The 57671-nt window shown below is 40.1% G+C and carries 46 protein-coding genes (1 of these 46 running past the window's edge); 24 read left to right on the forward strand and 22 right to left on the reverse strand.

The genetic code is table 11. From position 1 onward, the window contains the following. On the reverse strand, positions 1–1521 hold a 1521-nt coding region (locus FTU64_RS07660), incomplete at its 3' end, for an Ig-like domain-containing protein (protein ID WP_180059508.1). A 374-nt stretch (positions 1522–1895) separates the two neighbouring features. Further along, positions 1896–3395 carry a sodium:proton antiporter gene (locus FTU64_RS07665; protein WP_180007461.1) on the reverse strand — a complete coding sequence of 500 codons (1500 nt, stop codon included), beginning with the start codon at positions 3393–3395 and terminating at the stop codon, positions 1896–1898. Between the two features lie 219 nt (positions 3396–3614). Between FTU64_RS07665 and FTU64_RS07670 the strand changes: the two genes are divergently transcribed. Further along, positions 3615–4172: a hypothetical protein gene (locus FTU64_RS07670; protein ID WP_180026473.1), complete on the forward strand. Its 558-nt coding sequence runs from the start codon at positions 3615–3617 to the stop codon at positions 4170–4172. A 57-nt stretch (positions 4173–4229) separates the two neighbouring features. Here FTU64_RS07670 and FTU64_RS07675 read toward each other — a convergent pair whose 3' ends face one another. After that, the gene (locus tag FTU64_RS07675) at positions 4230–5135 is read right to left on the reverse strand and encodes a neutral zinc metallopeptidase (protein ID WP_180059509.1); all 906 of its coding nucleotides are present in this window, start codon (positions 5133–5135) and stop codon (positions 4230–4232) included. 46 nt (positions 5136–5181) lie between these two features. Beyond that, positions 5182–6108 carry a DUF808 domain-containing protein gene (locus FTU64_RS07680; RefSeq protein ID WP_180059510.1) on the reverse strand — a complete coding sequence of 309 codons (927 nt, stop codon included), beginning with the start codon at positions 6106–6108 and terminating at the stop codon, positions 5182–5184. 202 nt (positions 6109–6310) lie between these two features. On the opposite strand from FTU64_RS07680, the gene trpS reads away from it, so the two are divergent. After that, positions 6311–7324 (forward strand): tryptophan--tRNA ligase, encoded by a 1014-nt coding sequence (gene trpS / locus FTU64_RS07685; RefSeq protein WP_180007457.1) that lies wholly within the window; start codon positions 6311–6313, stop codon positions 7322–7324. Between the two features lie 312 nt (positions 7325–7636). Here the strand turns inward: trpS and FTU64_RS07690 are convergent, their stop codons facing one another. Beyond that, complete coding sequence (locus tag FTU64_RS07690; protein WP_180055377.1) at positions 7637–8398, reverse strand: IS5 family transposase; 762 nt, start codon at positions 8396–8398, stop codon at positions 7637–7639. Between the two features lie 156 nt (positions 8399–8554). After that, entirely contained in the window at positions 8555–10081 is a 1527-nt protein-coding gene (gene lysS / locus FTU64_RS07695; RefSeq protein WP_180020646.1) for a lysine--tRNA ligase, read from the reverse strand. A 460-nt stretch (positions 10082–10541) separates the two neighbouring features. On the opposite strand from lysS, the gene FTU64_RS07700 reads away from it, so the two are divergent. Continuing rightward, complete coding sequence (locus FTU64_RS07700) at positions 10542–11048, forward strand: YqiA/YcfP family alpha/beta fold hydrolase (RefSeq protein ID WP_078189929.1); 507 nt, start codon at positions 10542–10544, stop codon at positions 11046–11048. Positions 11049–11141: 93 nt separating this feature from the next. Here FTU64_RS07700 and FTU64_RS07705 read toward each other — a convergent pair whose 3' ends face one another. Then, positions 11142–11687, reverse strand: coding sequence for an adenine phosphoribosyltransferase (locus FTU64_RS07705; RefSeq protein WP_078189930.1), 546 nt, complete (start codon positions 11685–11687; stop codon positions 11142–11144). A gap of 527 nt (positions 11688–12214) precedes the next feature. Here FTU64_RS07705 and rubA point away from each other — a divergent pair. From rubA to FTU64_RS07730, 5 genes are all read left to right on the forward strand, one after another. Beyond that, positions 12215–12379 carry a rubredoxin RubA gene (gene rubA / locus FTU64_RS07710; RefSeq protein WP_005179369.1) on the forward strand — a complete coding sequence of 55 codons (165 nt, stop codon included), beginning with the start codon at positions 12215–12217 and terminating at the stop codon, positions 12377–12379. A gap of 77 nt (positions 12380–12456) precedes the next feature. Then, a complete protein-coding gene (locus FTU64_RS07715; RefSeq protein ID WP_180059511.1) occupies positions 12457–13635 on the forward strand; it encodes an NAD(P)/FAD-dependent oxidoreductase in 1179 nt (392 codons plus the stop codon). 58 nt (positions 13636–13693) lie between these two features. Continuing rightward, entirely contained in the window at positions 13694–14632 is a 939-nt protein-coding gene (locus FTU64_RS07720; protein WP_218945492.1) for an alpha/beta fold hydrolase, read from the forward strand. Positions 14633–14643: 11 nt separating this feature from the next. Beyond that, positions 14644–15549 (forward strand): LysR family transcriptional regulator OxyR, encoded by a 906-nt coding sequence (gene oxyR, locus FTU64_RS07725; protein WP_078189933.1) that lies wholly within the window; start codon positions 14644–14646, stop codon positions 15547–15549. Positions 15550–16304: 755 nt separating this feature from the next. Then, positions 16305–16916, forward strand: coding sequence for a response regulator transcription factor (locus tag FTU64_RS07730; protein ID WP_168379235.1), 612 nt, complete (start codon positions 16305–16307; stop codon positions 16914–16916). An 88-nt stretch (positions 16917–17004) separates the two neighbouring features. Here FTU64_RS07730 and ppk1 read toward each other — a convergent pair whose 3' ends face one another. Then, on the reverse strand, positions 17005–19086 hold the full coding sequence (gene ppk1, locus FTU64_RS07735; protein ID WP_078189935.1) for a polyphosphate kinase 1: 2082 nt from the start codon (positions 19084–19086) through the stop codon (positions 17005–17007). A 146-nt stretch (positions 19087–19232) separates the two neighbouring features. Further along, complete coding sequence (mtgA, locus tag FTU64_RS07740; RefSeq protein WP_180059512.1) at positions 19233–19910, reverse strand: monofunctional biosynthetic peptidoglycan transglycosylase; 678 nt, start codon at positions 19908–19910, stop codon at positions 19233–19235. A gap of 78 nt (positions 19911–19988) precedes the next feature. Between mtgA and FTU64_RS07745 the strand changes: the two genes are divergently transcribed. Next, on the forward strand, positions 19989–20813 hold the full coding sequence (locus tag FTU64_RS07745) for a rhomboid family intramembrane serine protease (RefSeq protein WP_180059513.1): 825 nt from the start codon (positions 19989–19991) through the stop codon (positions 20811–20813). 129 nt (positions 20814–20942) lie between these two features. On the opposite strand, the gene FTU64_RS07750 is transcribed toward FTU64_RS07745, so the two are convergent. Together FTU64_RS07750 and FTU64_RS07755 are read right to left on the reverse strand one after the other, a co-directional pair. After that, on the reverse strand, positions 20943–23444 hold the full coding sequence (locus FTU64_RS07750; protein ID WP_180059514.1) for an ABC transporter permease: 2502 nt from the start codon (positions 23442–23444) through the stop codon (positions 20943–20945). Continuing rightward, the gene (locus FTU64_RS07755; RefSeq protein ID WP_180059515.1) at positions 23441–24172 is read right to left on the reverse strand and encodes an ABC transporter ATP-binding protein; all 732 of its coding nucleotides are present in this window, start codon (positions 24170–24172) and stop codon (positions 23441–23443) included. Before FTU64_RS07755 ends, FTU64_RS07750 begins: the two co-directional genes overlap by 4 nt. 11 nt (positions 24173–24183) lie before the next feature. On the opposite strand from FTU64_RS07755, the gene FTU64_RS07760 reads away from it, so the two are divergent. After that, positions 24184–24813 (forward strand): arylesterase, encoded by a 630-nt coding sequence (locus FTU64_RS07760; protein WP_180059516.1) that lies wholly within the window; start codon positions 24184–24186, stop codon positions 24811–24813. An 81-nt stretch (positions 24814–24894) separates the two neighbouring features. Here FTU64_RS07760 and FTU64_RS07765 read toward each other — a convergent pair whose 3' ends face one another. Continuing rightward, on the reverse strand, positions 24895–25509 hold the full coding sequence (locus FTU64_RS07765; protein WP_078189941.1) for a carbonic anhydrase: 615 nt from the start codon (positions 25507–25509) through the stop codon (positions 24895–24897). A gap of 334 nt (positions 25510–25843) precedes the next feature. On the opposite strand from FTU64_RS07765, the gene FTU64_RS07770 reads away from it, so the two are divergent. Together FTU64_RS07770 and FTU64_RS07775 are read left to right on the forward strand one after the other, a co-directional pair. Then, positions 25844–26884, forward strand: coding sequence for an alpha/beta fold hydrolase (locus FTU64_RS07770; protein ID WP_373683680.1), 1041 nt, complete (start codon positions 25844–25846; stop codon positions 26882–26884). A gap of 46 nt (positions 26885–26930) precedes the next feature. After that, the gene (locus FTU64_RS07775; RefSeq protein ID WP_180059517.1) at positions 26931–27938 is read left to right on the forward strand and encodes a hypothetical protein; all 1008 of its coding nucleotides are present in this window, start codon (positions 26931–26933) and stop codon (positions 27936–27938) included. Positions 27939–27975: 37 nt separating this feature from the next. Here FTU64_RS07775 and FTU64_RS07780 read toward each other — a convergent pair whose 3' ends face one another. Together FTU64_RS07780 and nfuA are read right to left on the reverse strand one after the other, a co-directional pair. After that, positions 27976–30171, reverse strand: coding sequence for a TonB-dependent siderophore receptor (locus FTU64_RS07780; RefSeq protein ID WP_180059518.1), 2196 nt, complete (start codon positions 30169–30171; stop codon positions 27976–27978). 232 nt (positions 30172–30403) lie between these two features. Continuing rightward, positions 30404–31042: a Fe-S biogenesis protein NfuA gene (gene nfuA, locus FTU64_RS07785; protein ID WP_078189947.1), complete on the reverse strand. Its 639-nt coding sequence runs from the start codon at positions 31040–31042 to the stop codon at positions 30404–30406. Between the two features lie 158 nt (positions 31043–31200). Between nfuA and FTU64_RS07790 the strand changes: the two genes are divergently transcribed. The 3 genes from FTU64_RS07790 to FTU64_RS07800 all read left to right on the forward strand — a co-directional run bounded on the left by FTU64_RS07790 (position 31201) and on the right by FTU64_RS07800 (position 34036). After that, positions 31201–31818, forward strand: a complete 618-nt coding sequence (locus tag FTU64_RS07790; RefSeq protein WP_111884441.1) for a rhomboid family intramembrane serine protease — start codon at positions 31201–31203, stop codon at positions 31816–31818. Between the two features lie 244 nt (positions 31819–32062). After that, positions 32063–32242 (forward strand): hypothetical protein, encoded by a 180-nt coding sequence (locus tag FTU64_RS07795; protein ID WP_180005268.1) that lies wholly within the window; start codon positions 32063–32065, stop codon positions 32240–32242. 219 nt (positions 32243–32461) lie between these two features. Beyond that, positions 32462–34036 (forward strand): hypothetical protein, encoded by a 1575-nt coding sequence (locus FTU64_RS07800; RefSeq protein ID WP_180059519.1) that lies wholly within the window; start codon positions 32462–32464, stop codon positions 34034–34036. Positions 34037–34176: 140 nt separating this feature from the next. Here the strand turns inward: FTU64_RS07800 and FTU64_RS07805 are convergent, their stop codons facing one another. Together FTU64_RS07805 and FTU64_RS07810 are read right to left on the reverse strand one after the other, a co-directional pair. Further along, on the reverse strand, positions 34177–35796 hold the full coding sequence (locus FTU64_RS07805; protein WP_180035527.1) for an inorganic phosphate transporter: 1620 nt from the start codon (positions 35794–35796) through the stop codon (positions 34177–34179). Positions 35797–36475: 679 nt separating this feature from the next. Next, entirely contained in the window at positions 36476–38896 is a 2421-nt protein-coding gene (locus tag FTU64_RS07810) for a glycosyltransferase (protein ID WP_180059520.1), read from the reverse strand. Between the two features lie 225 nt (positions 38897–39121). Here FTU64_RS07810 and metH point away from each other — a divergent pair, with 225 nt between their 5' ends. From metH to FTU64_RS07840, 6 genes are all read left to right on the forward strand, one after another. Beyond that, positions 39122–42811, forward strand: a complete 3690-nt coding sequence (metH, locus tag FTU64_RS07815; protein WP_180059521.1) for a methionine synthase — start codon at positions 39122–39124, stop codon at positions 42809–42811. A gap of 83 nt (positions 42812–42894) precedes the next feature. Further along, positions 42895–43248 (forward strand): lysozyme inhibitor LprI family protein, encoded by a 354-nt coding sequence (locus FTU64_RS07820; RefSeq protein ID WP_180055363.1) that lies wholly within the window; start codon positions 42895–42897, stop codon positions 43246–43248. Between the two features lie 71 nt (positions 43249–43319). Beyond that, entirely contained in the window at positions 43320–43775 is a 456-nt protein-coding gene (locus tag FTU64_RS07825) for a hypothetical protein (protein ID WP_180005265.1), read from the forward strand. 421 nt (positions 43776–44196) lie between these two features. Next, positions 44197–45927, forward strand: a complete 1731-nt coding sequence (dhaK, locus tag FTU64_RS07830; RefSeq protein ID WP_180059522.1) for a dihydroxyacetone kinase subunit DhaK — start codon at positions 44197–44199, stop codon at positions 45925–45927. Between the two features lie 223 nt (positions 45928–46150). Further along, on the forward strand, positions 46151–46828 hold the full coding sequence (locus tag FTU64_RS07835; RefSeq protein ID WP_180059523.1) for a DUF421 domain-containing protein: 678 nt from the start codon (positions 46151–46153) through the stop codon (positions 46826–46828). A gap of 600 nt (positions 46829–47428) precedes the next feature. Next, positions 47429–48616 (forward strand): ammonium transporter, encoded by a 1188-nt coding sequence (locus FTU64_RS07840; protein WP_180010092.1) that lies wholly within the window; start codon positions 47429–47431, stop codon positions 48614–48616. A gap of 75 nt (positions 48617–48691) precedes the next feature. Here FTU64_RS07840 and FTU64_RS07845 read toward each other — a convergent pair whose 3' ends face one another. Next, entirely contained in the window at positions 48692–49390 is a 699-nt protein-coding gene (locus FTU64_RS07845) for an HAD family hydrolase (RefSeq protein WP_180059524.1), read from the reverse strand. 172 nt (positions 49391–49562) lie between these two features. Here FTU64_RS07845 and FTU64_RS07850 point away from each other — a divergent pair, with 172 nt between their 5' ends. After that, positions 49563–50270 (forward strand): phosphatase PAP2 family protein, encoded by a 708-nt coding sequence (locus tag FTU64_RS07850; protein WP_180059525.1) that lies wholly within the window; start codon positions 49563–49565, stop codon positions 50268–50270. Between the two features lie 46 nt (positions 50271–50316). On the opposite strand, the gene FTU64_RS07855 is transcribed toward FTU64_RS07850, so the two are convergent. From FTU64_RS07855 to FTU64_RS07875, 5 genes are all read right to left on the reverse strand, one after another. Continuing rightward, a complete protein-coding gene (locus FTU64_RS07855) occupies positions 50317–51636 on the reverse strand; it encodes an ATP-binding protein (protein WP_180059526.1) in 1320 nt (439 codons plus the stop codon). A gap of 19 nt (positions 51637–51655) precedes the next feature. After that, positions 51656–52324, reverse strand: a complete 669-nt coding sequence (locus FTU64_RS07860) for a response regulator transcription factor (protein ID WP_078189962.1) — start codon at positions 52322–52324, stop codon at positions 51656–51658. Positions 52325–52327: 3 nt separating this feature from the next. Next, complete coding sequence (locus FTU64_RS07865) at positions 52328–53998, reverse strand: phosphoethanolamine transferase (protein WP_180059527.1); 1671 nt, start codon at positions 53996–53998, stop codon at positions 52328–52330. A gap of 140 nt (positions 53999–54138) precedes the next feature. Continuing rightward, the gene (locus tag FTU64_RS07870; RefSeq protein WP_180059537.1) at positions 54139–55245 is read right to left on the reverse strand and encodes a porin; all 1107 of its coding nucleotides are present in this window, start codon (positions 55243–55245) and stop codon (positions 54139–54141) included. A 151-nt stretch (positions 55246–55396) separates the two neighbouring features. Then, the gene (locus FTU64_RS07875; RefSeq protein ID WP_180059528.1) at positions 55397–56683 is read right to left on the reverse strand and encodes an MFS transporter; all 1287 of its coding nucleotides are present in this window, start codon (positions 56681–56683) and stop codon (positions 55397–55399) included. A gap of 167 nt (positions 56684–56850) precedes the next feature. On the opposite strand from FTU64_RS07875, the gene FTU64_RS07880 reads away from it, so the two are divergent. Beyond that, positions 56851–57486 (forward strand): 1-acyl-sn-glycerol-3-phosphate acyltransferase, encoded by a 636-nt coding sequence (locus FTU64_RS07880; RefSeq protein WP_078189966.1) that lies wholly within the window; start codon positions 56851–56853, stop codon positions 57484–57486. Between the two features lie 61 nt (positions 57487–57547). Further along, positions 57548–57671, forward strand: partial view of a patatin-like phospholipase family protein gene (locus tag FTU64_RS07885; protein WP_180059529.1) — the beginning only. The gene runs 800 nt beyond the window's last position; 124 of the gene's 924 nt are visible here — the first part of the coding sequence; its start codon is at positions 57548–57550; its stop codon lies beyond the right edge, outside the window.

The raw sequence follows: 57671 nt of genomic DNA on the forward strand, positions 1-57671 counted from the left end.
TGCTGTGCCGTCTGCATTTAATGTTGCGTCAGGCGATGCTGGTTTTAAAGTATCTTTACCACCTGTTACGGTAGTTGGATCAGAAGTATTTCCTGCTGCATCTTTCGCTGTCACTTGGGCAGTTTCACCATCGGTCACTGCTGGCGATACAAGGATTTCAAACTCACCTAGACTATTCGCAGTTCCTGAACCAATTAATTTGCCATTTTCATCGCGCACTTCAACTTTTGCACCCGGCTCAGTTTTACCCGTTACTACTGTGCCGTCTTCATTTAATGTTGCGTCAGGCGATGCTGGTTTTAAAGTATCCTTACCACCAGTAACGGTTGTTGGATCAGAAGTATTTCCAGCTGCATCTTTCGCTGTCACTTTGGCAGTTTCACCATCGGTCACTGCTGGCGATACAAGGATTTCAAACTCACCTAGACTATTCGCAGTTCCTGAACCAATTAATTTGCCATTTTCATCGCGCACTTCAACTTTTGCGCCCGGCTCAGTTTTACCCGTTACTACTGTGCCGTCTGCATTTAAAGTTGCATTAGGCGCATCAGGTTTGGTGGTGTCTTTTGCAGTCGCTTCTGTCGGTTCTGACTCATTGCCTACTTTATCTGTCACAGTAACATCAACAGTTTCACCATTGGTTAATGGATCTTTAAGTTCAACATCAAAATTCCCTGATGAATCCACTGTACCTGTGCCAATGATTTTGCCGTCTTGATCTTTCACTTCTACAATAGTACCCGGCTCGCCTTTTCCTGTGGCGTGCTCACCATCATCGGTAACCACCACATCTTTAGGTGCATCAGGTTTGGTCGTATCTTTTGCAGTAGCTTCTGTTGGTTCTGACTCATTGCCTGCTTTATCTGTCACAGTGACATCAACGGTTTCACCATTGGTTAATGGATCTTTAAGTTCAACATCAAAATTACCTGATGAATCCACTGTGCCTGTGCCAATGACTTTGCCATCTTGATCTTTCACCTCTACCGTAGTACCCGGCTCACCTTTACCTGTGACGTGCTCACCATCATCGGTGATCACCACATCTTTAGGCGCGTCCGGTTTAGTCGTATCCTTAGAACCACCAGAAGAATCAGATCCACCACCAATAGCTGCACCCAATAAACCAGCGCCACCTGCTCCCGCAATCCACGGTAAAATTACACCTGTCAAAGAATCGTTATAAAGCAGCGGTTCAATTTCATCTAAAGGTTGATACTGAATAACATCCGCAATATCACCATTGGCTGTTGTAAATTTTGCCCAATACAATGTGCCGTCTTCATCCTCAAACACCAAACTATTATCTGGTGTCACCTCACTAAAATAGTTTTGTACAGTAATCACTTCCCCATTTTTTAAGGTGATTATTGCGTCAACACCATTCTTTGTAATTGAAGCAACATCTTCTTTCGGGATTTTGACGACGATGACAGAATTTTCGATAAGCCCCACTTGATTGGATTCAACTTGATCCAAAACTTTATGACTTTCTTTAGAAATGACAGAAATTTGCGGCATGGGTAAAACCTCATTTATTTGTATTAGGGCCGTTTTTATGTTTTTAGTTTTGTAATGAATTGTTGGTGCTTAATAATTTCTTTAATTACAACTCATTAAAAACGAATTTTTAATTGTGTGCGTTATATCACGCTTTGTATTTATTTTGCACAATTGCTTGAATATTGTATTATTTTTATCAATAGGCTCAGATTTTAGATCCATCTTTATACAAGTAATAACAAACACTTATTTGTGTGATGCAAGTCACAATAATACCGATGAATGACCAGTCATAATTTCCCCCCATTTTGATGTACCATGATGAAACATAACTATAAATAAAAAAAAGGAAATGCTTAAGCATTTCCTTTTTTAAGTCACACAAAACAGTTTTAGAAGTTTTCAGGGTTCTCCAAACGACGAACTTCTTGCACTTTCTCTGGATTATGTACAGCAGCAACACCATCATCCGCTTTGGTATCTATTAATGCTTCTGGGTTATATACCGTGATGGTTTCATTACCATGTATATCTTCGCCCACGATATATTGGAAACCCTTTTTATTCATTTTATGGCACATTCTTTGATACCAACCTTTGAAACCTTTGGTTTCTTCATTCGGGTTGTAATAAAAAGCATTCATCACAGCGGGTAAACCTAGGCCACACACGAGGCCCGACATTAAGACTGCAATAAATGTATATCCAATCAAAATACTGCTGTATTCACTGAGTTCAGGAATATTGGCAACAGCAAGGATTAAGGCCAATGAAATACCGCCACGAACCCCACCCCACGATAAGATGGCAAGGCTACCGTTGTAACTTTTTTTGCGGAAACTTGGGAAGAATGCAAAAGATAAATAGTTTGCTGCAAAGCGCGATGCATGCAAAATGATAAACGCCACCATACCGCCTAAAATTAAGCTGATACTTAAATCTAAGATAAATAACTCGAGACCGATCAGGGTAAATAAGAAGGAATTGATGATTCCTTCCACGGTATGCCAGAAATGGTTCACTTCCCTGATTTCTCGGTCTTGGAGGATTTCTTTCCATTTATTCCCAACGATCAGACCACCAATAACACATGCAATTGGTGCAGATGCATGTGCGAATAAAGCGACTAGATATGAACCACTTGCCAATAATGCTGTGGTTAAAATCAAGGACTCCATTTCATGTTTACCGCGGAGTAAACGTAAAATCCCTAAACCAAATGCCCAACCAATAATGACTGCAACAACAATTTCATATAACAGTGTTTCAAGCGTACCAATGACGGTAAAATGTTCACCTTGCAAAACATTGAGTAAAGTCATAAACACAGCAATACACATGGCATCATTAAAGAGCGATTCGCCTTCTAATTTCACCATCAAATGATGTGGGGCACGTACAGAACTTAATACACCTTTAACCCCAATTGGGTCAGTCGCACCTAAAGCAGCGCCTAATAATAACAACACCAATAAATCAACATGATGACCAATTAAGAACTGATAACCATATAAAGCAACACCAAAAAACACCGCACAAAGCACCAAGGCAATACTGGCCAAAATACTGATCGGCTTCCAATGTAAACGTAAATCTGAAACTTTAAATTTCAAGGCTGAAGAGGTCAAAATAAAACAAATCACGCCATTAATTAAAAAGTCATAAAAGTCGATATGACGAACGGCTTCTTCAATATTGTGCAAATTAATCGTCACAAATTGATTGCCATTGAGTAAACTCGCACCCCATTGCAAAATAAAGACAAAAATTGCAGAAACAATGGGAACACCTATGGCTTGTGGAAAAGCCAAGATACGTTTATTAAAAATGGTGGTTGCAATCGAAAGTGCAAAAATAACGGTAAAAACCTGTAGAAAAAAATAATTTCCCATTTCGTTCCCAATTTTGGTGCTCTGTCGCCTACAGAGTGAGATATAGGTATTTTAAAAATAAATACTAAATTATTTGGTATTTAAAAATAAAATATTTTAACGAATTTTATCTAAATACCGTGTATAAATTCAGTTTTTTTCACATCTTTTATCAAGATCATTTAACATAGCAAGCCTGCATCGATTTTATGCATTTTTATCCTCTAATTTATTTCTCCTATGCATCAGACCATTAAAACTATTTTTCGACTCTTTTTTGCTGCTGTGATCTTTATCATTACGGCGGCCCTGATCCTGACTTGTTTTAGCAAGACACAGGAAATTTTACGTGCTGAGCACTATTTTAGTCAGGCAAAAAAGGTTTCACTGGATTCAACACCCAAAGAACAATTGGTTTTGGTCTCCAATAATGAATCACCCGATCGTGCGATTTTTATCATGCTGGCGAATAATGGTTATCTTGCCAAACTGAATTGTGAAAACTATGCACAAGATATTTGTCTCGATGAATTTAATCAGCAACACACCCGACAAATTCAACACCTCGATTTACTGAAAATCGGACAATTTCAATATATCCAAAATGTGAGTTTCACCAATAGCCGCACTGGACAAAAACAACAATTACGCTATAGCGATGCCCAATTAAAACAGTTCTATCAAAACGATATTTCAGGCCTTAAATATACTGTTTTTGGCGTGGCTTTATTCGCATTTGCCGCATTGTATGTCAGCTATCGTATTGTTCGAAACTTTAAATCATTTCTTAATAAATAAGTTTCAATCTATTTTTCAATGAAAAAAAGAGGATGTTTGCATCCTCCTTTTTTTGTTTTAAATGGTTTGGTTAAAGGTATCACAGCTATTGATATTGCCTGATTTCAACCCTGTCTGGAACCATTTCATACGTTGTTCACTGGTGCCGTGCGTGAAGCTATCTGGGACCACTTGCCCAGTTGCACTTTTCTGTAAATAGTCATCACCAATCTTATGTGCAGCGTCCATCGCTTCTTCTACATCACCCTGCTCTAAAAATTGGGTACGCTGTTGATTATGATGCGCCCAAATACCCGCAAAGCAGTCTGCTTGTAGTTCTTGCATGACCGAATAACGATTACCTTCAGCTTTAGACGCTTGCGCACGCGCCTGCTGAACTTGCTCAGAAATACCTAAAATCGTTTGGATATGATGTCCAACTTCATGGGCAACCACATAGGCTTGCGCAAAATCACCCGCCTGATCTTGACGACTCAATTCAGTTTGATTTTGTTCACCCGTGATGCCCATTTGCGTACGCATATCTTTAAAGAATGCAGTATCAATATAGACCTTCTGATCTGCTGGGCAATAAAACGGCCCCATTGCAGCTTGTGCTGTACCACAACCCGAATTGACCACACCATTAAACATGACCAATTTAGGCGCTTTATACTGGGCATTTAACTGTTCTTGGAAGACTTTAGTCCATGTATCTTCCGTATCGGCCAAAACCGTTCCAACAAAATCCATCGCTTCTTGTTGTTCAGGTGTTGGATTATCCAAACCTTTGACTTCAGCCGTTTGACCCTGTGAAGTCACTTGTTTGGTCGCCTGATAAGCTTGCTGCGGATCTACACCAAAAAATTTCCACGCAACAAATGCCACAACCAAACCGAGAATACTGATACCACCCGCTTTTGCACCGCCACCACCGCGACGGTCTTCTACGTTTGAACTCACTCTTCGACCTTTCCAGCGCATAGTGATCTTCCTTATATAAAATAGTTGATATCCGTGCGTTTACAGATTAATCCTTTTGCGACTTTGGCCATACTTTTTGAATTAAAGATACGACGCACAGCACGATTAAACCTGCAATAAAACCTGTCACTAAATTGATTAAAGTCGGTGTTAATGCACCCACAATACTGCCAACTGTAGGAATATGTTCAGCATAATCTACAGAGCCTTTAATAAAATGGTGTAGTAAAGGCACACCATGGGTAATGATGCCACCACCCACTAAAAACATGGCAATCGTACCGACAATGGTCAATGTCTTCATCAACTTAGGTGCAAATGCTAACAAACCTTGTCCAACAGTCTTTTTGAATTGTGATGCTTGTTGAGTGAGATAAAGCCCCAAGTCATCAATTTTGACAATCATCGCGACAAAACCATAGACACCAACGGTCATTAATATTGCAATCACCGAAAGTACCATGACCTTGGTCCCAAATGCCGCAGTTGCAACCGTACCTAATGAAATCACCACAATTTCAGCAGATAAAATAAAATCGGTCCGGATGGCACCTTTGACTTTTTCTTTCTCAAAAGTCACCAAATCCGTTTCAATATGAGTCATCTCTTCACGAGCAACTTCTTCTGTTTTGGCTTTTTTATGATGCAAACTATGCAGGACTTTTTCCACACCCTCATAGCACAAAAACAAACCACCAATCATCAAAAGCGGTGTAATCAGCCAAGGTGCAACCACACTGATCAATAAAGCAGCCGGAACCAAAATTAATTTATTAACAAAAGATCCTTTGGCGACAGACCAAACGACAGGAAGTTCACGATCGGAACGGACACCACTGACTTGTTGTGCATTCAGTGCTAAATCATCTCCAAGGACACCCGCTGTTTTTTTGGCTGCCATCTTACTCATCACAGCAACGTCATCCAACACAGTTGCAATATCATCAAGTAAGATTAATAAGCTACTCGCCATTATTTTTATCCTTTAGGCATTTTTTAATATTCTAATTCTATTTAACGCTAAAATTGTATTTAGTTTTTTAATAATTAACAAAATATTCACCCATTTTTCAGTCAATTGTGCTGTGTCAGTAACAATCAAAAATAGAATGCCGTACAATGGGGACATTCTTTGAAAATCAGCCGTAGCTTTGACTACCACTTTGGAACAGATAATGAGTACTCAAGATAATCGTCCAGTGATTTTGACTGGCGACCGTCCGACTGGACAATTACATTTAGGTCATTTTGTAGGTTCTTTACGTTCACGTGTAGGTTTACAAGATTCGCATCATCAACATCTCCTTTTAGCTGATGCTCAAGCCTTAACTGATAATGCCGATAACTTCGAAAAAGTTCGTCGCAATATTATTGAAGTCGCAACCGATTATCTTGCTGTAGGAATTGACCCAACCAAAACCACGATTTGCGTTCAATCATGCTTACCAGCATTGAATGAATTGACCATGTTATATTTGAACTTTGTGACGGTGTCTCGCTTAGAGCGTAATCCCACCATCAAATCTGAGATTCAAATGCGTGGATTTGAGCGTGATATTCCTGCAGGTTTCTTATGCTATCCAGTGGCTCAAGCTGCCGATATTACAGCGTTTAAAGCATCTGTCGTTCCAGTGGGCGAAGACCAAATTCCAATGATTGAACAAACCAACGAAATTGTTCGTCGTTTAAACCGTCAAATTGGTCGTGACGTACTTCCTGAATGTAAAGCTTTACTCTCTAATGTAGGCCGCTTACCAGGTTTTGATGGTAAAGCAAAAATGTCTAAATCTTTGGGCAATACCATTGTGCTTGACGCGACTGATAAAGATATCAAAAAAGCCGTAAACGCAATGTATACCGATCCAAATCATTTACGTATTGAAGATCCAGGTCAAGTGGAAGGTAACGTGGTATTTACTTACCTTGATGCATTCGACCCAGATAAAGATGCTGTTGCGGAACTGAAAGAACACTATCGTCGTGGTGGCCTAGGCGATGGTACGGTGAAAAAGCGTCTTGAAGGTGTGCTAAAAGAGCTCATCGGCCCGATCCGTGAACGCCGTTTAGAATTGCAAAAAGATCCTGACTACATCATGGATATTTTAAAAACCGGTACCGATAAATGCCGTGATATTACCCAACAAACGTTGGATGAGATTAAATCTGGACTGGGTGTATTCCACTTCTAAATTTAAAAAATTCCATAAAATTAAGCCTTTCCAATGTGAAAGGCTTTTTTATAGGCACTTTTTGTGAAAGTATTCACAAAATCTCCTTAGTTTTAACGTTAGGTAACATCACTTAACGTGAACACCAATGAAATGACTGACCGTTCACTCTATTATCTATTTATGTTTTAGGAATACCTAAATTCATAACATTTCTCCTTTACCGAACCTGTGGAAACAGATTCGTTGTTATACGCAATGAACACCCCAATCATTGCGTATTTTTTTGTCTGAAAATTAGGGTGTGTTGACATTTACAGCCGATAAATTGAGCTAAAGAGGCAACCATATAAATATACAAGCTAAAGCAACAGCGCTTTGATAGTTACGTTTTAGCTTATCGTATCTTGTGGCAATTCCTCTAAATTGTTTTAATCTACAAAATGCATGTTCAACTAAATGTCTGATTTTATACATATACCAGTCCATATCATCATTGCTAGATTTGGCATTTGATCTTCGAGGAATGTTTGCTTTCGTATTACTTTCTCTAATTTTCTTTCTGAAACTTTCTGAATCATAGCCTTTATCTGCACATAAGATTTTCGTTTCTTTTAATTCCAAAGCATCTATTAAAGCAGGTGCAACTTTCACATCATGAGTCGTGCCATCAACAATAATAAACTCGATAGGATTTCCATTCGCATCAACAGCTAAATGGATTTTAGAACTATTTCCACCGATACTTTTAGAATTAGCTTGATAATTAATACCTGTCGCATGCTGATGCGCTCTGACATGACTGGCATCAATAAAGATCCACTCTAAATCTGCATGACTAGACAATAATTTAAATATTCTGAGTAACTTACTGTCTTTACTCCATCGACTAAACTTCTTAAAAATAGAGTTTGGCTTGCCGAAAGTATCGGGTAAATCACGCCAAGCACATCCGGTTCGAATCCGATAAAGGATTACTTCGATAAACAATCTTAAATTATGTTTGAGATAAATACCGAATTTGGAGATGAGGAGCACTGCTCCGTAAGATTTCAGCCTAGACCAGTGTTGATCATTCAGCATTATATGAGGCATAGCGAGAAGTGAATTTAGCTTGGCGATTGAATTCTACTTTCTCGCTATTTTTTTGAACAGCAAATGTCAACAGACCCTAATGTAAATATTTTAAATTTTACTATTGAAACAATAAAAAAACCCGCATTAAGCGGGTTTTTTATTTCAAAAACTAAATTAGTTTTTATGACGCATATGAGGGAATAAGATTACTTCACGAATACTTGCAGCATTCGCAAATAACATCACCAAACGGTCAATACCAATCCCCTCACCCGCTGTAGGAGGTAAACCGTATTCCAATGCTTCAATGAAGTCTGCATCGTAATGCATTGCTTCATCGTCACCCGCATCTTTTTCAGCAACTTGGGCTTGGAAACGTTCAGCTTGGTCAATCGGATCATTTAACTCTGAGAAACCATTTGCCAACTCACGACCACCGATGAAGAATTCAAAACGGTCCGTAATATGTGGATTTTCATCATTACGACGTGCCAATGGTGAAGTTTCCGCTGGGTATTCTGTGATGAATGTCGGTTGACGAAGTTCTGTTTCAACAGTTTCTTCAAATACGATGGTTTGAAGTTTGCCTAAACCAAAACCAGGTTTTACTTGCTCTTTCAGTTCATTTTTAACAAAATTTGCAAGGAACTCACGATCAGATACATTTTCAGCAGTGAACGTTGGGTTATGTTCAAGAATCGCATCAAACATCGAAATTTTCTTGAATGGACCTTTGAAGCTATACACTTCATCACCATAAGGCACATCAGTCGAACCTAATATGTCAATGGCCAATTTTTCAAGCATATTTTCTGTCAAAGCCATCAAGTCTTTGTAGTCTGCATACGCTTGGTAAAATTCAATCATTGTGAATTCTGGGTTATGACGTGTTGATACACCTTCGTTACGGAAGTTACGGTTAATTTCGAACACACGCTCAAAACCACCAACGACCAAACGTTTTAAGTAAAGTTCAGGCGCAATACGCAAGAATAAAGGCATATCCAATGCGTTGTGGTGAGTTTCGAATGGACGCGCAGACGCACCACCCGGAATCACATGCATCATTGGTGTTTCAACTTCCATGAAACGCTCATTGCTCAAATATGAACGAATACCTGACACCACTTTTGCACGAATTTCAAAAGTTTTACGTGTTTCTTCGTTCATGATGAGGTCTAAATAACGCTTACGGTATTTAACTTCAGTATCAGTCAAACCATGGAATTTGTCTGGAAGTGGACGGAGTGATTTGGTTAAAAGCTCAAAATGTTCAATATGAACATAAAGGTCACCTTTACCAGAACGACCAATATAACCTTTAATGGCAATAATATCGCCCAAATCGAGTGCTTTAATAGTTGCAAGAACATCAGCATCCAACTCTTTACGTGGTACATAAAGTTGGATACGACCAGTCATATCTTGGATTACGATGAATGAACCGCGGTTCAACATCACACGACCAGCAACTTTTACATAAACCTTTTCGCCTGCTTCAATTTCTTCTTTTGATTTTTCAGCGAATTGATCTTGTAGGTCTTGTGCATAGTGTTCACGCTTAAATGTGTTAGGCCACGGGCTAACACCTGTTTCCTTGGCGTGCTCTTTGATGTGCTCTAACTTGGCATGACGCTGTGCAATTAAATCGTTTTCGGAAATGGCTTGTTCAGAAGTCGATTGAGCGTTATGTTGCGTCATCTCTGTCTCAAATAGTTAAAAAACGGAAGTTGCATAGCATAGCAGATTTCCTTTGAATTGAGCAGTAAGCAATGTGCGCATTTTTTCAATAAGTTGAAATTTATCAAAGTAAATTGTTTTGACAGCTATACCTTCTGGTTTGCTTAATCCATACCTTTCAGATATGCACGAGATAAAAGTTAAATATTTAAACTTAGCAAGCCAATATTTAGCGATATCACAACGACAACTACGGACTTTAAAATATTTATAACTATCAGTATATTGAAATATATTTTAATAGCTTAATTCAACCTTTTAATCTATTTTCTTTAAGACTAAAGTCTTTTAAATGCCTATAAATTAGACCAAAAGCTAAATTCTCTTTTTGACAATTCTATCTACAATGAAGTCATAAAATTGTTGAAAAATAAAATATTCAACACATCCAAAATGTCTGAAAACAGTGTGTAGAAAAACAATGACTTCCTGCTTATCGAAAATTCTGTTTTTACATGGATTGGATTCTTCCCGTGAATCCACTAAATTCCATGCCATCGATGCAAAACAAAAATTCTGCATTGAAGTGGACTATCGCAACTTAAATTTTCAAACTGTTGCGGATTTTTACCACGAGAGTATTGAAACCATTAAGCCCGATATCATCGTCGGGCATAGTCTCGGGGCATATTGGGCATTAAAAATGTCGCTGTTTCATCGCATTCCGTGTGTAATTGCCAACCCGAGCCTGCATCCAGACTTTCGCGACGACTACCCTGCAATCAATGAAATGGATTTGGATCACGATATTCCACAAATTGCCTATATCGAACGTGGTGATGAAATCTTAGATATGTATGAAGCAGAGCAACAACTCGAAGATTATATGCAAGTTCAAGTCATGGATGGCGGACACCATCGTCTACAATGCCCTGAAAATATTAATGATTTAATCCAGCATCTCGAATTAAACTACTTAAAAAAATAAATCATAATATTCATCATAAGCAGCAACGTCGTTTTTATCAGACATAAAAAAGCCCTGTCATAGACAAGGCTTTTTACATTTTAAAGCTGACGCTTAGGCAGCATCTGCTTCAGGACGTGTTTTATCATCTAAAACAGACCAGATATTTAAACCTAAATCTTTATGCAAGTCAGGCAAATCTAAGAAAATGCTTGCGCCTAAAACTTGGTGTTTACATTTTTCAGCCAATTGTTTCACTGCACGAAGCGTACCGCCCGTCGCCAATACGTCATCTACAATAATCACTTTTTGTGATTCGATTTCAGCTGACATTTCAAGACGATCTAAACCGTATTCAAGGCTGTAACCCACACCGACAACTGGTGGTGGTAATTTGCCTGCTTTACGTACCAAGACCAAACCTTTACCCGTACGCTGGGCAAGTAAGCTTGCCAAAACAAAACCACGCGCTTCAACTGCAATAAAGCTATCTACTTCTGCCAATTGCTCAGCTGGAATACTTGCAATTAGGGCATCAGTTAACGATTCGATGTTATTCATAAATAACGGCGTAAGGTCAAAGAAACAAATTCCTGGTTTTGGAAAATCTTGGACAGTACGAATGTTAGACCACAATGCCGCAGCAGTAGAATTACTCATAATAGGAGAAAATAAATTAAGGAAGGAATGTGTGAATTTTAACGCGATTTGAGAGAAAAGAACAGCTAACGCCCATCTAAAATGCATATTTAAAATACAGTGATTTTACATAAGTTATTGATTATTAATATTGTATTTATTTAAAAAATATCAAATATATATTTGCCTAATCATAAAATAAAAGATTTTAGAGATTTTTTCTGCAAGACTTTAGTCTATGAAGATAGAAAAAGCGGTATTTAGAACCCAATTCACGGAAATGAATTCAAATATACTTTTCAATAGGCATAAATATTGTCAGACAATTTTTCCCAGATCTGGGGTTTTGATGATATTTATTGTCCCTCACTGCCATTCTGCTTTTAATTTCACTCATTAAACTCTTAGCCACTTTACTTTATAGTCAGAACTGCGTAAAAATTTAGCATAAGAGTCTACTGTATAAGGCGATTTAACCTTAAGGAATAAACTTATACAGTTATGAAGTATTTACTGACTTAATTTTGTGTCAGTTTTTGGAGAATGGAATGAAAAAGTATCAGTGCATCGTTTGTGGATGGATTTATGACGAAGCAGAAGGCTGGCCACAAGACGGTATCGTGGCAGGGACTAAATGGGAAGATATCCCAGATGATTGGACTTGCCCAGATTGTGGCGTCTCAAAAGTAGATTTTGAAATGGTTGAAATCTAATAAATAGAATCTAAGACCATCATCGTTATGGTCTTTTTTTTGTCTTTAAAAAATATGAAATGTGTTTGGAGTTGAGTATGCACCCTATTGTCATTATTGGTTCTGGTATGGCGGGATATGCCGTTGCGCGTGAATTTCGTAAGTTAAATCCTGAACTAGAACTTATTATGATCTGTGCAGATGATGCCATTAACTATGCTAAACCGACATTATCCAATGCGCTCGTTGGTAATAAAACTCCTGAGCAAATCCCTCTAGGGGATGCCGCAAAAATGTCGGCTCAACTCAATATGCAAATTATTAATAAGAGTTGGGTGAAAGCGATCGATGCAGCAAAACATGAGCTCACCATCGAAAGCCAAAATGGAACTCAAACACAACTGTATTCAAAACTTGTTTTAGCTGTCGGTGCAAATCCAATTCGCTTAGCTATTTCGGGTGATGGCAGCGAAGACATTCATGTCGTCAACAATTTAGATCACTATAAAGCATTCCGTAAACAGCTTGCAGCACGTGAAGATAAACGTGTGGTGATTTTAGGTGCAGGCTTGATTGGCTGTGAATTTGCCAATGACCTCCAAAATACTGGGGCGAAAGTATCGGTAGTTGATTTAGCTCCGCAACCTTTAGGTCGTCTACTGCCGTCTCATGTGGCCGCTAAATTCCAAAGTAATTTAGAGGAAACGGGCATTCAATTCGTTCTAGGCACGACTGTTGAAAAAGTCTCACGTATTGAAAATGGTGACTATCAAGTGAGCCTTGCCAATGGTCAAAGCTTAGTGGCAGATGTTGTGTTGTCTGCGATTGGTCTACAGCCTGAGATTAACTTAGCAAAACAAGCCGGCATTCACACCAGCCGCGGTGTATTAACCAATAAAGGCTTAGAAACCAACTTGGCAGATATCTATGCTGTCGGTGACTGTGCTGAAGTTAATGGTACCCTTCTGCCATACGTCATGCCGATCATGCAACAAGCACGTGCTTTGGCAAAAACCCTCAATGGTGAACATACCGCTGTGCATTATCCAGCCATGCCTGTAGCTGTTAAAACACCTGCTGCACCTTTAACTGTCCTTCCTGCGCCAATTGATGTAGAAACCCAATGGGAAACAGAAGAGCTTGAAGATGGCATGATTGCCCGTGCGATCGATCAAGATGGCGTATTACGTGGATTTGTACTGCTTGGTGCAACTGCTGGGAAGCAACGCTTAACTTTGACTAAGCAGGTTCCGGACTTGATTCCCGCTTCAGTTTAAGGTTTAAATACAAGGACGTCCTGATAATAATAGACGTCCTTTTTAAAGGAAAATAACAATGAATAGTGCCCTTCAGTTTAATATTTCACCTTATGCCTCTTTTATGCATGAAACTCGCGTTGAGTTAGGCAATGGCATTGAACTTCATGTCGAGGTGGGTGGTCATCCTGAAGATCCTGCAATCTTATTGATTATGGGACTCGGCGCACAAATGTTGTATTGGCCCGATTTCTTTTGTAAGTCCCTAATAGACCAAGGTTACCGTGTTATTCGCTTTGATAATCGTGATATTGGTCTGTCGAGTAAAATTCGTAACCCAGGCCCACGTCTTAACACCTTTAAATTGATGGGACGTTTTGCCTTAGGTCTAGAGAATCAGGGTGCGCCCTATGATCTATACGATATGGCAGACGATGTTGCACTATTAATTGATCGTATGGGACTCGATAAAGTCCATATTTTAGGCGCTTCAATGGGCGGCATGATCGCTCAAATCGTGGCAGCACGCTATCCAGACAAAGTGCACAACTTAAGCTTACTTTTTACCAGTAACATCCAACCCTTACTTCCACCGCCATTTCCAAAGCAATTATTTAGTCTAATTGAAAAACCTGAATATAACGATGAAGATGGCATTATTAACCATAGCCTGAAAGTTTTTAATATTATAGGCTCTCCAGGCTATATTAATCAGCTTGAAGTGATACAAACTGCACGTAAACTCTATAAGCGGAGTTATTACCCAGCGGGTGTACTTCAACAGTTTTTAGCAATATTATGTACAGGTTCCCTGCTGCAGTTGGATAAACAAATTCAGCATAAAACCATTGTGGTTCATGGAGCTCGTGACCGTTTGCTGCCGCCAAGCCATGGTAAGGCCGTTGCAAAGGCTATTTCAGGTGCTAAATTTGAATTAATTGATGGAATGGGGCATGATATCCCACCGCATTTTATTCCATATCTTAGCGGTTTGTTTGCTGATCACTTTAAATCATAAATTAGGACACTATGGCTGCATTACCATCCTTAAGACAGCTGTCATATCTAGTAACACTGTCAGAAACGCTACACTTTACTGAAGCTGCGCGTCGTTCTTTTGTCACCCAGTCTACTTTGTCTGGCGGGATCATGGAACTTGAGCGTTTACTAGGTGGCGTATTGGTAGAACGCGACCGTCAAAACGTGCGTTTAACTCCTCTTGGTGAACAAGTTGTCGGAAGAGCTCGAGTTCTATTGGCAGATGCGCAAGACCTAATGCGTTTAAGTCGTGAAATGAGCGAACCTCTAACGGGTGATTTACATCTAGGGGTCATTCCTACTATTGCGCCATTTTTACTTGCACCATTATTAGAAGAAGTGCATAAGCAACTACCAAAAATTCAATTGCATTTACATGAAGCACAAAGTGAAAAAATTGTTGAGAAACTCGAGCACGGTAATCTAGATATCGTATTACTTGCTCTTCCTTTCGATACACGTAGCTTGAAAGTTGCAGAAGTAAACAAAGAAAAATTGTTCTTGGTGTACAACAAAGCTGACCAAAATGCAGCTCAAGCGAAATCTTTAGACGACCTAGATTTATCTCGTTTAATGTTGCTTGAAGAAGGCCATTGCTTACGTGATCATGCTTTGAGTGCTTGCCCGATTGGTGAACGTAAAAATGACCATCGTTTAAAAGCAAGCTCTTTACCAACTTTGGTTGAGATGGTTTCCGCAGATTTAGGCTTTACCTTATTGCCTGAAATTGCAGTTCATACCAATATGATCAAAGCCAATGAAGATTTGGCTGTAAAAGAAATTGAAGCAAGTCCTACACGCACATTGGCATTGGTGACGCGTAAGAGTACGCCGCTTCAAAGTGAATTTGATGTATTGCTTCAAATCTTGCAGAAAATCACCAGTAATCTGCACTAATTCAATCCATGAATATTAAAGAGAGCCCTGTGCTCTCTTTTTTATTTTGCAGAAATTAATAATCCAGAAATAATAATATTGAGATGAATTTAAAATTGAAAATAAAAATATAGTATCTAGAAAAAAGAAAAGGCTAACCCAAATAGGTAGCCTGATAAGGTAATATATGACTTGATGTATATCTCAATTCATCGCCTCGATAATATCTTCACACTAGCCAGATAAGTAAGAAGATTAATACATCTTAGTAAAATATAACTTTCGTTAAAATCACTAGTTTCAGGTATTTTAGATAAAGTACGTCTGATTCATTTTCAAAGGGCTTTTTTCATAATTATGTTTTGTGCTATAAAATAACCATACATGAGAAATAAATCACATTATTTTAAATAGTCACTAATATTCATGTTTAAAATAACTAAGCAATAGGTGAATATTAACTCACATCAGAAACAGTTCAATTTATTAGTTGTCAAAATACTGCTTTCACATTTCATTTATTATTTTCAATTCGAATCGAAATCTGATGATTATTTAATCAATATTCTAAAAATAAAAACGAAAAAACTATAAATCTTTGCATTCAACATAATGAAAAACACAAAAAACCATACATTAATTAAATTCTATTATATCACAATAACTTAATTATACTTTGATGTATAAATCACTACTTCTAGGTATATTTTTCTAATTCACTTCCATGCACATTATGGAAATGCAATTTGATTAAAAATAATAAATGAGCGAAATGTATGATGAGTGAATTTTTATTACCAGTACCCGTTTTGATCATTGATCATCAATCAATGACTTCAAAAACAGTGCTGTTTAACATCTTAGGAGACCTCGGTTATCCTGAAGACCTCATTACATTTTCAGAAAATTTAGCAGATGCAGAACAACAAATTTTCAATCAATTGCCAAATTTAATCTTTTTAGTGGTCACGCAACAGTCTGATATCTCATTCATACATAAAATTAAGAAAATCTATCCTTCAAGTAATCTCATCATTTTAGTCAATGAACAGTCTGCAGATTTAACTTTACATGCGATTCAGTTAGGTGCAACTGCCTATATGTTGATTCAACAACCAATTGAAGACACTTATAACCAACTGAAAACCATTTTAAGAGGTGGCGCTGCCCTTCATCCTAGTTTTGCTAAATTTTTATTGAGTGAAACTTTTAGTCCGCAAAATGCAGCGCCGAAACAGCTCAGTCTAAATCCAGCAGAATATCAAATTTTGGATATGGTCAGCCATAGTGCGACTCAAGAGCAGATGGTCAATGAATTAAAACTTTCTACTTATCAAATTGATGGTTTTGTCAAAAATATCTACCGCAAAATTTGTAGCTACAGCTAAATTTAGCTGAGATAAAGGATTCAAAAACAATTTATAAATTTAAAAAAATAAAGGGAGCAGATGCTCCCTTTTACTTTGTTTAGCATATTTATTTAAATGCATCTAAAAGTACATGCTGTGAATTATGTGCTTCTTCGCCCTCTTGAACATGGGTACGAATCCAACGTCCATCACTTTGGAGTAACCAAGCTTGCTGATTATCTTTTAGATAATTCACTAAACCTAATTGATAAATACGCTTTTTCAAGGCTGGATCTTCAATTGGGAAACAGGCTTCCACACGATTAAATAAATTACGATCCATCCAGTCTGCACTTGAACAGTAAATCCGTGCATCGCCATTATTACTGAAATAATATACTCGGGTATGTTCTAAGAAACGGCCAACAATAGAACGTACGCGAATATTTTCAGACAGCCCCGGTAATCCCGGACGCAAACAACAAATAGAACGAATAATTAAATCAATCTGTACACCCGCTTGTGACGCTTCATACAGTTTATTGATCAACTGAACTTCAGTTAATGCATTAACCTTGACAATGATTTGCGCAGGCTTACCTGCTTTAGCATTAGCAATTTCATTATCAATATAATTGATCAGTTGAGCATGTAAGGTAAATGGCGCATGCAGCAATTTTTTCAACTTCGCCATTTTGCCCATACCGGTCAGCTCTTGGAAAATGCGATGTACATCCTCGCAGAGTTCTTTATCGGTGGTTAATAGGCCATAATCGGTATAGATACGCGCATTGCCCGCGTGATAGTTACCCGTACCTAAATGCACATAACGCACCAATTTATTATTTTCACGGCGTACCACCAAAATCATTTTGGCATGGGTCTTATAACCCACGATGCCATACACCACCACTGCGCCCGCTTCTTGTAATACATTGGCTACAGCAATATTTGATTCTTCATCAAATCGTGCACGAAGCTCAATTACTGCGGTAACCTCTTTGCCATTACGTGCTGCTTCCGCTAAAACTTGCACAATTTCAGAGTCTGCACCACTTCGATAAAGCGTTTGTTTAATGGCCAAAACTTGTGGATCACGTGCAGCTTCACGCAGTAGGTTAATTACAGGTGCGAATGATTCAAAAGGATGGTGTAGCAAAATATCTTGCTTTTGCATCGCACTAAAAATGTTTTCAGATTTTTTGAGTACTTTCGGAATAACCGGAATATGCGCGTCATAACGTAGATGTGGACGTTTAAAGTTTGACAGTAAACGTGCAAGGTTAACTGGTCCATCTACTTTATAGAGTTGCTCTTCTTCTAAATCGAACTCATCAAGCAAATATTCATAAATATGCTGCGGACAATTTTCTGTCACTTCCAAACGAACGGCGCGACCAAAACGACGTGAATTCAACTCACCTTTCAGAGCTTTAGCCAAATCTTCAACATCTTCATTCAAAGCCAAATCGGCATTACGCGTCACGCGGAATTGGTAGCAACCCGTCGCCGTCATACCGGGGAACAAGTCAGAGACATGTTCATGAATAATTGCCGATAGCATCACATGATGCTCTTTACCACCGGTTAATTCATCAGGGAGTCGAACGACACGCGGCAGCGAACGTGGTGCAGGTACAACGGCTAAGTCAATCTGACGACCAAACGCATCCTTCCCTTCTAGAGTCACAATAAAGTTCAGCGACTTGTTGACCAAGCGAGGGAATGGATGTGCGGGATCTAAGCTAATTGGCGTTAAAACCGGAGCAACTTGTTCTTGGAAATATTTTTTTACCCATGCCGACTGCGCTGGGGTTAATTCACCACGGCGTAGGAAGCAAATGTCTTCTTCACGCAGTTTGGGTAAAATTTCTTGATTTAAAATACGATACTGGCGCTCAATTGCCGCATGCGCTGTCGCAGAAATTTCATCTAATACTTGTTTCGGTGTCAAACCATCTGGACTACGGCTTTCATTGCCCAAGTCTAGCTGTTCCATCATTCCCGCAACACGAATCTCAAAAAATTCATCTAAGTTACGCGAAAAGATCAGCAAGAAATTCATGCGTTCAAGTAAGGGGTGTATCGGATCAACCGCTTGTTCGAGCACACGCAGATGAAAGTCGAGAATCGATAACTCTCGATTGATATAACGATCATTATAAGTATATTCAGTTGGTACTTGCGCGACTTCAGCTGCGGTATTCATTTCAAACCCATATTAAAAAATGTGTGCTGTACTCAGTTTAGTATGCTTCAAATTTGTGACAATTTCATAAAAAAAGCCCATTAATATGAGCTTTTTGTTGTAATTCAAATCGCTGCCATGCCATTTGACGAGTGTTTAGATCGTTCTTAATCTGGGATATGGCTATAACGCATATATTTTTGGATCATGCGCTTACGATAATTTAGCTTACGATCTTGTCGATTTTCATCATAATATTTTGGATTGGGTAAAATAGCCGCAATAAATGCCGCTTGCTCTCGGCTCAAACTCCGTGAACTTTTACCAAAATAGTGCTGTGTTGCAGCTTCGACGCCGTAAATGTTGTCCCCAAACTCAACCGAGTTGAGATATACCTCTAAAATGCGTTGCTTCGTCCACATGCGCTCCATCATCCATGTTGCAACGGCTTCCTGTCCTTTTCGGATAAATGAACGCTTATTATATAAAAATAAGTTTTTTGCCAATTGCTGAGAAATGGTAGACCCACCTGCAACAACTTTACCTTTATCCTTATTACGCTCTAGCGCAAACTGCATTCCTTCCCAGTCAAAGCCTTTATGCTGTAAAAATTTACCATCTTCCGCAGCAACTACAGCATGTTTGACATAGTCACTAATTTGGTCATAATCACGCCATTCATGCTTAATCGGTTTAGACGGCTCAGACCAATAATCTAATCGCATCATCATCGTGGATTCCACAGGATGTGTACGCCACCACACCAGACTACCAAAGATCCAAAGCTGTACCAAAAGCACAAGACTGACAAGAATTAACAATGTACGAACAATAAAGGCTTTCATGTCAGTGTGTTACTCCAGAAATTCTGTTTTTTCATGTTAAGCTTATTTTTAAATATTTTGACACAGTACAAGAATAGCATGTCTGAACTCAGCCCTCCTGCTGTATCAACCCGTAAGCTGCAAATCCAACTGTGGTGGATCACGGCACTCTTAATTACCATCAATGTTGGACTCTTTGGCTGGCAAGTGTTGCATGGAATGAACGTAAGCCAACCCGACACACTGGATGCTTTGCGTTGGGGTGCTGATTATGCACCTTTAACCTTTTTAGAGGAACCCATCCGCTTATTCAGCAGTATGTTTTTTCATTTTGGCCTGATTCACCTGATGTTGAATATGTGGGCTTTGTATATTTTTGGCAGTGTTGCCGAGCAAATGTTAGGTCGTTTCTACTTCCTCGGCCTGTATGTTTTAGCCGGACTGATGGGAAGTTTATTGAGTGGTTATTTAACCATTCAAGACAGTTATGCATTATTGGCCGAAGGTGCAGCCAATCAGCAACTTTTTCCGAGTATTGGTGCAGGCGCATCGGGTGCAGTGATGGGTCTCGGTGCAGCGCTGACGATTATTTCGCTGCTCCCCATGTTACCTAAACAGCAATTTTATCTGGATAAAAAAACCTTATTGATGGTGATGGGGATTAACCTCGCGATGGGCTTTATGATTAGTGGGATTAACAATGCCGCGCATATTGGCGGCATGTTGATGGGCGCTGCTTTGGCTTTCATTTGGTATTTAGGACAAAAATTACATCAATCCTTACTCATTCAAATGATCGGTCTAATCGCCGCAGCAGTCGGATGCTACCTGTTTTATCTGCATTGCCAACAATTAATCCAACCGATTTTACCGCTTTGGGAACACTTTATCCTGCTGATGAAGCAATCTCTCGCAGCACGTTAAACAGTGGAATGAACCCTGTGGCTATCAACACTGATATGTTGAAAACACATCAAATCATGTCTAAACCTGAACTGCGCACTGGGTTCCTGCTCCACTCTTAACTTGCTCGGCTGTTAAACATCTCCCCCCTTAACTATTCAGTTCACGCAAACTTTCTAAGGGTGGGATGTCGCAAAGATAACTTAAGCGATAACGTCCAATCAATGTACAGACTAAGGTCATGACCAGTGGGAGGATCAACCAAATTTCTGCATGTAGCTGGATGACCAGTTCCATTTTATAACTGACAATCGCACTGATTACTTCGGCAAAAATACACGCCACGACACCTGAAATTAGCCCCATCAAACCAACTTCCAAACTGAGCATCGACTTTAGCTTTTGCTTGGAACTGCCGAAGGAACGCAGTAATGCCACTTCTTTTTTACGTTCATCCATAAATAAATTCAAACATGCAACCAAGACCAAAATGCCTGAAATACTGACCAACAGCGCCAAGATGGTAATAATCTGAACCAATACGCTGACGATGCGTTTGATCTCATCCAAAATCAGACTGACATCAATAAACACGGTATTCGAAAACTGCTGAATTAGACCAATTAACTGATTTTTATCTTGCGGTGGAACATAGAAACTCCCCAAATAGCTGCCGGCATTTTCATCCATGGTTTGGGGAGAGAAAATAAAGAAGAAATTTGGACTAAAGCTTTCCCACTCCACACTGCGAAGGTTGATCACCTTGGCTTGTAAAATCCCTTCAGGAAGGCTAAAACTCAGTCGATCTCCAATTTGAATACCCAGTTCTTGTGCGGTTTTCACTTCTACCGATACTTCATTGACCTGTTGAAACTGCTGATTGCCCGCGATGATTTGATTATCTTTTGGAAAAGTTGCAGCCTGTGTGAGATTCAATTCACGGCGTAATGAATTATTGCTTTTAATTAAGGCATCCGAAAAAGGGAGATCATTTTTGGCAACTAATCGTCCACGAATATTCTGGTACATCGGCGTCCCTTGCCAACCATGCTGCTTGAGTTGTTGATTAAAATCCTGCAACTCAAATGGCGGTAATCCATAGACAAATTGGTTAGGTGTCCCTTGTGGTAATTGTTGTTGCCAACGTTCCAGCAAATCTGTACGTAATACCGCTAAAACCGTAATCAGACTTAGACCCAATGCTAATGCGGTAATTTGAAATGCCGTTTGATACGGTGTGCGTATATACGCTGAGATTTTCGTCCCCCAACTTTTCAAAGCCTTTAAACTGAGCCAGACCATCATATATAGGCCAACACACAGGAAGATGATGGCGCAAATCAGCCACAGGGTGAGTTGTAAATTTTCAGTTAAAACCACACAAAACACCACCAAACTGAGTGTTCCGAAACTGAGCATCCAAAGCATGGAACGTACAGAACGCTCTTGTTGTCGTATCACCCGTGCTGGCGGTGTCCCTAATAATTGCCAAAGACTTGGAAGAACAAATCCTAATAGCACAATCGCACTGGTGAATATTGCAATTGGAAGCGGGCCAAGCAGCATAGACAGGGCTGAAAACTCTAATTGTAAATTTGGAATCAGCTGTAGCATCAGTTGCAATAAGCCAAACCCCAATCCCAGACCAATCAAACTTCCAAACAGGATTGAAAGCCCGAGTACTACCAACAGTAAAGCCAGATAAGCACTTAATATTTGCTGTTTGGTCGATCCAATACAGCGCATCAGTGCAATGGCATCCTGATTTTGTTGTACATAGCGCTGGCTGGTTAATGCGATGGCGATGCCGCAAAGTAGAATGGTTAAAATATTGGCCAGCTGTAAAAACGTTTCAAGATTGGCAATCGGCTTCATCAAGCGGGTATTGCCTTCACTGGCATTTCTCAGTTTTAAACTGCTTTGAGCCACATCTTGAACCTGCGCATGATCTGAGTTAGCAGCACGGTCTTCGCTTTGATCGCCAAATTTCTGCTTATAGAGTTTTTCAAAGCGCTGGGTATTTTGTGAATCTCCAGCCATTAATAGGCGATATTCAATCCGGCTTCCTACTTGGATGGCATTGGTTCTCGCCACTTCAGACTGCGCAATCATAACCGTCGGTGAAAAGCCACTGAAACCGAGTTCCTGATTGGTGTCATGAATGATTTTGGCACTGACTTGAAAAGCAGCATCGGCAATATTGATCTGATCTCCAACCTTTACACCCAATAAATCCATGGCACGAGGACTTAACCAGACCTCACCTGCTTGTATGGAACGGTTTAGTTTCGGTTCTGTTTCGAGTTCACCTCTTAATGGAAATGCAGCATCAACGGCTTTGACATTGACCATGACAAATTGCTGATCAGTATGCGCCATGCTGCTAAATAGCGTGACATTGGATTGTTTTAATTGCTGTGTTTTGGCTTGTTGTTGCCACTCTTGTGGAATTGGTTCATTGGCTGTCAGCACCAAATCTGCTGCCAACATTTCAGCAGCTTGTAGCGCTACAGCATTTTGAATTTGTACATTACTAAACTTTAAAGCCGTGGTGGCACTGATCGCCAAGGTTAGTGCGATCAATAATAAATACACACCCGTGGTTTTAAAACTCAGTTGTAAGAGTGGTCGAAACAATGCCAAAAGATTCATGCAGCATCTCCTGTTCGATGCTCAATCAATTGACCATTGACCAATTCAAAGTGGCGCTGACATTGACGGGCCAAATCGGCATCATGCGTCACCAATACCAAAGTGGTTCCCATTTCACGATTTAACTGAAATAACAGTTGTTCAATTTCCTGTGCCGTTGCACTGTCTAAATTACCTGTCGGTTCATCTGCAAAGATCAGATCGGGTTCACTCACCAAAGCACGGGCAATCGCAACCCGTTGCTGCTCACCACCCGATAAAACTTTAGGGGCTTGATGCGCTTGGCGTTCTAGTCCGACCTTTGCTAACAGTTTTAATGCTTTTTCTTCGGCAGCTTTGACCTGAAAATTTGCTTGTAGCCGTAGCGGCAGCATGACATTTTCCAGAGCCGTTAAATGTGGCAACAACTGGAAAGACTGAAAGACAAAACCAATATGGGCCAAACGGACTTGAGCACGCTGTTCTTCATTTAATAGATGAATGTCCTGACCACAGACCCGTAATTGTCCCGAACTGGCCTGATCTAAGGTCGCCAAAATCCCCAACAAGGTGGATTTACCTGAACCAGAACGACCGGTAATCGCAACTTGTTCCCCGGCAAAGATTTCAAGATCGAGTTGTCCAAAGATCGATAACTGTTTTTGTGGAAGTTGTATCTTTTGTGTCAATTGCTGTGCAGAAATAATCGCCTGTGGCATGATGTCAACATCTGTCGTGAGTTGGGTCATATCTTCCCTATATGCAAAATCGCATTCAAAATAATCGTCTATTGAGTTACTTGCTGGCTATTGTACTGATGTTCTGCCCGATGCTGCTCTCTGCCAAAACCATTATGATTTTGGGCGATAGCTTAAGTGCGGGTTATGGTGTTTCAGTGCAGCAAGGTTGGGTTCACTTATTACAAAAACGTCTAGACCAACAGTATCCGAAACAACATAAAGTGGTCAATGCAAGTGTCAGCGGTGAAACCACCAGTGGTGCTTTGGCACGACTGCCTAAACTGTTGCAGACCCATCGTCCAGACCTTGTGGTGATTGAGTTAGGTGGTAATGATGGTTTACGCGGACAGCCCCCTGCACAAATTCAAAAAAATTTAGCGCAGCTGATTCAAAAAAGCCAACAGGCCAAATCGAAAGTGATTTTATTTGGAATGAAAATTCCACCGAATTATGGCAAGGCATATAGCCAAGCTTTTGAAAATAACTATCAAATGTTGAGCCAACAGTACAAAATCAAATTATTACCTTTCTTTATGCAAGGGGTGGCGGGACATAAAAATTTGATGCAACAAGATCAGATTCACCCGAATGCCAAAGCGCAACCGATTTTGCTGAATAATGCTTATCCATTGATCAAAGCAAGCTTATAAATTTAGTTGGTGAAAATCGGTTCATAAAAAAAGGCGCTTCATGAGCGCCTTTTTTAATATCTTGTCTTTACTGTAGTTTGCTTAGAAATCGTAGAAGCTTACTTCACCCGTTTCGAGTGAATACTCAGCGCCCACCACTTTTAATTTGCCTTGCGCAATTAAGTTTTCGAGGACTGCTGAACCATGACGAAGTTGATTTACTGATGCAAAAACGTTTGAACGTACTGCATGCATTGAAAGTTTTTCAAGGTCATCTTTCAATTCAGTTTGCATGAGTATTTCTACAGATGGACGAACGCGGTTCACAATCGACATCAAGTTTGCTGATGGTGGTGTCGCAGGATTAGTTAAAGCTTCAATCGTAGAATGAATTGCGCCACAGTGTGTATGACCCAATACAATGACCACAGGACATCCAAAGCTTTCTGCTGCAAATTCCACGCTACCGACTTGAGACGGTGCCACAATATTACCTGCAACACGAATCACGAATAAATCGCCTAAGCCTTGGTCAAATACCATTTCAGCAGGAACACGTGAGTCTGAACACCCTAAAATAATCGCAAAAGGTTCTTGGCTTTCGGCCATTTCAGCACGTTGTTGATGCGTCAAAAGCTTCGGGTGATTCGTTTCACCGTTTACAAAACGTTGATTCCCTTTCTTTAAACGATCTAAAGCTTCTGCTGCTGCTAGCATGTTCTAATTACCCTTATCCGAAGTTGCAATATTTTAATCCCAGTCGAATCGATTGTCACTTGCAAAAACAATTGCTGTGAATTTTTTCTACGACGATGCATCTTGATAGAAAATGCTACTCCACATTCATCAAAAAAAATTATTTTTTCTGTAATGGTTCACATTATTAAACCGCAAGTTTAACCACATCAAAAAAGCAATGGATGACAAAGGTCATTTTTAATTTACAATATATTTCATAAATATACGCTTTCGCTATTTCAGCCCATTCTGATAATAGTCATATAAATGATCTAAAAAATATATCGATTCGATTTAACTGGGGTAAACGTCAATGAAAGGACATCATTCACGCGTTTTTGGCTTTTTCAAGCTAGCAACAATTTGCTGTATGACGTTTACTGCCAACCACACTTTGGCTGCAAATCCGTCTCCCATCAGCAAAAACTTTGCCGTACCCTCTATCGTGCAAAATTATTTGAGCCAAGAACGTAAAGCGGCTGGTTTAGTCACACACAGTGTTCAAGTCGGGAATGTGAATTGGAGTTATAGCGAAGGTGGTCAACGCTCTAAACCGACCATCTTGCTCATTCATGGTTTAGGCGGCACACGTGATAATTGGAACCGTGTTGCGCATTATTTAACACCGAACTATCACGTGATCATCCCTGACCTTCCGGCCAATGGCGATACCCATGTCCCTGTCGATTTTGATGTCTCTGTCCCGAATGTCACGGAACAACTACGCCAGTTTGTCCTTAAAATAGATATTGAAGATAAACTGAATGTCGCAGGTCACTCGCTGGGTGGTTCCATTGCCACGGTATATGCCTCTCAATATCCTTTTGACACCCAAAGCTTATTTTTACTCAATAGCGCGGGCATTTATAAACAGGCCAATACCAGTTATACCCGTGACCCGTATAAACTTAAAAATTTAATCGTTTCAAAACCGGGTGATTTAGATGATGTTATGCATAAACTCATGCAAAATCCGCCCAATGTTCCAACACAGCTTAAAGAAGCGCAGGAAAATATTTTAATTGCGCGTGCGCCCTTCACTAGTAAAATGATCGATCAAGTCGTCACGCTCAATCGAATCTACACCCCTGAAACTTTTGCTCGATTAACACGAACGGTGGAAGCACCAACCCTCATCCTCTGGGGCAAACAAGATAAAATCTTTAATGTTGAAGTGGCTGGAGAACTCAAGTCTTTACTGAAACGTGCAGAAACCCCAGTGATTTTAAATAACGTCGGTCATATGCCAATCTTAGAAGCCGAACAACAAGTTGCAGACCATTACTTACCTTTCCTTGCGAAAAGTCAAAAGTTTAAAAATCCTTTGGTAGATAAACTGATTCAGTTAAACTGAGCATTCGCCATTTTTAGATACCCATCACTGGGGCTTCAGGGAAAGTATGCAGAAAAACCCGATGATTGAGCAGTTGATTGACGCTCAACTGAACTTTTTAGATCAGAGCTTTTCACACAATGATACCGTAGCCACTGAATTCACCCATTTTTATCAATGGTTTCGTAAACAATCTTTGCAGCAAATTTGGAGTTTTGATCAAATCAATGCCTTGTTGCAGAAACAAATTTTAAATACCCCTGCAAGTCAATTTCTAATTGAGCAAATTGCTGAACATATCAAATTTGCACTGATTCACCCTGCAAATGACAGCACTACGATTGCCGAAATCATTCCAGTGTTGACCATCGATAAAATTGCACAGTATGTGGCAAGTAAACAGGGACATCGTCAGCGTTTAATTCATACCATGGTCAACAATCCTGCATTTTCAGCCATGATCAGTCAATTGATTCAACATGCGATACAAGATTATTTAGATAATTCGGTGATTGCAAAATCTGTACCCGGTGTTTCACGATTTATGAAAATGGGGAAATCGGTACTGGAAAACGTCACAGATACCAATTTAGATAATGCGGTCAGTAAATATTTGCAAAAGAATATTTTAAAGCTCAGTCAAATGAGTGAAACCGTGTTAAATCAGCACTTTGATGATCATAAGCTGTACCATTTTCAAGCCAATTTGTGGCATAAAATAAAAGCGCTGCCAGTTTCGGTATTAAAGAACTATGTTGAAGTTCAGGACTTGCCGCAAACAGTTGCCATGGGCCATGAAATTTGGGACTTTATGCGACAGTCTGAGTATATGAAACAGCAAGTGCATGATGGCGTATACGCTTGGTACGTGCGTAATGCAGAACGCCCTTTTGATTTATTGCTGCGTGATTTAAATATTGATGAAGCACTGATTCAGCATGAACTTCAAAACTTACTCAATCCAATCGTACAACAGATGATAGAATCGGGTTATATACGTGAGCGTTCCCGTCTGTATTTAGAACAGTTTTACTACTCAAGTGAAGCACTGAAAATTTTAAATATCCAAGCATAAAAAAAGCCGCGTTAAGCGGCTTTTCTTTTGGAACTACTTAGAACTGGTATTTCAAACTTGCATAGTAAGCACGACCCGGCTCGTTATATGTTTGATTGACCGTTTTATCACGCAGTTTTTGCTCATCAAATAGGTTATTCACACCGATACGAGCACTCAAATCCGCATTAAATTTATAACCAAAGTTAATGCCTGCAATGCCATAACTTTTCACGCTATCCATCGCCAAGCCATCTTTGCTTTCAAGACTGGTTTCTGCATATTGACGTGGCTTTTGACGACCATATTGGGTATAGACAAAGTTACTGTCTAATCGATCCGTGATGTTGTAGTTCAAAATAGAGTTCAGTGTGTAATTCGGAATCACTGAAAGCGGATTGCCAGTACGTTTATCTTCAGAGTTGATCATATAGGTAACGTTATTGGTCCACGTGATATCACCCCAGTCCAAAGAAATACTTCCTTCAACACCTTCCACCAAGGCTTCTGGCGTATTCATCCAACGCAGTACATTATATGTTGTTCCATTTACTTCTAGTTCTTCTAGACGTGTATCCCCTGCAACGATCTTATTTTTATAATCATTACGGAACCATGCAAAGCTTGCATTTACGATGTCTTTTTCAAACTGTACACCTAATTCTTTATTCACTGAAGTTTCAGGTTTGAGATCGCCATTACCTTGTAATAAACATTGGCTCAGCCCAATTGGACAGCCATTACCGCGAGTGCTTAACAGATAACCTTCCGCATTTTGGTACATATTGGGTGCTTTATACGCCTTAGCTACACCACCTTTTAGTGTCCAATAGTCACCAAGTTTTTGCGTAATATTGAGACTTGGACTCCAGCTATCTCCCGATTTACTATGATTATCATAACGCAGTGCCAAAACAACATCGGTGCTTTCGCCCAAATTCATATTATTTTCAATATAGGCCGACGCAATCCGTGAATCCATTTGTGAACGGTCACCTGAAGTCAGCGCATCACCAAAACCGCCTGCGCCAGCTTGTGTATTAACCGTATCGGTAAAGTCATCTTCGACCCACTCAGTGCCTAAAGTTAATACTTGTGGGACATACCATTGGAACGGCAGATTGGCTTCTGCATTAAAGCGAATGGTTTCTAGATGTGACGTTTGTTTATTTTCAAGATTATTAATCTGACCCTCTGTACTACCGCCTGTACCTTCAGGTAAGCGCTTATTTTTGGTTTTGTCATATTGCGCTATGAGTTTACTGTCACCCCAACCCCACGTACCTTCATGAGTTAATGCAAAACTATCACGATAAATGGTATTGGTTTCTTCACCGATTAAAGCGGATAGAATAGGCGCTTTGTTTGGATCGGCTGGATCAAATACACTGTTTTGACTGTCGCCTGCAAAACGGTTGCCTTGGCGGCCAACACTTGCATCAAACATCAAGACTTGTTGATCATTCAACTGCCAAGCCAAACGCCCTGCAATATCTTTATTCTCTACGCCTTCTCGACCCGCCATACGCGCGCCATTGTCCATTAAGGCATTAATATCCGCAGCATCTGAATCGGTTTTGTTATAACTACCGTATAACCGATATGAAAGGACATCTTTGAGAATTGGCCCGCTTAAGTTAAAGCTTTCACGGTGACTTGCGCCCTCTTTAGCGTCTTCAGGTTGATTGGTAAAAACTTCCACAGAGCCATGCACGTCGTTGGTCACTTTCTTGGTTTTAATATTGACCACACCACCCATCGCACCTGAACCATAACGCGCTGCTGCTGGACCACGCAGCACTTCAATCGATTCAATAGCATCCGCAGGTACCCAGTTCGAATCACCACGTGTATCACGCTCACCGCGCCAGCCATAACGTACTGAGTTTCTTGAATTTACAGGCTTGCCATCAATTAAGATCAACGTGTTTTCAGGCCCCATACCACGGATATCAATCTGACGGTTATTACCACGTTGCCCGGTGGCACTGTTACCAGTCAAATTCACACCCGGCATACGGCGCACATACTCTGAAATATCATTCACAACCGGCATTTTTTCTAAATCTTCTGCCGTAATTTTTGAAGCACCTAATGATTGTTTAACCTGTTCTGCTGCAGTAACAACAATGGTTTCCATCTTCGTTACAGATTCGTCTGTTGCTTCAGTTTGCACATCTTCTGCATGCGACAAACTTACCAATGCACAGAGTATTGAAAGTGTAAGCGTTGATTTTAATAGTTGTTTGGTCATTGAGTGCTTCCAAATGAACGTATTTATGGAGAAATCTTGAATATTGTGTTGCACATTGTAACTACCACGAACAATATTGCAACTAATTTTAATAATCATTCTCATTTATATTTGTGATATCGCTTATCATCTCACTGTAAAAACCTCAGAAACCATTTAAAAATCTTCGTTTTATTTGATTTAGACAATAAAAAAGCCGCATCATTGCGGCTTTTTTATAACAATACTGAACTTATTTGAAATAAGCACCTTCAGTATTACTGTGATCCGTTTGGTCAACAACGCGCATTAATTCAGGTACATGCTGCTTCAATGTTGTTTCAACACCTTGTTTCAAGGTTAAATCGATTGAAGAACAACCTTGGCAACCACCACCGAATTTAAGCACTGCAGTTAAACCATGCTCTGCATCTTCAACCACTTCTACCAATGCACAGTTACCACCATGACCGGCAAGGCCAGGATTAATTTCTGACTGTAGAACATAAGTGATTCGCTCTTCTACAGAGGCATCTGGACCCACACGTGGCACTTTTGAGTTTGGTGCACGGAAAGTTAACTGACCACCAAAACGGTCTTTGTTATAGTCAATTACCGCATCCAAAAGATATGGAATAGACGGTGTGTCAATAAATGCAGGGAAATCTGGATAGTCTTGTTTATAGTCTGTAGGCACAACTTCTTCTGGTGCACTGTAAGCCATACAACATTCAGCACGTGGCGTACCCGGATTTTCCACAAAAACACGTACACCAATGCCCGGTGTATTTTGTTTATCCAAAAGATCTTTCAAATACTCTTGGGCATTTGGAGTGATCAATAGGTTTGGAATTTCTTCAGCAACTGCTGTGCTGTTGTTCTCAGTCGACATTACAATATTTCCTCAAGCTGAAGTCGCTATTTTAACTTAAGATGCGGGGCATTAGAAAAAAATCAACTAAAATTGTCGGAATTATTCTGAAAGTTCACGCTTTAAGCCGTTTTAATGGCATTATTGAGCATAAATTTTAACAAGTAGAATAGTCATATATGTTGGGTCTACCCTTTAACCACACCGTGACCATTATCCTGATTACGGTGGTGATTTCACTGATTGCATTTTCAAATCAGAAAGTGATGAATCGTTTGTTATTTTGGCCGCCAGCCCTCAGTCGTGGCGAGTATGACCGATTTATTAGCCATGGCTTTATTCATGCAGATGGCGCGCACCTATTGTTCAACATGATTACCTTATTTTTCTTTGGTAGCGTGATTGAAAGTTTTTATCGCCAATATTTCTTCGACATGGGCTTTGTATTGTTTTATTTAGGCGGTTTGATCGCTGCGATTATTCCGAGTTATTTAAAACATAAGCATGATACCCATTGGGCAAGTTTAGGGGCTTCTGGGGCAGTATCTGCAGTACTCTTTGCTTATATCTTGTTTGAACCGTGGAAACTGATTTTTGTATTCTTTATTCCTGTTCCTGCGATTATTTTTGCCGTGCTGTATGTGGCTTATAGTATTTGGTCAGGTAAACGTGGCAACAGCAATATTAACCACAGCGCACACCTTTGGGGCGCAGCGTATGGTGTAATCATGACGATTATTCTTGAACCGAAGCTCATTCCACATTTCTTAAGTCAGTTATTAAACGTTCCTTTCTAACGTTAAGTCTAAAAAATCAGCTGGATTTAACCTGAAAATGACAGCCTAAACCGTTTCAGTTTAGGCTTTTTTATTGTGCTTCGTTAAACCGAAATGTCCTTTAATTTTTTCTTTAGCCAATTTCCCACATTTACAGCACCGTACTTTGAATATCGAGCTATACAATTTCACAGCAGATTGAAACGCTATCTACCCTTGCCCTGATTTAAACTGAAATGACACAGAATAAAAAAGGAAAATTCCAATGAAAATAGTCCTGATGTTCTCAAGTTTGCTGTTGACCTGCGTGTTGAGTGCTTGTGCCGTTCACACTCGTGAAGGCAGTATCGTGGTCGACCCAGATCGTAATCACTATCCTTATAATTACCCAGATCGCCATGGCGACTTTTGCCCGCCCGGACAGGCTAAAAAAGGCCGTTGTTGATTTGCCGTTGCTGATTTCATACCCTCTTCTTTTAAGCCTTCAAAACGAAGGCTTTTTCAATTCCGACAATAAAAATTGACGCTGTATATTCTACGAAAGTTCACAAAAGCACATGACAAATCATATAAATCTGGCACTTTATGCCACCCTATTTTTTAATTTGGCATAGATAATGTATACATCTGTATATTAATGACAAAATTAGCTGAGATATTTTGCATGTCGAGTTCAACTGAAGGTCTTCAATTTCCCATTTCGGCTTCAAACCAAAAGCCGAGTACATCTAAAACTGGTCGTGAAATTATCGCTGAAGCCTTAGCTGCAGTTGACCATCACTCTTCTGTACGTGCAAAACAAGAAAAAAACTGGCGTAAAAAATATCCTGAATATTTTAAAGCCTTGGTTGAACATGGGATTCAATCATCTGAAGCCGCGATCAACATTGCTGAGCAAGGTTTAAATAAAGCGCATCACGTCTTTGAGTTTTATCGTGATCAAGAAAAGCATACGCTCAAAGATGCAGTAGCTTTGACTGCACATCCGCTGCATACCGTAAAATTAAAAGGTGAAAGTGATGCAGCGCCTGAGTGGTATGTGCCCTATCATGGGCAAAAACTACAAGGTGAGGCTTTACTGGATCAAATTCAAAAATGGCAAGATACTGGCATCATTGAAGCCAGTCATGCAGACGCATTACGTGAAGCCATTGCCCATCCAGAATGGTTCGATTTGTCAGATCGGACTATGGTGCTCTTTGGTGCTGCTTCCGAAGCTGGCCCACTGACGTGGTTAGCAAAATGGAAAGCCAATATTGTGGCAATCGACCTCAATAATGAACGTGTTTGGGATCGAATTTTAAGCACGGTTCAATCCGGTAATGCCACTTTATATGCACCAAGTCTCGACGCTGTGCATGAAGACACACCCATTCAAGAACTAAAACACAAATTGGGCGCCAATTTACTGACACACATTCCTGAAATTGCACAATGGCTTGCACAAAGTGAACATCAACTAGATCTGGCTGCAATTGCCTATTTAGATGGTGAAAAGCATGTTCGTGTTGCAATGGCAATGGACAGCATCATGGCCTATGTCAGCCAACAAAAAGCCGACACCAGCTTGATGTTTATGTGTACTCCGACCGATGTCTATGCGGTTCCAGAAGAGATTGTTACGGCAGCGCAAGCCAAATTCCAAAACCGTGCTTCTGCACAAAAACTATTGACACAAAGTATTGCCAAAGTCACAGGTCAGCATTTCTTTAAGCAAAATAATGAGCAAACCACCACAGCAGACAATGGAAAATCCTATGGTATTGCTGACTGTCTGGTGGTGGAACAAGGTCCAAACTACGCACTCGCAAAACGTATCCAACAATGGCGCGCAACTGTCGCACGTCAAAATGGTCAGCGGGTTAGTATCAATATTGCGCCATCCACCACGACCCGCTCAGTGACGAAGAATCCATTATTAAAAGCCGCATTTAATGGTGCGAGTTTATTTGATGTGGAATCCTTCCAACCTGAAACCACCAATGCACTCATGGCGGCTTTATGGATTCACGACTTGAGAAACCCTCAATCGGTTGCTAACCCTGAAACGGCGCTAGACCACCCATTAGAACTCATGATGCATGGTGCCAACCATGGTGGCTTATGGCGTGTGGCTTATTTGGCGCGTACTGCCTTACCTTTTGCAGCGCTGTATGGTTTTGCTGAAGAGAAATTGCCCGTGAAAAAGTATTGGGACTGTTTAAAAAAGCGTAACTGCATTGGTTCAAATAAGTGTTGAACTTTGCAAAGCTTCAACTCGCTAGTTTGATTGTTCTAATTCAGCTCTCAGTCATCCCATTAAAATCGGTGATGTCTGAGATAAAGCCATAAGAAAACGCTGCCGAAGCAGCGTTTTTTTATATCTGGAATTTGAGTTGCTTAGAACACTTTCAAGAATAACCAGTACAAGCAGCCTGATAGACAGATCGTTGCAGGTAAAGTGAAGACCCAAGCCGATAGAATGGTCTTCACTGTTGCAAAGTTCAGACCCGATTTATTCGCGACCATGGTACCTGCAACCGCAGAGTTCAATACGTGTGTGGTCGATACAGGCATACCAAAACCATCCGCAGCAGCAATCGTTGACATAGCAACAAGCTCGGCAGACATGCCCTGACCATAGGTCATGTGGTTTTTACCAATACGTTCACCGACAGTCACAACAATACGTTTCCAACCCACCATGGTTCCAAGACCCAGTGCCAATGCAACAGCGACTTTCACCCATGTTGGAATGTACTGTAAGAACGAATCTAAGTGACTACGATATTCCTTCACTGTCTTTTGTTCAGCTTCTGCCATTGCTGGTAGTTGTTCAGCTTTATCTAGACGTTTAAAAGCAGTAGTACTTAAGTACATGTCATTACGAATCGAAGATACTTCTTGTTCAGGAATATCTTTTAAGTCGCCATACTGTGCAACACGCTCACCTAAATGATCGGTCAAACTTGCCAAAGCTGGCACAACTTCTGGGCTGACTTCTTTGGTTTGAATGTATTTGGTGAGTACATCACGTGCTTGTGCATCAGGAATATCCTTATGCTCTGCGTAGATCGCAGTCGCAGTTTGAGCAGATAACTGATGGAAAGATTGAATATGTTGATTATCTAAGTTCTTATTCAATGAATAAGCCAATGGCACACATCCGATTAAAATCAGCATGATCAGACCCATACCTTTTTGACCATCATTTGAACCGTGCGCAAAACTTACACCTGTACAGGTAAAGATCAAAATTGCACGAATCAATGGTGGTGGCGGCTTATTGCCTTCTGGTGGTTGAAATAATTCAAGCTGTTTGCGGAAAATACGCTTCACCAACAAGAAAACGAGTGCTGCAAATGCAAAACCAATCAGTGGAGAGAACAATAACGCCTTACCGACTTTAAGCACCTGCTCCATATCTACACCGCTCGCACCACCGCCTGCATTTAACAGGTAGTTCATGATGCCAACGCCAAGAATAGAACCAATCAAAGTATGCGAACTAGACGCCGGGATGCCCAAGAACCAAGTCCCTAAATTCCACAAAATCGCTGCGATCAACATAGCGAAAACCATGGCAAAACCTGCACCTGAACCGACATTCATAATCAATTCAACAGGTAATAAAGCAATAATGCCGTAAGCAACTGCACCACTGGCAACCATTACACCCAGAAAATTACAGAAACCCGCCCACATTACTGCAACCGGTGCTGACAAGGCGTTGGTATAAATCACTGTTGCCACTGCGTTTGCAGTGTCATGGAAGCCATTTACAAATTCAAAGCCAAGTGCGATGAATAAGGCTGTGCCCAATAAAATCATTGAATAAAGACTTAAAGGCGGAACATGCGCTAAATCGGCAGTCACCTGAAAACCAATATATATCAACGTTGAAATAATCACCGTCAAAAATACCGGCATAAAGAATTTCGGTGTAGGCACATGAACATTCGTGGACTTTTGAGGAGTCGACGTGTGCGCTGAATCTACGGGAGTTTGTTTAGAATTCATGCAGGCAGGAATAGAGGATTTTAAAATCCCCATATTGTTCAATTTAATTATGACAATTATATGACAAAGCGGTGTCATATAAAGCAATTTTTCATGCTTTATTTTTTACAGCTTGCCATCAATTATGCTTATTTGCATTCAAATCAATCATTAATATTCATAGTGTTACAACCATTTCTGTTCATTTATCATTATTAAAACACGCTGTTTTTGCACCGCAAAAGATCATGTTACAAAACATGAAATATAAGCTGTACTTAAGGGTTCTACAGAACAAGGCATAGCATGCTAGAGAGATATGACAACTTGATGAAGTATTTATGACAATCCAATCTTGCTACAGCAACCACTTTGAGGCACGGCGAAATATTCAACAAGCTCAACTTTGCGCTTAATAATTAAACTCAATATCAGAAATAATGAACTGAATTCTGTTAATATATTTGCCGATTTTATATTCCATCGGATTGGGGTTATTTATGTCCACGCTTACCACCCTAAAAGAGCTGCTCGCTCAAGGAATTCTGATTATTGAAGTCATGGATTTAGAATAACAAAAATACCTAATGCCTTTAGTACTGATTTTATAGACTAAAAATATATTAATAAAAAAAGCCAATCGTTTATATTGGCTTTTTTATAACACAAAAAATAAATTAAATTATTAATAGACCAATCACTAAAATCCTTTAAATCTAAAGCCAGTGAAATAATTAGGTCTACCCATTTTTTCTAAACTTAGTTTAATTTCTTGAATATTTTCATTCGTTTCATTTTCAATTAACGGTCTATACTTTTCAATAATTGAATTTAAAGTAGAAATATATTGTGATGGTATATATGGTAACATTTTTTTAAATGCACTATAGGATTCATCAACTTTCTTCAACTTATAAGAAATAATACAAAATTCATATAAACTCCAGAATGTATAAATTGATGAATTAATAAAAATACGTACCCCACCAGGAAGTGGTATATTTATACTATTCTTTGCATATTCATAAGCCAAATCCAAATCACCCTTATTATGAAAATAATGACACAATCTGTACAAGCATTCAGCACGATTTGGGTCTAATTCAGCACCTTTTTTCCAACATTCAACTGCCTTATCTTTATCTTTTTTATGCCAGTAAACCAAACCTAAATACTCATAACTCACATATAATTCATCATCATATTGCAAATTAGGATTAATAAAGCCTAATCTTTTCTCGTACCATTCTATAGCTTTAGCTACGTACTTCTTATCTTCATGCATAATATCACGGTAGGATTGTGCACAATAAAATGCGTATCGTGATAACAGCTTAACATCTTGTTCTTGCTCAAATGCTTTTTCTAAAATTAGAGCATCATTTAAGCCTTTTTTAGGATCTAAATTACGCGCTCCCTTATGTATAGAAAGTATAGAATATTCTCCATCAATATATGCATCTGTTACCTTTTCAAGTGGCTTAACTACTTCATGTAGTACACCTTCCCATCGACATTTTTGATTATTTTTTACAATTCCGCATCTTGTAAATTTTTGACTACCATCTTCTTCTTTAAAATTTAAATAATAAATATCATGCTCTAATAATGGTAAGACAAAATCCCCTTCGATCAAATCATCCGCATCAAAAAATAAAACAAAGTCGGCTTTTCCAGCACATGCCTCTAAGGCTTTATTTCTATTGTATGCAAAGTCCTGCCATTGATGCTCACAAATTTCACCTGGAATACCTTGTTTTTCAAAGAAATCTTCAATGATTTGAATCGTATTATCCGTAGAACCAGTATCAGAAATCACCCAATAATCCAAATCTACATGCTTACAAATATTCTTTAGAGTCTCTTCAACAACATGTTTTTCATTTTTTACAATCATGTTTAAACATAGTGTGGGTACGTTTAGATTATCTAAAAATTCTGGGTACCCTAATCTCGTTAAATTTTCCTTAATTTTATTAACATTATATTCAGAATCTTCTTGAATAAATTTAAGTAATGATTTAACAACTTGATTCAAAGTCACTAGGTATTCACTAGGTAAATTTGATAAAAGCTTTTTAAAAACTCTATAACACTCATCAAGATTTCGAAGTTTCCACAAAGTTACACATAATTCATATAAGCACCAAAAATCATAAATTGGCTTATTAATAAATAGTCGTATCCCTTCTGGAATTGGCAAATCTACAGACTGTTTCAAACATCTATACGCTTCTTTTAAATCAAAATTTCTCTGATTAATTCTTGCTAAAAAATACCAACACTCAGCTCTATCTGGATCCAAATAGGTAGCTTCCTTAAAATAGTATTTCGCACTTTCAAAATCATTAATATTTTCATAAATAATTCCTAAATTTTGATAAGAAAGATAAATTTCATCATCAAAATCAATATTAGGAATAACAATCTCTGTTCTTTTCTTATACCACTCTATAGCTTTTTCAATATAACTTTCATCATTTAATCTATAGGCATTATAAGATTGAGCACAGTAAAATGCATAACGTGCTTTATATCTAAGATCTGTTTCATTGATAAATGCATTTTCTAGAATTAATGCATCATTTAAAGTTTTCTTAGAGTCGAAATTTCGACTTCCAAGTCTTCTTGAAAGAACTGCATAATCCCCTAAAATAGTTATTTCTTTTACGTACTCTTCAGTATCAATAACTTCGTGAATTACACCTTTCCATTGATATTTTTTATCATTTTTAATGATTAAACGTCTATTATAATGAATACCACTTAGTTCATCTTTAAACTGTAAATAATATGCATCTTCTGTTAATGGAGGTAATGATAATTGGCCTTCAACTAAATCGTCTGCATCAAAAAAAAGTACATAATCAGCTTTTCCCTCACAAGCTTCTAAGGCTTTGTTTCGGTTATAAGCGAAGTCTTGCCATGGTTCTTGGTTTATTTCACCAGCAATACTTTTAGATTTAAAGAAGTTTTCTATAATTTCAATAGTATTATCTGTTGAACCTGTATCAGAAATTACCCAGTAATCTAAATCGAAGTTTTTACAAATATTTTCTAATGTTTCTTCTATGATATGACTTTCATTTTTAACAATCATGTTTAGACATAAAGATGCCATAACATTAAACCCCTAAAATCAGTTATTTGCCTTTATCATACCCCACATTTGCACATACTACATAGTGCATTTACCCTCCACATAAGTCTACAATGCGTTCTAAAACTATCAAACACATCAAATTTTCATATAAAACATATCTATCATTCAAAAAAGCATATCAGAGAATTTAGTTAACTAATCTGTTAAGATTACTCACGTTTTGTTCCTTTCGAGAAAGTCTGAATGTCCACGCTTACCACCCTAAAAGAGCTACTCGCTCAACGGATTCTGATTATCGACGGTGCTATGGGCACTATGATTCAGCGTCATAAACTCGAAGAAGCTGACTACCGTGGTGAGCGTTTTGCAGATTGGGCATCTGACCTCAAAGGCAATAATGACCTATTGGTGTTGACGCAGCCGCAAATTATCCAAGGCATTCATGAAGCCTATCTCGATGCTGGTGCAGACATTATTGAAACCAACAGCTTTAACGGCACAAAAGTTTCAATGTCTGACTACCACATGGAAGATTTGGTATCAGAGATCAACCGTGAAGCAGCGCGTATTGCCAAAGCCGCTTGTGAAAAATACTCAACGCCTGAAAAACCGCGTTTTGTAGCAGGTGTGCTTGGCCCGACTTCACGTACTTGCTCGATCTCGCCAAATGTAAATGACCCCGCATTTCGTAACATTACTTTTGATGAGTTAAAAGAAAACTATATTCAAGCTGCGCATGCCCTGATTGAAGGCGGTGCGGATATTCTACTCATTGAAACTGTATTCGATACCTTAAACTGTAAAGCTGCCATTTTTGCAGTGAAAGAAGTCTTCAACCAAATTGGCTACGAATTGCCATTGATGATTTCAGGCACGATTACCGATGCCTCTGGCCGAACTTTAACTGGCCAAACTGCTGAAGCGTTCTGGAACTCTGTGCGTCATGGTGATTTATTGTCGATTGGCTTTAACTGTGCCCTAGGTGCAGATGCCATGCGTCCGCATGTAAAAACCATTGCTGACGTTGCCGATACTTTTGTTTCGGCGCATCCGAACGCTGGCTTACCAAATGCCTTCGGCGGTTATGATGAAACCCCTGAACAAACCGCTGCCTTTATTAAAGAATTTGCAGAAAGTGGCTTGATTAACATCACGGGCGGCTGCTGCGGTACAACGCCGGATCACATCCGTGCTATTGCCAATGCCGTAAAAGACATTGCGCCGCGCCAAGTGCCAGAAACCAAACCCGCTTGCCGTTTAAGCGGTTTAGAGCCGTTCAACATTACAGAAGATTCGCTGTTTGTAAACGTCGGTGAACGTACCAACGTGACAGGTTCTAAAAAATTCCTACGTTTAATCCGTGAAGAAAACTTTGCCGAAGCTTTAGATGTTGCACAGCAGCAAGTAGAAGCTGGCGCGCAGATTATCGACATCAACATGGATGAAGGCATGCTGGATTCAGAAGGCGCAATGGTGCACTTCCTGAATCTTGTAGCATCTGAGCCTGAAATTTCACGTGTGCCAATCATGATTGACTCATCTAAATGGGACATCATTGAAGCGGGCTTAAAATGCGTACAAGGTAAAGCGGTTGTTAACTCGATCTCGCTCAAAGAAGGCTATGATGAGTTTGTGCATAAAGCGCGTTTGTGCCGTCAGTATGGCGCTGCCGTGATTGTCATGGCCTTTGACGAAAATGGTCAGGCCGACACTGCTGCACGTAAAAAAGAAATCTGTAAACGTTCTTATGATGTATTGGTGAATGAAGTGGGCTTCCCTGCTGAAGACATCATTTTTGACCCGAACGTGTTTGCAGTGGCAACAGGTATTGAAGAACACAACAACTATGCTGTGGACTTTATTGAAGCGACAGGCTGGATTAAACAAAACTTGCCGCATGCGATGATTTCAGGCGGTGTGTCGAACGTATCGTTCTCTTTCCGCGGTAACGAGCCTGTACGTGAAGCGATTCACTCAGTGTTCTTATACCATGCCATTCAGCAAGGCATGACCATGGGTATCGTCAACGCAGGTCAAATGGCGATTTATGATGATATTGATGCTGAACTGAAAGCTGCGGTTGAAGATGTGATCTTGAACCAAAACCAAGGTGAAAGCCATCAAGAAGCAACAGAAAAGCTGCTTGAAGTTGCTGAAAAATACCGTGGTCAAGGCGCTGCACAAAAACAAGTTGAAAACTTGGAATGGCGTGAACTTCCAGTTGAAAAACGTCTTGAACACGCTTTGGTTAAAGGCATCACAACGTTCATCGATGAAGATACTGAAGAAGCACGCCTGAAAGCTAAACGTCCACTCGATGTGATTGAAGGTCCGCTCATGGACGGCATGAATGTGGTAGGTGATTTGTTCGGTTCAGGCAAAATGTTCCTGCCGCAAGTGGTGAAATCTGCACGTGTCATGAAACAGGCTGTAGCTTGGCTGAATCCGTTCATTGAAGCGGAAAAAACAGCTGGCCAATCTAAGGGTAAAGTCCTGATGGCAACCGTGAAAGGTGACGTACATGACATTGGTAAAAATATCGTGGGCGTAGTACTTGGGTGTAATGGTTATGACATCATCGACCTTGGCGTGATGGTACCTTGCGAGAAGATTCTGCAAACTGCCATTGATGAGAAAGTCGACATTATTGGTCTATCTGGGCTAATCACTCCGTCTTTGGATGAAATGGTTTTTGTTGCGAAAGAAATGCAGCACAAAGGCTTTAATATTCCATTGATGATTGGCGGTGCAACCACTTCTAAAGCGCATACGGCAGTGAAAATTGATCCACAATATTCAAACGATGCAGTCATTTATGTTGCCGATGCATCTCGTGCGGTGGGTGTAGCAACAACTTTACTTTCTAAGGAAATGAAGCCAAAGTTTGTAGCAGAAACCCGTGCTGAATATGAAAAAGTCCGTGAGCGTATTGCTAACAAACAGCCGAAAGCAGCGAAACTGACGTATGCTGAATCGGTTGAAAATGGCTTAAAAATTGACTTTGCTGCCAATGCGCCTGCGAAGCCAAACTTTATTGGTACGCAAACGCTGACCAATTATCCATTGGAAACTTTGGTTGAATACTTTGACTGGACACCGTTCTTCATTTCTTGGAGTTTGGCAGGTAAATTCCCTGCTATCTTAACGGATGAAGTTGTAGGTGAAGCAGCAACTGACTTGTATGAACAAGCACAGACCATGCTAAAAGACATCATCGACAACAAACGTTTTGATGCTCGTGCTGTGTTTGGTATTTACCCTGCTAACCGTTCTGCAGCGGATTCGGTTGAAGTGTATAGCGAAGATGGTCAATCGGTTACGCATACCTTCCATCACATTCGTCAACAGTCTGATAAAGTGACAGGTAAACCAAACTTGTCATTAGCGGACTTTATTGCGCCTAAAGGTGTCGCAGAAGACTACTTGGGCGGTTTCACTGTATCGATCTTTGGTGCAGAAGAAATGGCGAATGAGTACAAAGCCAAAGGCGATGACTACTCTGCTATTTTAGCGCAATCTTTAGGTGACCGTTTTGCTGAAGCTTTTGCGGAACATTTACATGAGCGCATTCGTAAAGAGTTCTGGGGCAACCAAGCGTCTGAAACCTTAAGCAATGAAGAATTGATTAAAGAGAAGTATGTGGGCATCCGTCCTGCACCGGGCTACCCTGCTTGCCCTGAGCATTCTGAAAAAGCGCCGTTGTTTGACTGGTTAGGTTCTACTGACAAGATTGGTACGCAATTGACCACTAGCTTTGCAATGTGGCCGCCTTCATCTGTCAGCGGTTTCTATTATGCAAACCCTGAAAGCCAATACTTTAACGTAGGTAAAATCGCAGGCGATCAGCTTGAGGATTATGCAAAACGTAAAGGCTGGACGTTAGATGAGGCGAAGCGTTGGTTAGCACCGAATTTGGATGATTCGGTTCAATAATTAGTTTGAAAAAATCCCCTCGAATGAGGGGTTTTTTTATTTATAATCAAAAATCTTAAAAACACATAAACGAATTTTATAAAATGAAAAAAATATTCTTACTTTTAGTTTTACCTTTTATTTCATCTTTTGCTTTTGCAAAATGTAAAGCTAGTAATGTTTATGATGAAATTGCCTGTTATGAAAAAGAATTAAAATCTAATAAAACCAAGCTCAACCAAACTTATCAAAAGCTTTATAACACTATGGATGAGGAAGGTAAGAAAATTTTAGAAACCTCTCAAAAGAATTGGTTGTTATATAAAAATAGTCATTGTGATGAACTCGTATCTTATCTATCTAGCAGTGTACAAGGTGCAGGATCTAAGTTAATCAATCTATCATGCAATGCTGATCTTATTGACCAGAGAATCAAGCAATTAAATCAGTTAGAATAATAGCCCCCTACCTTTAGCCTTTAAAAATAAAATGAACTTTTTTTAATTTTGTGAATAGTTGGTGGCTCGAAATGATTATGGAAATAAGCTTTGGTATTGTGTGTTTAATAGGATCCGTTTTTGTATGGAAATACACACATTCACTAATCTGGATTATCATTTTTATGTCATGCTTTGCACACATGGGATCACTTATTATTGATCATTTTCGTACGCAAAAAATTAATGATGCCATGCAATCAAACCATAAAGTCAAAAAATGCGGCACATATACAGGTCATTCAACAATTCTGCGAGGAAGTCATCGCAACTCATGGCAACAAATTATTTTCCATTTCACAATGTTAGATGGTAAAAATCTTAGTTTCCCTGAATCAGATCAAATTTCTATGACTGGAAGCCATTTTGAATATTTGGAAAATCCACCACAATCAGTTTGTTTAACCTATGCAGAAAATTATTCAGATAGATTTGGTTATTATTTTTTGACTGATATCCATTTCAACAAAAACTTAATTAAAAAATAATCTATCCTAGTAAAACAATAGACATGTCTTAAAGAATGAGAATCTCACTAAATCAGATGTATTGGGATTCCTTTATAGGAAATTTCAAAAAACGCTAAAAGATCACTCATCAATCTGTCCTAGCACCTACCCATTCCTCCTCCCCCTTGCTAAGCAATGCGTCTCATCCCAGAGTGAGAGGAAGCTTTCATTGTGAATTAAAAACTTTATGAATTTATTAATGGATATTACCCCTATAATAACCTTTACGCATTGATTTAAAACAAAATGAAAGTAAGGGTTAGGGAGAGGTAAAGTTTCAAAAGCTCAATCTATACTTTCCAAACCATCCGTTTTTACATTATTTAATCAGCAAAAAACTTCAAATTCCTGAATAATTAAAACTTAGAACTCTCCCCTATAAGTACAGATTGGTACATCCATGAAAAAACTCATGAACGGTGCAGAAAACATCGTAATTGAAATGTGCAAAGGCTTCGTTCTTGCGCATCCTGAACTCGCATTTAACGAGTCACACAAAATCATTTCACGTAAAGAAAAACACAATAACGTGGCACTTATCAGTGGTGGTGGTAGCGGTCACGAACCTGCCCATGCAGGCTTTGTAGGCACAGGCATGTTAGACGCTGCTGTGTGCGGCGACGTATTTGCATCTCCGTCGCAAATTCAGGTTTATAAAGCCTTACAGCAAGTCGCAACTGACAAAGGCGTGCTGATGATCATCAAAAACTATTCTGGCGATATGATGAATTTCCAGAATGGCGCAGCCCTTGCAACTGAAGACGGCATTAAAGTTGACTATGTAAAAGTGGCAGATGACATTGCGGTTAAAGACAGCCTATATACAGTCGGTCGTCGTGGTGTTGCAGGCACAGTATTTGTACATAAAATTGCAGGCGCAGCAGCATCAAAAGGCTTAGAACTTGCAGACGTAAAAGCGATTGCTCAAAAAGCTGCGGACAACGTCATTAGCCTTGGTTTTGCTTATAGCTCATGTACTGTTCCAGCCAAAGGCACGCCAACGTTTACTTTGGCTGATGACGAAATGGAATATGGCGTTGGCATTCACGGTGAACCAGGCATCCGCCGTGAAAAAATCTTGCCATCCAAAAAAATGGCACAGCGCATCGTGGATGACCTGTTCCTTGACCGCCCAGACATGAAAGAAGTTGTAATCTTGGTCAATGGCTTTGGTAGTACACCGCTGCAAGAGTTGTACGTCTTTAACCATGACGTATGCGAACACCTCGCACGTAAAGGCATCAAAATTTACCGCACATTTGTCGGCAACTATATGACCAGTATCGACATGAATGGTGCATCTGTGTCCTTGCTTGCTGTCGATGATGAATTGAAAACTTACCTCGATGCAGCAGCAAACACCCCAGCATTTAAAATGGATGGTTCAGTAGCACAGCCTTTAACTTTCGCAACCAAAGATGCTACAACCGAAGCAGTGGTGAACACCCAAGTTGAAACGCAACCTGAACATGCGGTGATCAGCAATGAGCAATTCACCATCGAAAACATGCGCTATGTGGTCGATGTCATGTCTGCCTGTATCATTAGAAATGAAGTGCCATTCTGTGAATTGGATGCCCATGCAGGTGACGGCGACTTCGGTATGAGCGTGGCGAAAGGCTTCAAGCAATTAAAACGCGAATGGCAAAGTCTGATCCAAGCTCAGCAGATGGATAAATTCATGCTGAACTGCTCAATGATCATTATGGAACACTGTGGTGGTGCGTCTGGCCCAATCTGGGGTTCAGCATTCCGTGCAGCAGCGAAATCAATTCAAGGCAAATCAGTTTTAACTACCGCAGATTTTGCAGAGATGCTGCAAGCAGCGGTCAAAGGCATTCAAACCACAGGTGAGCGTTCATTTGGACGTGGCGCAGTGGTGGGCGATAAAACCCTCATTGATGCCTTAGTGCCATGCGCAGATTCTTGGTCTGCCCATACCGATAAATCATTTAAAGAAAACTTTGTACTTGGTGCAAAAGCGGCTGTTCAAGGTGCTGAAAATACCAAAGAAATCGTGGCGCGTATGGGGCGTGCGGGAACTGTGGGTGACCGCAGTCTTGGCTATCCAGATGCTGGCGCACATGGTTTAGGTGTAATCTTTACAGATATTGCGGAACATATTAAATAACTGAACATCTTAAAACATTGCCAACCCACATCAAAAGCATCGATTCGTCGGTGCTTTTTTTATGACTATTTTAAAGCACTTTTTTCATCAAATATCTCATGCATACAATACCGTTAGCATGTAATCCATTTTCAAATAATGCTTAAAAATTAACACAATTGAGCTGCTTTATCGCCCAGCGCTTTGCTAAGTTAAAACATATAATGATAAAAAAGGATGAGACATGGATTTCACTCAAATTTTCATCCATGACACCACATGGACTTTTGCTGCCGAAGTGATTTTACGTAGCGTCATTATGTTCGTTTTAATCATCATATTCTTACGCCTAACAGGCAAACGCGGGGTGCGTCAGTTATCAATCTTTGAAGTTGCGATACTCCTTGCTTTGGGTTCAATTGCAGGCGACCCGATGTTTGAAGAGGAACTCCCCCTCTTGCAAGCTCTCATTGTGATGACGGTGGTGATTGGTTTATACCGCGTAATCACTTGGCTCATGATGAAATACCAACCCTTTGAAGATTTAATTGAAGGCAAAGCCCTCTACATTGTGGAAGATGGTGAATTGGTCTTAGAAAAGATTAAACAAGGTAAAATGTCACATGATGAATTCTTCTCTGAAATGCGTCAGCAAAATGTTGAGCATCTAGGACAAGTTCGAGTTGGTTTATTAGAAAGTGATGGCAAGTTTAGTATTCTGTTTTACCCACCTGAACAAGTGCGTTATGGACTGCCACTATTTCCGAAACCCTATAAAGCGGTTCGAGATATCAAAATGCATCAGCTGTATGCCTGTACGCACTGTGGCAAAACCATGTACATTCACGGTGCTCAGGATACCTGCCCGCGCTGCGGATGTTGTGGCTGGGCTGAAGCGATTAATACACAGCGTTTAGCTTAAGCATTCAAGGCTTAAACTTAAAATTCTGTGCCTCTTCAATTAAACACGTCATCAAATACAGTCAGACCCAACGACCATCACCTCAAACCCACCCTTCAATGTTTTATTCGCCATCTAAAAGTGCAGCAGCAGAGATTTCATGGGTTAATATCTGTGCATCATTTCAATTCAGGCAAGACATCAAGCTTTCATCTTTTAAAGACCCCAAGATGCTCAGACAGACTCCCAAAAATGTATCATTCGTCAATTTTCAGTTTCATTCTCGCGCTAACATCTATCAATCAGATAAAAATACAAAATAATGAATTGCCCTGAATTAACTCAGAAATGGCGCTATTTGTTTTTCATTTTTTAAACAGATTCAAAAAACATAGTTTTTCACTTAATAATCATTCATTTAATTTTCTCATTGCAAAACACTATTGCACCACTTTAGTGCATTAATATCACACCCATGCAAGTCTTTGCTTTATATCGAGTCTTATGTATTTTTAAGTTTTTTTAATCAAAATTTCCCTAGCGCCAATCTCTTTTCCATTTTTTTTCGCTCGATATACTGAAGTTCTTTTCGTGAACTAGCGCACTAAACTGGAACACCTTATGCAAAATATAGATCTCCTCTTTCTCCTTCTTGGTGCAGTATTGGTTCTTGCCATGCATGCTGGCTTTGCATTTTTAGAATTGGGTACAGTACGACATAAAAATCAGGTCAATGCGCTGAGTAAAATTTTGACTGACTTTTCTATTTCCGCAATCGCATACTTTTTTGTGGGTTATTACATCTCTTATGGTCAGCACTTTTTCCATATTGGGGACACTTTAGCAGCCGATCATGGCTACAACTTAATGCGTTGTTTCTTCCTGCTAACTTTTGCCGCAGCCATTCCAGCGATTATTTCAGGTGGTATTGCTGAACGTGCAAAAATGCGGACTCAAGCGATTGCCACATTATTATTGGTCGCTTTGGTCTATCCATTCTTTGAAGGCATGGCATGGAATGGTAATTTTGGGCTACAAGCATGGTTAGAACGCACATTTGGCGCAGCATTTCATGATTTTGCAGGTTCGGTCGTGGTACATGCGATGGGCGGTTGGATCGCTTTAGCTGCAGTACTTTTACTTGGCGCACGTCATGGACGCTATAAAAAAGACGGTCGTATCAGCGCTCACCCCCCTTCAAGTATTCCATTCCTTGCCTTAGGTTCTTGGATTTTAATCGTCGGCTGGTTTGGCTTTAACGTGATGAGTGCGCAACGTTTGGATGCCATTTCAGGACTGGTTGCAATTAACTCTCTCATGGCAATGGTGGGCGGCACGCTTGCAGCAAACTTTATGGGTAAAAATGACCCCGGTTTCTTACATAACGGTCCCTTAGCCGGTTTGGTTGCAATCTGTGCAGGCTCAGATGTAGTTCATCCTGTCGGTGCGTTAATTATCGGCGCTATCGCAGGTCTGATCTTTGTCAAACTATTTACATACACTCAAAACAAACTCAAAGTCGATGATGTACTTGGCGTATGGCCACTACACGGTGTTTGTGGTGCTTTCGGTGGTATTGCAGTGGGTGTATTTGGACAAAAATGGTTGGGCGGTTTAGGCGGTATTTCAATGATCTCTCAATGTATCGGTACGCTGCTCGCGATCGTGATTGCATTGGCTGGTGGATTCATCATTTATGGTCTACTCAAAGTAACGATGGGCATTCGCCTAGATCAAGAAGAAGAATTCCGTGGTGCAGACTTAAGTATTCACCGTATTTCGGCAAACTCTGAAGAAAACATGTTCTAAACAACACAATCTAAAGCGGCATTTATGCCGCTTTTTTTACCCTAAACTTCGCTTAAAGCTTGAGTTTAAATCACCTTATTTTAGAAAATCTAAGACCTGATCCAAATGCTGAATTTTATTCGGAATGCTGTGCTGTTGTTCAGCACTTAAAGTATGAAAGCCTTCAAGCAATACAGCAGACATCCCTGCTTGGCTCGCACCGTAAATATCATTGACAGGATGATCACCAATAAATAAACACTCGGTTTCCGTCACGCCCAACTCACGACAACTGTACTGAAATATTTCAACTTTGGGCTTACTGATGCCTGCACTTTCCGAGCTGATGATCTGATCAAAATACGATGCAAAACCTAGTCCATTCAAAATATTCAGGCGTGTGGCATGTCCACCATTCGACACCACCGCCAGTTTATACTGCTGCTGTTTTAGTTGCTGCAGCAAGGTCAATGCTCCCGGCATCGCCACGGCAAACTGACCGAAGTACTGAAACCAAAATTGTGTGAGCTCATCAAAATCGGGTTGATGTATCCAATCCAGCTCCGTTTGTAGAGCATAAGCGACAGATGCCCCAATACTGGGATGAGTAAGGAGTTCTTTTTTCGGATATCCCCCATTATCTATACGGTTAATAATACGTTTAATCTGTACAAGGTCTACCTCCGCCAGCGTCGACTGATAAGACTCGGCTAAGTACTGCGTATACGCCTGAACGCTGTGATCTCGGTGAGTCAAAGTATTATCTAAATCAAAAAGGACTGCACGTATGCTCATAAATCTTTATTACTGAGTTTTCAAAAACTTTAACACAATGCCCGTTTTGCTTTATGCACCTTCTTCACTATCGATATCGATACAGTTCAAATACCCAGTTAAGTCTGATTTAAGTTTCGTGGTTTCAAATAGCTGCATTCAAACAAAATAATTTCAGCACATCACACGACTTATGCTCTCGAACCGTTCCTTTTTATTACGACAAGCCCTGTTGCTCACGCTCAGTATGATTGGCCTCCTTTATGTTTTCCCCGTCGGTGGTTCGCTCGACCAAGCTTTTATTCAGCCTTGGGTCGACCTACATGGTGGTTTTCCTCATCGTAATGATTGGGCACTTGCTGTGCTGAACCATCGCTATATCAAGAATATCGTCATAGGTGTGTATGTCCTGTATATCGCAGCATGGATATGCAGTTTTAAATATCCTCATCTGAAAGCACGCAAGTTTGAATTTGGCTATTTTATCGTAGTGGCTCTACTCAGCACGGCAATTATTGGTTTGCTCAAATCACAATCTGCGCATGCCTGCCCTTGGAATATGACCGTCGCCACAGCCCAAGGCTTTTCTTGGGATTTTTCAGCACGCCAAGGACACTGCTTCCCCGGTGGCCATGCTGCGACTGGTTTTGCCCTAATTACGGGATATTTTGTTTATCGAATACATCGACCTGCCCGTGCTTACTTCTTTTTATCTGCTGGGCTGATTTTAGGATTTGCTTTTGGCTGGGCGCAAATGATGCGGGGTGCGCATTTTCTGAGTCATAACCTTTGGACCGCATGGATCATTTGGGCATTTAATTGTGTCATGTATGTGTTGTTTTCTCGCCATCTCACTACATCAACTACGCAGCAAAACAGCAAAGCATTTACATGGATCTAATCTTTAAGTATCTAAATTGAGCTTGATCCGAAAATGATTGAGTCACTCATGATTCACTGAATGGGATCTGTAAACTCACTTTCAGACCACCTAGTGTTTCACTTTGAGAAAACTCCAATTCCGCACCGATATGTTTTGCGGCTTTATCCACGATCGCTAGCCCTAAACCACTTCCAGTTTCTTCATGATTATAAATTCGATAAAAGCGTTTTCGAATTTGCTCATATAAAGCAGGATCGATACCAGGCCCACTATCTTCAACCTGTACAACCGCCTGACCCGCATGTTCAAAAACGGAGACATTAATCATGCCCTGTGCAGGGGTATATTTGATGGCGTTATCAATCAAATTAAAAATGATCGAATGTACGGTTGGCTCAAGACTATATAAGGCAATGCGCTGTTGTTGCTCCATGCCAAGGTCAATATCTTTTTGCATCGCCAAATGTACCAGTTGCTCGACACAATTGGTTGCGACTTGCTTCAGATCAAAATGTTGTTTGCGCTCAAGTTCAAAGACCGAGGCATCTTGTTTTGCCAAACTCAATAATTGACTGACCAAATGCTGAATACGAATTAAACCTTTACTCAAATTTTGTAGAGCGTCATCTTGTGGAAATTTTTGTAGCAAAATCTGCATTTGCAAATTCAGTGCGGTAATCGGGGTCCGTAACTCATGCGCTGCATCGGCAATAAACTGGCGCTGTTCCTGCTGCGACAATGAAATTCGTTCAAACAACTGGTTCATTTCAATAATGGTCGGTGCAATTTCCTCTGGATACGGCATTTGAGAGATTGGAGAAAGTTCAAAGGCATCCCGTTTTGCCAGTTCTTTTTTAAATTTTTCCAGTGGGTTTAAACTGCGTTGAATCAACCATCCCAAAGCGATTAATGCAAAAGGTATAAAAACCAAATAGGGAATAAACATGCTACTGGCCAATTCAGCAGCAAGATGCTGTCGTACCGACTCTTGCTGACTGACCTGAATTTGCCGATCTGCGAGTGGCAAAATATAGGTATGCCACTCATCCTGTTGAGTACTGTGGGTATAAAAACCGGCTTTGGGCTGAGGCGCGACCAATAATTTTAATTGATGAGTTTGATGTGCATTGGACTGATAAGTCCACACATCGACAAATAAATCTTCTTCGTGATAACGCTTATGTTGATCAAATTCGCTGCGAATAGGCTGCGGATCATGCTCTGCAACACGTTCCGCCAAATTTTGCATTTGCGCATCTAAAATTTCATTAATTTCTTCAAGTGCAATTCGATAAGCTGAAAACACCAAAAGACAGCCCAAAAGCATACTGAAAACAGACACATAAATAATTAGTCTCTTTTTCAGAGAATAAGGCTGCTGCATGGTCGATAATTCCTTTGCCTTAACCGAGTCGATAACCTAAACCACGAATGGTGCGAATAAAATCTTTGTCTAATTTTGTTCTGAGATGATGCACGTACACTTCAATAGTATTACTGCTGATATCACTATCAAAATCATAAAGCTTATCTTCTAAATTGGCTTTCGAAAAAATCTTATTCGGATGTGTCACCAGTGGTATCAATATGGCCCATTCACGGTTAGATAAATCGACATATTGACCCTTATAGCGTGCAAGATGCTGCTCAATATCTAAAATCAATTCACCATGTTTTAAGATTTTCTGTGGTGCTTCGACTGAACTCAGCCCTGTGCGTCGAAGGAGCGCATGAATCCGTGCAAGTAATTCATCAAACTCATAAGGCTTAATCAGATAGTCATCTGCCCCATGGTTTAAACCATCTACACGATTTTGTAATTGATCACGTGCCGAGATGATTAATACAGGCAGTTTGGGCTGCATTTGACGAATTTGTTTCAGGACTTGCATACCATCCATCATCGGCAAACCTAGATCCAGCAAGACGATATCAATTCCCCCTTGCATTATGAGCTTTAAGCCATCGATGCCATTATTCACCCACTCGACTTCAAACTGTTGATAGTTCAACAAGGTTTTAGTCGATTCGGCAATCATGAAATCATCTTCAATAATAAGTATTTTGTGCATGGCTTAAGTCCTGCGCTGTACTGAAGTACATTGTTGCAACATATTGTTTTTTTCATCAATCACTTGAGTCTGCACATCGAGCAAACTTAATAGCGATGGAAATAGATTATCCTGACTTAATTTTTGGCTTTTTTGTGCCATTAAACAAGTATATTGCGCTGAATTATTTTTTTGCCACGCCGGTGAAAACCACATCAACATCGGTACATGGGTTTGCTGTGACGGTGCAATTGCGTATGGAGAACCGTGTAAATATAAGCCATGCTCACCTGTCGACTCGCCATGATCGGACAAATACCACAGTCCTGTTTGATAGTGGTCAGTCACTTTTAAGGTGTTAATCAATTCACTCAGTACATGGTCGGTATAGATAATACTGTTGTCATAACTATTTATTAATTCTGTCGAGCTACATCCCTGTATGGCATTGCTATTACAGGTTGGCTTAAATTTTTGAAACGCTGCGGTACTTCGTTTGAAATAAGCAGGGCCATGACTGCCCATTTGGTGTAATACAATTAAACGAGGTGTCTGATCTGCTTTGGGAATCGAAGCCAAATATGCCTTCAAACCATCCACTAAGATTTCATCATGACATTCGCCATCGGCATCACACCACTTTTTCTTCAGTGCTTCAGGAAATTCATATTTTTCAACACGTGTGCATGTGCCCTTACAGCCTGAATTATTATCTAGCCACGTCACCTTATAACCTGCACGCTGTGCTATATCGAGTAAACCTTCGCGATGACTTGCAAGCTGTTCGTCATATTCGGTTCTCGGCATACCCGAGAACATACAAGGAACAGACACAGCGGTTGCCGTGCCACATGAACTGACTTGGCTAAAATTGATAATATTTTGCTGACTGAGTTCAGGATTGGTATTTTTAGCATACCCATTCAGTGAAAAACTTTCCGCGCGCGCAGTTTCACCAACCACTAAGACCATCAATTTTGGTAAGCTTTTGGCGCTTAGGTTTTCAACCATATGTGCATCTTCACCATAGTTCAGCAATGGCAAATTCTGTTTCGGTGCTTTTTTGTGATAATAGGAAAATGTCGAAGCGATACTGTTTTGTGGTGAGAGCATGCCTTTTAAGTCACGATGCTCACGAAAGATCGCAGCATAATCGACAAAATAAACAAACAGCAAAGCACCCAAAAGGATGAGCGATAGCACTATATGTAGACCCTTTTTGGCTACCACCGTGCTTAGGGCTTCTTTATGCAGTGGCAAAAGCCAGATCAATAGCACTGGCAAAATAACCAGTCCAAAGACCCAGATAAAAAATTGTGGCGAGATTAAATCCTGCACTTCCTTTACATCTGTTTGCATCATGTTCTGCACTTGGTCAGATGTAATGGTCACGCCTAAACTATTGACGAAATAGGCGCTCAAGCCACCAATGATCAGCAAAACACTCGCCAAAAGTTTTGAATTCCATCGCCATTGCAGGAGTTGCATCAGCACATTATAAAGTGCCACCACCACCAGTACGGTTGCCGCTAAAAATAGTCCGGCCTTCAATCCCGTATAAGGTGTGAGCTGCTGGATTTGCTGATAAAACGCGAGGTTCAAAACCACCCCAAGCCATAAGGCAAGCACGAGGTTAAATTGACTTAAACTAAGTCTTGGAATTTTTTGCTGTATTTTAGCTATGACCTGAAGCATATTGGCATCAATTATTGATCTTTGATGCCCTAATCTAAAAATTCAAACTTAAAAATCACTTAAAACTGATCAAAACCAAGCAAGAAAAATAAAAAAAGGCGATGTAAAACATCGCCTTTTGAACAACTTAAATCAAAGTTTTAGAATTTAAATTCTAGACCTGTACCTAGAACAGGTTGTTTGCTTTCATCTGGACCTTGTTCAAGTGCTAAGTAACCTGCATAACCATAAGCTTTCACTTGTTTGCTAAATGCATAATCCACACCTGCTATGAATTGCTGAGCTTCGTAATCATCACCCACTTTATAGGTCGTAGTATTTTGACTATATTGTGCTTTGACTGTCCAAGCTTTTGCAGAAGGTAAATTGTATTCTGCGCCGACTAACCAACCTTGAGCATCATCAATATTTGCTGCTGCAACATCATTACCTTTAGCAGCCTCAACCTCTGATGTTTGATACAGTGCTTTGAGTGCCAAACCACCCTCAAGATTTACACGACCGATCGCACGAACAGTATTTGCTGCAGCAAATACTGAAGTTACTTTTCCATCTTTATCTAATGCAGGATGCACCTCAGGCGCACTTGCATTTAAGATCCCTACGCCACCAAAGTTCGATGGAATGGCTTTGTCATAGGCTAAACCTGCGACAACAACGGGGCTGTCATAGACAACAGACGCCGACCAAGCATCGCCAAGACCACGACCTGCAGTTTTTACTACACCTTTGTCGCTCTTGATTCCTGAAGATTCACCTGTTGCAAGCAATGCATTAACTTTAATTGCACCTTCAGCAATTTTAAAAGCTGGTGATTCATAGACAACAACGTTATCTACACGGTTTTCACCCGTCATGATGCCTGTAACATCAGCACGGTTACCCACGTAGTTATTGAATGTATCAACTGGACTAGACAATTGTTTTAATGGTGTATCGTGTGCACCGACTTTCAATGTACCAAGTTTCGCATCTTTCAAACCAACGAAGCGGTTACGCTTAGACCAGTCGTCGCCTTCGCCGTCTGAGTTAAATGCCCATTCAATTGCATAAACTGCGCTTAAACGGTCAGTCAGTTTTTCATCGCCCTTTAAACCCAAGAAAGAACTGTTTGAACTGATTTCAACGACATCTTTATCTGAAACACCCGTTTTATTATCTTCAGGTAAATAATCAACTGACGCATCAATTTCACCGTAGAAGGTTGGTGCTGCAAAGGTTGACCCAGCCAAAAGGCTCAATGCGATAGCCGCTGCTTACTTAGTTTTCATCAAAAATTTTCCTTAAATTATTTTGTAACAGATATTACACACGCGAAACATATTACAAAATTATTAAAATAATATTTGCATTGCTCTTTTAGTGCTTTAGCTGATAAAAAACAACCAAAATCATGATTTAGAAGTGATTTTGGTCATTTTTTGATGCTTTTCCCCAAAATAGAATCGGGACTAAGCTCAATGCAGCCAAACCTGTGATCCAAAATAAATAAGTGCTATAACCCAACTGATCGGCCACTATGCCACTGATGCTATACAGCCCCCCACTCACCGTAGCCATAATGGCAACCTGAAATGTAAAGTCCGTTGCTGCAAATGCTTTACGACTATATTGCATCACCAAAGTCAGCATGATCACGAGCAGCATGGCTGAAATCATGTCTTCGGCAGCATTGATCCCATAGATCAGCCATTCATGGACGGGCCGTTTTGCCTCGAACTGCAAAGCCAGCCATGCATAGGCCAATAAACTGAATATTTTCAATACCGAATAGAAAACCAAGGCTTGCGCCCGAGAAATATACTTCAAGCTAAGACCAGCAAGCCCTGCCCCAATTAAAGCAGCCACTGCACCTAGCATGGTGACATACAGACCAATTTGACTAAAACTCAATCCTAAATCGACCATCAGTGGCTTAAGTAAAGGACCTGCCAGACCATCTGCAAGCTTAAAACTCAATAAGATCATCAGCCACAGTGTGAGGGTTTTGGTTTGGGTAAAATAAGTCAAATATTGGCGAATGGCGTAGAACAAGCCTGAAGTATGTTTATGGTTGTTATCATTCTCTGGACTAGATTTTATGTTGATTGGTGGCTTTAAAGGTTCTCGATAGAGAAATATAGGAATCGTATTGATGAACACCAATACCGCTAAAAACAGAAAGGTGGCTTGCCAATCCAACCAATCTAAAGCCCAAAGTACAGCGCCACCACCGACAATAAAGCCGAGTCTGGAACCAATCACCTGAAAGGTATTGCCCCAGTGCTGTTGGTCAGTTTTTAAAATATTAACGGCCAAGCCATCGGTTGCGACATCTTGAGTCGCACCAACCAAATTCATACTGAGTAAAGCCACAAAAAACAGCAGCAGATACATCGGTTCATTCAAGCTTTGGATCGGCAAAAAAGACAAGAAGACCAAGACCACCACGGACAGCAACTGCATTGGAATAATCCAACTCCGATAGTGCCCTTTGGACCTTGAACCATGCCGATCAATCCAAGGTGCCCAGATAACTTTGATCGACCATGGCAACATGAGTAATCCAAAGCCACCAATATGTGCCAAAGATACACCTTGCGCTCTTAAAATCACTGGTAAAGCATGGGTCATAAAACCAACAGGTAACCCTTGCGCCCAATATAAGGAAAACAGTAAAAGATAGAGCTGACGAAGCTGGATCATAAGTTCCTAAATGTTGAATGCGCTGAAGTTACATTTAGAGTAGTCAAAATGCGGCTATTTTGCCAATGATCTAAAAAAATCATCGACCTAAGATAAGGTCAATGCTGATGCCGTATTTTTAAAGTACATCACGTCGAAAATGGATTTCACTTATATAAGAATATGCAATGAATCAAAAGACTCTATTATTTCCGGTTTTGCCCGATCAAGTCCCATCACGTGGTTCCACTCTGAGCCGCGCTATTTTTAAAAAACTTTTTTTGGCACAAGGATGGAAATTTGACGGCGAATTTCCCAACCTTGCCAAAGCTGTAGCGATCATTTCTCCGCATACTTCTAATATAGATGCATGGCATGGTTTTCTCGCCTTGCTTGGGATCGGGATAAAAATAACCATTTTTGGTAAAAACACCCTTTTTGATACTCCCTTAAAACCACTTTTAGATTGGGTCGGCGTGATCCCAGTACAGCGTGAAAATCCACATGGACTGACACGTGAAATTGCTGAGATTGTCCAAGCGACAGATCAAATTTGGATTGGAATGGCACCTGAGGGAACACGAAAAAAAGCCGATAAAATCAGGAGTGGTTTTTACTATATTGCCTATGAAGCACAGATTCCTATCGTGATGTTTAGCTTTGATTATGCAAAGAAAACCATTCATTGCTTGGGTGTTTTTGAACCGAGTGGAGATTTTGAAACTGATCTCGAAAAAATTTTGAAGATATATGACGGGAAATTTTCCCCGAAAAATCCCGAATGGTTGGCCTTGCCGTTACAAAAGCACTGGAAAAAGCCCTAGTCAAATGGCTATTTTTTTGATGTGATGTGCACTTTGTATATTTAACCATCAGATTTCACCCATGAAACTTTTGCAATACCTGATTCCTAGCCTCTTTGTATTGGCACTCACTGGCTGTGATTCTGCAACCAAAACGCCTGCGACCACGACACCTACACCAGCCAAAGCACGTGAACCGGTGATCG

Source organism: Acinetobacter sp. YH12128 (assembly GCF_013418655.1).
Classification (GTDB): Bacteria; Pseudomonadota; Gammaproteobacteria; order Pseudomonadales; family Moraxellaceae; genus Acinetobacter; species Acinetobacter amyesii.

Coding starts and splice junctions, on each gene's coding strand:
- FTU64_RS07690 (WP_180055377.1), bottom strand. CDS start 8,398: ATGCCTCATATAATGCTGAATGATCAACACTGGTCTAGGCTGAAATCT.
- FTU64_RS07775 (WP_180059517.1), top strand. CDS start 26,931: ATGCAGAAAAACCCGATGATTGAGCAGTTGATTGACGCTCAACTGAAC.
- FTU64_RS07790 (WP_111884441.1), top strand. CDS start 31,201: ATGTTGGGTCTACCCTTTAACCACACCGTGACCATTATCCTGATTACG.
- FTU64_RS07795 (WP_180005268.1), top strand. CDS start 32,063: ATGAAAATAGTCCTGATGTTCTCAAGTTTGCTGTTGACCTGCGTGTTG.
- FTU64_RS07855 (WP_180059526.1), bottom strand. CDS start 51,636: ATGCAGCAGCCTTATTCTCTGAAAAAGAGACTAATTATTTATGTGTCT.
- FTU64_RS07880 (WP_078189966.1), top strand. CDS start 56,851: ATGAATCAAAAGACTCTATTATTTCCGGTTTTGCCCGATCAAGTCCCA.
- nfuA (WP_078189947.1), bottom strand. CDS start 31,042: ATGTCGACTGAGAACAACAGCACAGCAGTTGCTGAAGAAATTCCAAAC.
- dhaK (WP_180059522.1), top strand. CDS start 44,197: ATGAAAAAACTCATGAACGGTGCAGAAAACATCGTAATTGAAATGTGC.
- FTU64_RS07800 (WP_180059519.1), top strand. CDS start 32,462: ATGTCGAGTTCAACTGAAGGTCTTCAATTTCCCATTTCGGCTTCAAAC.
- oxyR (WP_078189933.1), top strand. CDS start 14,644: ATGGCTGCATTACCATCCTTAAGACAGCTGTCATATCTAGTAACACTG.
- FTU64_RS07730 (WP_168379235.1), top strand. CDS start 16,305: ATGATGAGTGAATTTTTATTACCAGTACCCGTTTTGATCATTGATCAT.
- FTU64_RS07840 (WP_180010092.1), top strand. CDS start 47,429: ATGCAAAATATAGATCTCCTCTTTCTCCTTCTTGGTGCAGTATTGGTT.
- FTU64_RS07835 (WP_180059523.1), top strand. CDS start 46,151: ATGGATTTCACTCAAATTTTCATCCATGACACCACATGGACTTTTGCT.
- FTU64_RS07670 (WP_180026473.1), top strand. CDS start 3,615: ATGCATCAGACCATTAAAACTATTTTTCGACTCTTTTTTGCTGCTGTG.
- FTU64_RS07760 (WP_180059516.1), top strand. CDS start 24,184: ATGCAAAATCGCATTCAAAATAATCGTCTATTGAGTTACTTGCTGGCT.
- mtgA (WP_180059512.1), bottom strand. CDS start 19,910: ATGAAAGCCTTTATTGTTCGTACATTGTTAATTCTTGTCAGTCTTGTG.
- FTU64_RS07665 (WP_180007461.1), bottom strand. CDS start 3,395: ATGGGAAATTATTTTTTTCTACAGGTTTTTACCGTTATTTTTGCACTT.
- FTU64_RS07825 (WP_180005265.1), top strand. CDS start 43,320: ATGATTATGGAAATAAGCTTTGGTATTGTGTGTTTAATAGGATCCGTT.
- ppk1 (WP_078189935.1), bottom strand. CDS start 19,086: ATGAATACCGCAGCTGAAGTCGCGCAAGTACCAACTGAATATACTTAT.
- rubA (WP_005179369.1), top strand. CDS start 12,215: ATGAAAAAGTATCAGTGCATCGTTTGTGGATGGATTTATGACGAAGCA.
- FTU64_RS07680 (WP_180059510.1), bottom strand. CDS start 6,108: ATGGCGAGTAGCTTATTAATCTTACTTGATGATATTGCAACTGTGTTG.
- FTU64_RS07765 (WP_078189941.1), bottom strand. CDS start 25,509: ATGCTAGCAGCAGCAGAAGCTTTAGATCGTTTAAAGAAAGGGAATCAA.
- FTU64_RS07820 (WP_180055363.1), top strand. CDS start 42,895: ATGAAAAAAATATTCTTACTTTTAGTTTTACCTTTTATTTCATCTTTT.
- lysS (WP_180020646.1), bottom strand. CDS start 10,081: ATGACGCAACATAACGCTCAATCGACTTCTGAACAAGCCATTTCCGAA.
- FTU64_RS07860 (WP_078189962.1), bottom strand. CDS start 52,324: ATGCACAAAATACTTATTATTGAAGATGATTTCATGATTGCCGAATCG.
- FTU64_RS07780 (WP_180059518.1), bottom strand. CDS start 30,171: ATGACCAAACAACTATTAAAATCAACGCTTACACTTTCAATACTCTGT.
- FTU64_RS07705 (WP_078189930.1), bottom strand. CDS start 11,687: ATGAGTAATTCTACTGCTGCGGCATTGTGGTCTAACATTCGTACTGTC.
- FTU64_RS07700 (WP_078189929.1), top strand. CDS start 10,542: ATGACTTCCTGCTTATCGAAAATTCTGTTTTTACATGGATTGGATTCT.
- FTU64_RS07715 (WP_180059511.1), top strand. CDS start 12,457: ATGCACCCTATTGTCATTATTGGTTCTGGTATGGCGGGATATGCCGTT.
- trpS (WP_180007457.1), top strand. CDS start 6,311: ATGAGTACTCAAGATAATCGTCCAGTGATTTTGACTGGCGACCGTCCG.
- FTU64_RS07850 (WP_180059525.1), top strand. CDS start 49,563: ATGCTCTCGAACCGTTCCTTTTTATTACGACAAGCCCTGTTGCTCACG.
- FTU64_RS07755 (WP_180059515.1), bottom strand. CDS start 24,172: ATGACCCAACTCACGACAGATGTTGACATCATGCCACAGGCGATTATT.
- FTU64_RS07750 (WP_180059514.1), bottom strand. CDS start 23,444: ATGAATCTTTTGGCATTGTTTCGACCACTCTTACAACTGAGTTTTAAA.
- FTU64_RS07720 (WP_218945492.1), top strand. CDS start 13,694: ATGAATAGTGCCCTTCAGTTTAATATTTCACCTTATGCCTCTTTTATG.
- FTU64_RS07865 (WP_180059527.1), bottom strand. CDS start 53,998: ATGCTTCAGGTCATAGCTAAAATACAGCAAAAAATTCCAAGACTTAGT.
- FTU64_RS07875 (WP_180059528.1), bottom strand. CDS start 56,683: ATGATCCAGCTTCGTCAGCTCTATCTTTTACTGTTTTCCTTATATTGG.
- FTU64_RS07845 (WP_180059524.1), bottom strand. CDS start 49,390: ATGAGCATACGTGCAGTCCTTTTTGATTTAGATAATACTTTGACTCAC.
- FTU64_RS07745 (WP_180059513.1), top strand. CDS start 19,989: ATGTCTGAACTCAGCCCTCCTGCTGTATCAACCCGTAAGCTGCAAATC.
- FTU64_RS07805 (WP_180035527.1), bottom strand. CDS start 35,796: ATGAATTCTAAACAAACTCCCGTAGATTCAGCGCACACGTCGACTCCT.
- metH (WP_180059521.1), top strand. CDS start 39,122: ATGTCCACGCTTACCACCCTAAAAGAGCTACTCGCTCAACGGATTCTG.
- FTU64_RS07810 (WP_180059520.1), bottom strand. CDS start 38,896: ATGGCATCTTTATGTCTAAACATGATTGTTAAAAATGAAAGTCATATC.
- FTU64_RS07770 (WP_373683680.1), top strand. CDS start 25,844: ATGAAAGGACATCATTCACGCGTTTTTGGCTTTTTCAAGCTAGCAACA.
- FTU64_RS07675 (WP_180059509.1), bottom strand. CDS start 5,135: ATGCGCTGGAAAGGTCGAAGAGTGAGTTCAAACGTAGAAGACCGTCGC.